Annotated in this window: 48 protein-coding genes, 1 pseudogene and 1 riboswitch (2 of these 50 cut by a window edge); of the genes and pseudogenes, 25 read left to right on the forward strand and 24 right to left on the reverse strand. The window is 33.3% G+C overall.

The window, feature by feature from the left end; all coding sequences use genetic code 11:
• A protein-coding gene (locus IEV63_RS03340) for a M3 family metallopeptidase (protein WP_188405341.1) crosses the window boundary here: on the forward strand, nt 1–1106 show its 3' portion. It extends 1036 nt beyond the left edge of the window; the window shows 1106 of its 2142 coding nt (coding positions 1037–2142); the start codon falls outside the window, past its left edge; the stop codon is at nt 1104–1106.
• A 113-nt stretch (nt 1107–1219) separates the two neighbouring features.
• On the opposite strand, the gene IEV63_RS03345 is transcribed toward IEV63_RS03340, so the two are convergent.
• Nucleotides 1220–3664, reverse strand: a complete 2445-nt coding sequence (locus tag IEV63_RS03345) for a DUF5686 and carboxypeptidase-like regulatory domain-containing protein (protein ID WP_188405342.1) — start codon at nt 3662–3664, stop codon at nt 1220–1222.
• A 103-nt stretch (nt 3665–3767) separates the two neighbouring features.
• Between IEV63_RS03345 and IEV63_RS03350 the strand changes: the two genes are divergently transcribed.
• The 3 genes and pseudogenes from IEV63_RS03350 to IEV63_RS03360 all read left to right on the forward strand — a co-directional run bounded on the left by IEV63_RS03350 (nt 3768) and on the right by IEV63_RS03360 (nt 5326).
• The gene (locus IEV63_RS03350; RefSeq protein WP_188405343.1) at nt 3768–4205 is read left to right on the forward strand and encodes an RrF2 family transcriptional regulator; all 438 of its coding nucleotides are present in this window, start codon (nt 3768–3770) and stop codon (nt 4203–4205) included.
• A gap of 446 nt (nt 4206–4651) precedes the next feature.
• Nucleotides 4652–4892, forward strand: a pseudogene (locus IEV63_RS03355) (DUF6364 family protein).
• 11 nt (nt 4893–4903) lie between these two features.
• Complete coding sequence (locus IEV63_RS03360; protein WP_188405344.1) at nt 4904–5326, forward strand: type II toxin-antitoxin system VapC family toxin; 423 nt, start codon at nt 4904–4906, stop codon at nt 5324–5326.
• A 145-nt stretch (nt 5327–5471) separates the two neighbouring features.
• Here IEV63_RS03360 and IEV63_RS03365 read toward each other — a convergent pair whose 3' ends face one another.
• From IEV63_RS03365 to IEV63_RS03390, 6 genes are all read right to left on the reverse strand, one after another.
• A complete protein-coding gene (locus IEV63_RS03365; RefSeq protein WP_188405345.1) occupies nt 5472–6353 on the reverse strand; it encodes an SDR family oxidoreductase in 882 nt (293 codons plus the stop codon).
• A gap of 59 nt (nt 6354–6412) precedes the next feature.
• Entirely contained in the window at nt 6413–7438 is a 1026-nt protein-coding gene (locus IEV63_RS03370; protein WP_188405346.1) for a TQO small subunit DoxD, read from the reverse strand.
• 81 nt (nt 7439–7519) lie between these two features.
• Nucleotides 7520–7882, reverse strand: coding sequence for a hypothetical protein (locus IEV63_RS03375; RefSeq protein ID WP_188405347.1), 363 nt, complete (start codon nt 7880–7882; stop codon nt 7520–7522).
• A gap of 175 nt (nt 7883–8057) precedes the next feature.
• A complete protein-coding gene (scpA, locus tag IEV63_RS03380) occupies nt 8058–10181 on the reverse strand; it encodes a methylmalonyl-CoA mutase (RefSeq protein ID WP_188405348.1) in 2124 nt (707 codons plus the stop codon).
• 11 nt (nt 10182–10192) lie between these two features.
• Complete coding sequence (locus IEV63_RS03385; RefSeq protein WP_188405349.1) at nt 10193–11554, reverse strand: methylmalonyl-CoA mutase subunit beta; 1362 nt, start codon at nt 11552–11554, stop codon at nt 10193–10195.
• Between the two features lie 8 nt (nt 11555–11562).
• Nucleotides 11563–11880: an FtsB family cell division protein gene (locus tag IEV63_RS03390; RefSeq protein WP_188405350.1), complete on the reverse strand. Its 318-nt coding sequence runs from the start codon at nt 11878–11880 to the stop codon at nt 11563–11565.
• An 81-nt stretch (nt 11881–11961) separates the two neighbouring features.
• A riboswitch (cobalamin riboswitch) is annotated at nt 11962–12177 on the forward strand.
• Between the two features lie 32 nt (nt 12178–12209).
• On the opposite strand from IEV63_RS03390, the gene IEV63_RS03395 reads away from it, so the two are divergent.
• From IEV63_RS03395 to IEV63_RS03405, 3 genes are all read left to right on the forward strand, one after another.
• Complete coding sequence (locus tag IEV63_RS03395) at nt 12210–14054, forward strand: TonB-dependent receptor plug domain-containing protein (RefSeq protein WP_229737165.1); 1845 nt, start codon at nt 12210–12212, stop codon at nt 14052–14054.
• Between the two features lie 9 nt (nt 14055–14063).
• Nucleotides 14064–15110, forward strand: coding sequence for a YncE family protein (locus IEV63_RS03400; RefSeq protein WP_188405352.1), 1047 nt, complete (start codon nt 14064–14066; stop codon nt 15108–15110).
• A gap of 106 nt (nt 15111–15216) precedes the next feature.
• Entirely contained in the window at nt 15217–15786 is a 570-nt protein-coding gene (locus IEV63_RS03405) for a PAS domain-containing protein (protein ID WP_188405353.1), read from the forward strand.
• 15 nt (nt 15787–15801) lie between these two features.
• On the opposite strand, the gene IEV63_RS03410 is transcribed toward IEV63_RS03405, so the two are convergent.
• The 4 genes from IEV63_RS03410 to IEV63_RS03425 all read right to left on the reverse strand — a co-directional run bounded on the left by IEV63_RS03410 (nt 15802) and on the right by IEV63_RS03425 (nt 24903).
• Nucleotides 15802–17199, reverse strand: a complete 1398-nt coding sequence (locus IEV63_RS03410; RefSeq protein ID WP_188405354.1) for a glutamate synthase subunit beta — start codon at nt 17197–17199, stop codon at nt 15802–15804.
• Nucleotides 17200–17210: 11 nt separating this feature from the next.
• The gene (gene gltB, locus IEV63_RS03415; protein ID WP_188405355.1) at nt 17211–21650 is read right to left on the reverse strand and encodes a glutamate synthase large subunit; all 4440 of its coding nucleotides are present in this window, start codon (nt 21648–21650) and stop codon (nt 17211–17213) included.
• Nucleotides 21651–22283: 633 nt separating this feature from the next.
• Nucleotides 22284–23810, reverse strand: coding sequence for a SulP family inorganic anion transporter (locus IEV63_RS03420; protein ID WP_188405356.1), 1527 nt, complete (start codon nt 23808–23810; stop codon nt 22284–22286).
• Between the two features lie 184 nt (nt 23811–23994).
• Entirely contained in the window at nt 23995–24903 is a 909-nt protein-coding gene (locus IEV63_RS03425) for an ABC transporter substrate-binding protein (protein ID WP_188405357.1), read from the reverse strand.
• A gap of 185 nt (nt 24904–25088) precedes the next feature.
• Here IEV63_RS03425 and IEV63_RS03430 point away from each other — a divergent pair, with 185 nt between their 5' ends.
• From IEV63_RS03430 to IEV63_RS03465, 8 genes are all read left to right on the forward strand, one after another.
• The gene (locus tag IEV63_RS03430) at nt 25089–25502 is read left to right on the forward strand and encodes an IS1/IS1595 family N-terminal zinc-binding domain-containing protein (RefSeq protein WP_188405358.1); all 414 of its coding nucleotides are present in this window, start codon (nt 25089–25091) and stop codon (nt 25500–25502) included.
• A 106-nt stretch (nt 25503–25608) separates the two neighbouring features.
• On the forward strand, nt 25609–26823 hold the full coding sequence (locus IEV63_RS03435; RefSeq protein WP_188405359.1) for a hypothetical protein: 1215 nt from the start codon (nt 25609–25611) through the stop codon (nt 26821–26823).
• A gap of 29 nt (nt 26824–26852) precedes the next feature.
• Nucleotides 26853–27113, forward strand: a complete 261-nt coding sequence (locus IEV63_RS03440; protein ID WP_188405360.1) for a DUF4212 domain-containing protein — start codon at nt 26853–26855, stop codon at nt 27111–27113.
• Between the two features lie 22 nt (nt 27114–27135).
• On the forward strand, nt 27136–28932 hold the full coding sequence (locus tag IEV63_RS03445; protein WP_188405361.1) for a sodium:solute symporter family protein: 1797 nt from the start codon (nt 27136–27138) through the stop codon (nt 28930–28932).
• 279 nt (nt 28933–29211) lie between these two features.
• Nucleotides 29212–31917 (forward strand): sensor histidine kinase, encoded by a 2706-nt coding sequence (locus IEV63_RS03450; protein WP_188405362.1) that lies wholly within the window; start codon nt 29212–29214, stop codon nt 31915–31917.
• Nucleotides 31914–32282: a response regulator transcription factor gene (locus IEV63_RS03455; RefSeq protein ID WP_188405363.1), complete on the forward strand. Its 369-nt coding sequence runs from the start codon at nt 31914–31916 to the stop codon at nt 32280–32282. The genes IEV63_RS03450 and IEV63_RS03455 overlap by 4 nt, the downstream gene beginning before the upstream one ends.
• A gap of 148 nt (nt 32283–32430) precedes the next feature.
• Nucleotides 32431–36282, forward strand: a complete 3852-nt coding sequence (gene acs / locus IEV63_RS03460) for an acetate--CoA ligase (protein WP_188405364.1) — start codon at nt 32431–32433, stop codon at nt 36280–36282.
• Nucleotides 36283–36535: 253 nt separating this feature from the next.
• Nucleotides 36536–37132: an MCP four helix bundle domain-containing protein gene (locus tag IEV63_RS03465; RefSeq protein WP_188405365.1), complete on the forward strand. Its 597-nt coding sequence runs from the start codon at nt 36536–36538 to the stop codon at nt 37130–37132.
• A 109-nt stretch (nt 37133–37241) separates the two neighbouring features.
• Here the strand turns inward: IEV63_RS03465 and IEV63_RS03470 are convergent, their stop codons facing one another.
• The 4 genes from IEV63_RS03470 to IEV63_RS03485 are packed head-to-tail and all read right to left on the reverse strand — an operon-like array spanning nt 37242 to nt 40056.
• Complete coding sequence (locus IEV63_RS03470) at nt 37242–37616, reverse strand: DUF4258 domain-containing protein (protein WP_188405366.1); 375 nt, start codon at nt 37614–37616, stop codon at nt 37242–37244.
• Between the two features lie 53 nt (nt 37617–37669).
• A complete protein-coding gene (locus IEV63_RS03475) occupies nt 37670–38869 on the reverse strand; it encodes an alanine dehydrogenase (protein ID WP_188405367.1) in 1200 nt (399 codons plus the stop codon).
• Between the two features lie 56 nt (nt 38870–38925).
• Nucleotides 38926–39342 carry a tRNA (adenosine(37)-N6)-threonylcarbamoyltransferase complex ATPase subunit type 1 TsaE gene (gene tsaE / locus IEV63_RS03480; RefSeq protein WP_188405368.1) on the reverse strand — a complete coding sequence of 139 codons (417 nt, stop codon included), beginning with the start codon at nt 39340–39342 and terminating at the stop codon, nt 38926–38928.
• Nucleotides 39343–39345: 3 nt separating this feature from the next.
• The gene (locus IEV63_RS03485) at nt 39346–40056 is read right to left on the reverse strand and encodes a class I SAM-dependent methyltransferase (RefSeq protein ID WP_188405369.1); all 711 of its coding nucleotides are present in this window, start codon (nt 40054–40056) and stop codon (nt 39346–39348) included.
• A 34-nt stretch (nt 40057–40090) separates the two neighbouring features.
• Here IEV63_RS03485 and IEV63_RS03490 point away from each other — a divergent pair, with 34 nt between their 5' ends.
• A complete protein-coding gene (locus tag IEV63_RS03490; protein ID WP_188405370.1) occupies nt 40091–40585 on the forward strand; it encodes a YkgJ family cysteine cluster protein in 495 nt (164 codons plus the stop codon).
• Between the two features lie 136 nt (nt 40586–40721).
• On the opposite strand, the gene IEV63_RS13065 is transcribed toward IEV63_RS03490, so the two are convergent.
• The 3 genes from IEV63_RS13065 to IEV63_RS03505 form a co-directional block, all read right to left on the reverse strand.
• The gene (locus IEV63_RS13065) at nt 40722–40892 is read right to left on the reverse strand and encodes an OmpA family protein (RefSeq protein ID WP_188405395.1); all 171 of its coding nucleotides are present in this window, start codon (nt 40890–40892) and stop codon (nt 40722–40724) included.
• Nucleotides 40893–41045, reverse strand: a complete 153-nt coding sequence (locus IEV63_RS03500) for a hypothetical protein (RefSeq protein WP_188405371.1) — start codon at nt 41043–41045, stop codon at nt 40893–40895.
• Nucleotides 41046–41468: 423 nt separating this feature from the next.
• Nucleotides 41469–41774: a hypothetical protein gene (locus IEV63_RS03505; protein ID WP_188405372.1), complete on the reverse strand. Its 306-nt coding sequence runs from the start codon at nt 41772–41774 to the stop codon at nt 41469–41471.
• A gap of 216 nt (nt 41775–41990) precedes the next feature.
• Here IEV63_RS03505 and IEV63_RS03510 point away from each other — a divergent pair, with 216 nt between their 5' ends.
• Together IEV63_RS03510 and IEV63_RS03515 are read left to right on the forward strand one after the other, a co-directional pair.
• Complete coding sequence (locus IEV63_RS03510; RefSeq protein WP_188405373.1) at nt 41991–42422, forward strand: lipocalin-like domain-containing protein; 432 nt, start codon at nt 41991–41993, stop codon at nt 42420–42422.
• A gap of 141 nt (nt 42423–42563) precedes the next feature.
• Nucleotides 42564–42962: an acyl-CoA thioesterase gene (locus IEV63_RS03515; RefSeq protein ID WP_188405374.1), complete on the forward strand. Its 399-nt coding sequence runs from the start codon at nt 42564–42566 to the stop codon at nt 42960–42962.
• On the opposite strand, the gene IEV63_RS03520 is transcribed toward IEV63_RS03515, so the two are convergent.
• A complete protein-coding gene (locus IEV63_RS03520) occupies nt 42959–43252 on the reverse strand; it encodes a DUF3817 domain-containing protein (protein WP_188405375.1) in 294 nt (97 codons plus the stop codon). The genes IEV63_RS03515 and IEV63_RS03520 overlap by 4 nt on opposite strands.
• Nucleotides 43253–43368: 116 nt before the next feature.
• Between IEV63_RS03520 and galE the strand changes: the two genes are divergently transcribed.
• The 3 genes from galE to IEV63_RS03535 all read left to right on the forward strand — a co-directional run bounded on the left by galE (nt 43369) and on the right by IEV63_RS03535 (nt 48159).
• Nucleotides 43369–44406: a UDP-glucose 4-epimerase GalE gene (galE, locus tag IEV63_RS03525; protein ID WP_188405376.1), complete on the forward strand. Its 1038-nt coding sequence runs from the start codon at nt 43369–43371 to the stop codon at nt 44404–44406.
• A gap of 7 nt (nt 44407–44413) precedes the next feature.
• On the forward strand, nt 44414–46105 hold the full coding sequence (gene ettA, locus IEV63_RS03530) for an energy-dependent translational throttle protein EttA (protein WP_188405377.1): 1692 nt from the start codon (nt 44414–44416) through the stop codon (nt 46103–46105).
• 92 nt (nt 46106–46197) lie between these two features.
• Entirely contained in the window at nt 46198–48159 is a 1962-nt protein-coding gene (locus IEV63_RS03535) for an endonuclease (protein ID WP_188405378.1), read from the forward strand.
• 124 nt (nt 48160–48283) lie between these two features.
• Here IEV63_RS03535 and IEV63_RS03540 read toward each other — a convergent pair whose 3' ends face one another.
• The 5 genes from IEV63_RS03540 to IEV63_RS03560 form a co-directional block, all read right to left on the reverse strand.
• Nucleotides 48284–49066 carry an ABC transporter ATP-binding protein gene (locus tag IEV63_RS03540; RefSeq protein ID WP_188405379.1) on the reverse strand — a complete coding sequence of 261 codons (783 nt, stop codon included), beginning with the start codon at nt 49064–49066 and terminating at the stop codon, nt 48284–48286.
• Nucleotides 49067–49068: 2 nt separating this feature from the next.
• Nucleotides 49069–50088, reverse strand: a complete 1020-nt coding sequence (locus tag IEV63_RS03545; protein ID WP_373283706.1) for an iron chelate uptake ABC transporter family permease subunit — start codon at nt 50086–50088, stop codon at nt 49069–49071.
• Between the two features lies 1 nt (nt 50089).
• Nucleotides 50090–51223 carry an ABC transporter substrate-binding protein gene (locus IEV63_RS03550; RefSeq protein ID WP_188405381.1) on the reverse strand — a complete coding sequence of 378 codons (1134 nt, stop codon included), beginning with the start codon at nt 51221–51223 and terminating at the stop codon, nt 50090–50092.
• A 424-nt stretch (nt 51224–51647) separates the two neighbouring features.
• The gene (locus IEV63_RS03555) at nt 51648–52166 is read right to left on the reverse strand and encodes a hypothetical protein (protein WP_188405382.1); all 519 of its coding nucleotides are present in this window, start codon (nt 52164–52166) and stop codon (nt 51648–51650) included.
• Between the two features lie 107 nt (nt 52167–52273).
• Nucleotides 52274–53083: an MBL fold metallo-hydrolase gene (locus tag IEV63_RS03560; protein WP_188405383.1), complete on the reverse strand. Its 810-nt coding sequence runs from the start codon at nt 53081–53083 to the stop codon at nt 52274–52276.
• Between the two features lie 114 nt (nt 53084–53197).
• Here IEV63_RS03560 and IEV63_RS03565 point away from each other — a divergent pair, with 114 nt between their 5' ends.
• From IEV63_RS03565 to IEV63_RS03580, 4 genes are all read left to right on the forward strand, one after another.
• Nucleotides 53198–54709, forward strand: coding sequence for an NAD(P)H-hydrate dehydratase (locus IEV63_RS03565; RefSeq protein WP_229737167.1), 1512 nt, complete (start codon nt 53198–53200; stop codon nt 54707–54709).
• A gap of 570 nt (nt 54710–55279) precedes the next feature.
• Nucleotides 55280–56494, forward strand: a complete 1215-nt coding sequence (locus IEV63_RS03570; protein WP_188405384.1) for a tyrosine-type recombinase/integrase — start codon at nt 55280–55282, stop codon at nt 56492–56494.
• 50 nt (nt 56495–56544) lie between these two features.
• A complete protein-coding gene (locus tag IEV63_RS03575; protein WP_188405385.1) occupies nt 56545–57054 on the forward strand; it encodes a hypothetical protein in 510 nt (169 codons plus the stop codon).
• 154 nt (nt 57055–57208) lie between these two features.
• Nucleotides 57209–57671, forward strand: partial view of a hypothetical protein gene (locus IEV63_RS03580; RefSeq protein ID WP_188405386.1) — the 5' portion only. 74 nt of this gene lie beyond the right edge of the window; only the first 463 of its 537 coding nucleotides appear in the window; it begins with the start codon at nt 57209–57211; its stop codon lies beyond the right edge, outside the window.

Consider the following 57671-nt stretch of genomic DNA (forward strand, 5'->3'; position numbering starts at 1 on the left):
TGATGAAGGAAGAGGGAATAGAAGGTGAAGTTGAACCTTGGGATTATAAATATTACCTAGAAAAAATTAAAGAAGAACAATTTCAAATCGATAATCAAGAATTGGCAGAGTACTTTAGTTTAGAGCAGGTACAAAATGGTATTTTTAGGGTTACTGAAAAATTATATGGTCTTCAATTTGAAGAGTTAACAGATGTACCTGTTTATCAAGAAGATGTTACTGCTTGGAAAGTGTCTGAAGCTAACGGAACTCATGTAGGTATTTTGTATATGGATTTACATCAACGAAGTTCTAAACGCGGTGGAGCTTGGATGACTAGTTTTAGACCACAAAGCAAAAAGGATGGTAAACGCTACGGACCCATAATTTCTATAAATTGTAATTTCTCTGAAAAAGTAGAGAATCATCCTACTTTGCTTAGCCTAGACGAGGTTACTACATTTTTTCATGAATTTGGACATGCGCTACACGGACTACTGTCTGATGTAGAATACCAAAGTTTAGCTGGAACAAATGTGCCAAGAGATTTTGTTGAACTGCCATCGCAAATTATGGAAAATTGGGCAACCGATCCAGAAGTATTAAAAATGTATGCTTTTCATTATGAAACTGGAGAGCTTATTCCAGACAATTTAATACAGAAACTAGAAGATTTAGGAACTTTTGGTCAAGGTTTTGCAACTACCGAATACCTTGCTTCTGCCTTGTTAGACATGAAATTTCATAGCATTACAGATAAATTGAATACAGATACAGCAAGTTTTGAAGTAGAAACTTTAACCAATTTAGGAATGCCCGAAGCAATTACCGCAAGGCATAGTAGTACTCATTTTTCGCATATTTTTGCTGGTGGTTATTCAGCTGGCTACTATTCTTATATATGGTCGGGTGTTTTAGATAGTGATGCATTCAATCAGTTTAAGCAAACGGATTTGTTTAATCAAGAAAAAGCGAATTCCTTCAGGAAAAATGTATTAGAAACAGGGGGTACGCAAGAACCGATGGAATTGTATAAAAAGTTTCGTGGCTCTGAACCTAGCATTGAACCCTTATTGAAAAAACGTGGTTTAGACGATGATTCTTACGGAAGCAACTTAAAAGGCTAATTCTAAAAATAGTGCTATTTTTAGCCTAACACTTAAATTTATACAATAAATTATACAACATAAAAACACCTAAAATTGAAACATCAATTTTAGGTGTTTTTTTTCAATAAAGATTAATTAAAACTGAAGGTTGTATTTATTTTTAAAGCAAAATTATCACTAGAATTATCTAAACTATAATCGCCATAACGATAAAAGCCACCGATGCCAAAGTTAAAGTACATGGTGTTTAAATAGTTCATTTGTATTAATTTAGTAAGTTCTAGTCCAGATTCTATAAAAACATCATCTTTTGTTTTGTATGTCCATGCATGCGAAAAAACAGTATTCAAACTTCCCCAACCCATGTTGTGGTGAATTACTAAGCCAGGACTAAACTTTTTGGTTTTAAAAAGCAAACTTCCTAAATCGTGTGTTAAGAATAAATGTGCATATCGATCTGATAAAAATTCGTAGGGTAACATGGTTTGAAAGGTATCGTACATAACAACTGGAATGTCGTTATCTTTACTGCCTTCACCAGTAAACAATAAGCCTAAAGGTACATTTCCATCTAAATATCCAGTCTGAAATCGATATCTAGTTTTACCAAAATTGCGTAAAAAGAAGCTTTGGTGTACACTAGCTTCAATTTTTTGGTAAGAAAAGTCGCCACCTAACAAATTATCGAATCCTTGCGTATAGATAGCATTAAAAACAGGATAATTTGTACCTAAACTTACGCGCTTTAATGGAGTTTCAACAATGCGTTCTCGATGTGCATACCGAAGCTTAAACTCAGCTTGCGTATTGGAGTAGTTGCTAATTAAATTTTGATTTTCAATAAAGAAATAATCGTATTGTGGCTTTATATTTTCATTTTTAAGGCTGGCACTCCAAGTTAGATACTTTAAATCTCTTCGACCAAATTTAAGTTCGAAAGATTCTACAAAATCCATATGTGAAGCAATAAAAGAACGTAAATCTCCATTCAAAGAAAATCCACTACTTCTGTTCATCGATGCTGTTCCTATTTCTCGCACATCGTTTTGATAATTCAACTGCAAAAACATATCTTTTGTAGGATCTATATCAAAACGTATTTTTACACCGTATTTCCAATCATTGTCTCTATGCCCATAAGCTACATAACCACCAAACACAATATTTTTAAAAAGTTTTTTGTTGGTTTCTAAACCTGCACCAAGCCTAAAACCTTCGTGTTTATTATACCCAAAAAAACGATTAATAGGAATGTTGAATTTTCCCCATGGAATATAGCCATTACCAATTTCTGTTCCAACTTCAACAATCTTATCTAGCTTTAAACGCTCACCAATACTGTCTACTACGCGATAAGTAGCTTTGTCTTTTTGGCTTAAACTGTCAATTCTGTAGGCATCCCAAAATGCTTCAGGTTTGTTTGGTGCATCTTTAGCATAAGTAAGGGCTACTTCACTAAAATCTTTTTTCTTTAAACTATCTAGTAGTTCAATTTCACTTAAATATGACTTGCCATTTATAAAAACTCCATTATTCTCCATAATTTCGAAATTGAGTTGTTCTGGAAACCAATCTTCATTATTTAAGTATTGATATTTCTGCTGAATTTTCAAATTAATCATCATCTCATCGAAGGGTTCAGCAACAATATTTTGTAAGGCGTATCCATTTGAGTTTACGTACATAAATCCTTTTAAACCATCTATATTAGAAGATTTTTTAGGCTGAAATGAAATATTAAAAATAGTGTCTTTTGCTCTAAAAATTTGTTCTTCAAGTTGGTAATCATAGCGTTTTATGCTTCCACTAGCAATTGGATTTAAAAAATGTAAGTCAAGTAAGTCTATATTATCTTCGTAAAAACCAAAAGGTTGTAATTCTGTAGCTAGCATGGCAAAATAAGGGTTTTTAAAACCAGATACCCGAGTAGCAATAACTTTTTCTTCGCTTAAATCGGGAGGTAAAAATTTTCGTTGACTAACCGACTCGAACAGCATTATATTAAAATTTCTTTCTTGAATTAATATCTTTTCATAATCGCTAATTGAATCACTTTTTGGGTCTAATTCACCTTTTTCAATTTGATTTAAAAATGCATTCCTTAAAGAATCGGCAGTTTTTTGTCTTCCTTCTCTGTCAATTATACTTCGATTGTAAGCCGTATATTTAAACCCGCCTTTTTTCAAAGGATTATTTAAATCTCGATTAGCAATTACTTTTCTAATAATTCGCAAAGCTGGATTTTCTCCATTAGTTATAATTACTTCATTTAAGCTTTCTTCACTGGTTTCAAGTTGTAAAATTACATCTTTGTATTGCTTTACTTCAATTTGTAAATCCTTGTATCCCAAATACGAAACCTTTAAAGTTTTAAGGCTGTCTTTGCTTTGGTAATAAAAATTGCCATCAATATCTGTAATTACGCCTCGATTTGAAATAGCATTAAAAGTAATATTTGCAAAGGCAAGACTTTCTGAAGTTTTAGCATCAATTACTTTTCCACTAATTTCAAACTGACCATAGGCTAAACTCGTACATAAAAGTACGAAAGTGCTTAAAAGGATATTTATTTTCATCAATAGAATGTTTTTTTGACAAGTTTAAGCAAGAAATCTGTATTTTTAAAAATTAAGATGAATTAAAAGTTATTTTTGTAGTATTCATATATATTATTAATTTATGTTATCTAAAAAGACAAAATATGCCATAAATGCCTTGGTATATTTAGCCAAAAAAAAAGATAAAACACCTACTTTAATTTCAGAAATTGCTGAAAAACAAAATATACCCCAAAAGTTTTTAGAAGCTATTTTATTAAATCTAAAACGTGACGGAGTCTTAGCCAGCAAACGAGGAAAAGGCGGTGGTTATTATTTGTTGAAAAAACCAGAAGATGTTAATTTAGCAGAAGTTATGCGTTTGTTCGATGGACCTATAGCTTTTATACCATGCGTAACACATCATTATTATGAAGCTTGTGAAGAATGTACCAACGAGTCGATTTGTGGTATTCGAGACATATTTTTTGAAGTCCGTAACAAAACAGTTGAAATTTTAAAACGTGCAACTTTAGAAGAAATTATTACTCGCGAAAATTTATTAAATCCCGACTATTAATTTCATTCAAGCTTATCATTGATATAAAACAAACTGAATACGATAAGCTTTGTGTATTCTGTGTCACTGCCTGCCGGCTGCCTGGTTTTTAGTTAAATAGAATTTATAGCAGGCACAAATAGCAAATACAAACTAAATTGTATATGAAAACCTTGCTAGAGTTAAGAAATAATTTATGCTTACAAAAGCTGAATTCAAGTCTCAAATGCAATTTAGCTGTAAAACAATATTTTTTTCCATTTTTTAAAAACAACAATAAATAATTCTCTAAAAACAAAGCACCACTAATTTTAGCGGGCTTTTTTTGTTATTTTAACATTATATAAATTATTGAAGCAGAATTAATTGTTAGCCACAAGATGACGATACGTGTGAATAGATAAAAAATAACACGTGTAGAAAAAAATCTTATATTTTTTATATTAATTGTTTGAAGTCATAAAAAAATGAACATAAAACTCACTTTAACGATAGAGCAAGAAATCATTCAAAAGGCTAAAGAATACGCTAAAGATAAAAATAGGAGTTTATCTGATATTATAGAAAACTATTTAAAAATTCTAACAAATGCAGAAAAAGCTAAGGAACTAAAAAAAATTAAATCCTGTCGTAAAATCTTTAAAAGGTTCTTTTAAAATGCCTAAAAATATGGATTATAAAAAAGAACTCAGAAACCGAGTAGAATAAAAGTATTTATAATGGATAACGTGTTAATCGACACCGATGTAATATTGGATTTTTTCTTTGACCGTGAACCTTTTGTAGAATTTGCCACAGAAATTTTAAATCAATGTGAAGATAGAAGAATAAACGGATTTACAACACCAGTTATAATCTGTAATGTTTATTATCTATTAAGAAAGACGGCAAATCATCAATTGATTATAGAAAAACTAAAACAGCTTTTAAGCATAATTGAAATTACAGAAATGAACAAAGAAGTTGTCTTGGATGCTCTTAATTCAAAGTTTAAAGATTTTGAAGATGCATTGCAAAATTTTTCTGCTATTCAAAATAGAAAAATCAACATTATCCTAACCAGAAATATAAAAAATTTTAAAAAAAGCGGTTTAGCAGTATTGACCCCAGAAACATATTTGAAAGGAAAAGCTAGTGGCTAAAAGCGCATATAGTTTATAGCGGAATTAGTGCTAAATCTAATTTTTTTGTATTTTAAAAACCTAAAAGCTTAATCTGCCTTTGCCGACAGGCAGGCTAAAAAAACCAAGCATTTTTGCCACCCACAAACCATATGCACGAAGCGTTCTACGAACCTTTTTTCTGCTTTATCATCGCTTCTAGCATATCCCACATTTCATCAGGAATTTGCTCTAATAAATTGAATTGCCCAGCGCCTTTTAGCCATTCGCCACCATCAATTGTAATCACTTCTCCATTTAAATAATGAGAAAAGTCAGATACTAAATAGGCTGCTAAATTGGCTAATTCTTGGTGGTCGCCAACGCGTTTTAAAGGCACTTTTTTAGCTAAATCGAATTTGTCTTTTAATTCGCCTGGCAGCAATCGATCCCAAGCACCTTTGGTAGGGAAGGGTCCAGGTGCAATAGCATTAAAACGAATACCGTATTTAGCCCATTCAACAGCTAATGAACGCGTCATCGCTAAAACACCTGCTTTAGCTGTTGCACTTGGAACTACATAAGCCGAACCGGTCCAAGCATAGGTAGTTACAATATTTAGCACGGTTTTATTGGTTTGTTTTTTATCAATCCAATATTTACCTAAAGCTAAAGTACAGTTTTTGCTGCCTTTTAATACAATATCTATAATGGTATCGAAGGCATTGGCAGATAAACGTTCAGTAGGCGAAATAAAGTTTCCAGCGGCATTATTGAGTAAAACATCAACTTCACCAAAAGTTTCGTGCGCTTTTTTAAGCATATTTTCAACTTGGTCATAGTGCCGAACATCGCATTGGAGCGGTAAGCATTTGGCTCCAGTTTCAGTTTCTAATTCTTTAGCTGTAGTTTCTAGTTTATCTAAATTTCTAGAAGTAATAACAGCGTTGGCACCTAATTCCATAAAATATTTGGTCATAGATTTTCCCAATCCACTGCCACCACCAGTTACTAAAATTGTTTTGCCTTGAAGTGCGTTATCCCGCAACATTTTATCTGTATAACTCATAAATTTCAATTTTTTCTAAAAATAGTGAATTTCGTTTTTATTAAAGCGCTTTTAACCAATTATTGAAGCTTAGGATTTTCGATTTTCGAGTCCCAAGATTTACCACTTATATCGGTTAATTTAACGTATTTCGCATCTTTTATTTGATTTTCACTGAGTTGAAGTTTTATTTCAGCTTTTGCACCCAGTGGAATAATCATTGCATGTTTGCCAGGTTTTACTTTAGCGATGTATTGATTTTTAATATGTGAAGAATTAAAATTGGCTAAATCTTCCGAATCTAACGTATGTATTACTTTATTCGATTCATTGAATACTTCTATTTGTATTAAAAATGAACCGTAAACATCTACACCTTCTACACGATATACTTCAAATTGAAGCCAATTATCTTCTAATTTTACACGGCTAACTTCCAATTCGGGACTAACTGATTTATTGTGCAAATCGCCCCAAAGTCCACCATGAAAAATTTGATTGGTCAATAGGGTTAAACCTAAAATAGTAAATGCAACAATTATATTCAATTTTTTTAATTTGTATTCCGAAAGTGAAAGTTTTCCTGAAGTAAAATAAGTTGCAGTTTTCGATGTAAACCAAGCTTTTTTCTTTGTTAAATAATGGTCTATAGAAAAATGACCACCGCCTGAAAAATAGGTTGTAAATCCGGCTGCAATTCCTAACACACCAATTTGCCATTCATCTAAACATGTCGTGCCAATCCAACCGGCACCGAGTAAAATACCCAATGCAAGCCCAATAACGCCAATACTGCTTAGGCGTGTAAAAAAACCAAACATAAAAAATAAGCCTACGACACCTTCTATTATAGTAAAAGCTACCATATTTATATACAATAAATCAGGGTTTTCTAATAAATATTCTATCATTGGACCAATGCCCAAAGCATTTGGTAAAAAATGATTGAATTTCTCACCAATGTAACCTGGTAATTCGGGATCGAGTTTATTTTTTAATACTATTCTTCGCCATAGGGCAGAAAAGTATGTCCAACCAGCTACTAAGCGCAGTGATAATGTAAAAAGTCCAGCATAACTAAACGCTGTTGTTGTTTTTGAAGTCATCTGAAATAATTTAAAATTTAATAAAATGGTACGGTTTCCAATCTTATTTATTGAAAACCCAAATAGTCTGATCTTAAAATTTTAAACTAAATCGGTTTTTAGTTGAAGGTAGAGTAGGTATAAAGGAATTTTTAATGAATGAGTTTTTTCTTCATTAGGTAAGCATGATGAAAGCTTTGCATGAGTTAGTTCATTTTTAAAATGAATTTCATTACCTGATAAATCAACAGATGTGGATTCATCATCAAATGTTTCAATATTGTTTTGTGTTAGTTGATTCCATTCTAATTCAGAACAAGAATTTTGTTGCAAATTGGCTTTGGAAACATTCAGTGTTTTTTGAAAAGGAATATCAAAAAATGCATCTAAACCTTTTCTTGTGTTGCAAGAAGAAAGCAAAACAATGCATGTACAAATTAAAAAGAAATTCGATTTCTTAAACAAATGTATAATTTTGGATCAAACCTAAAAATAACAACTAAGATTTGTATAGCTTTTAGGCTTATTTTATCAATCTAAAATATTCAGATCTGAAGTTTTTCAATTAATTCAAATCCTTTTCTCTTTTCAGTCTTTTTTTCTATTCAGTCCTTTTCATCAACCATCTACCAACTAAAAACTACTCATCAATTAAAATTTCGAGTAATTCAATAGCAGCTTGACTAACTTTAGTACCAGGGCCAAATACAGCTACTGCACCCGCATTGAATAAAAACTCGTAATCGGCTGAAGGAATTACACCACCAACAATAACCATAATATCTTCTCTGCCTAATTTTTTTAATTCTTCAATAACTTGTGGTACTAGGGTTTTGTGTCCGGCAGCTAACGAAGATACGCCTAAAATGTGAACATCGTTTTCTACGGCTTGTTTAGCAGCTTCTTTAGGAGTTTGGAACAACGGACCAATGTCTACATCAAAACCTACATCGGCATAACCAGTAGCAACAACTTTGGCGCCACGATCGTGTCCATCTTGTCCCATTTTGGCAATCATAATTCGAGGTCTTCTACCTTCTAATTCGGCAAATTTATCGGCTAACTCCTTGGCTTTTGTAAAAGATTGATCTGTTTTCATTTCGTGACTATAAACTCCACTAAAGGATTGAATTTTGGCTTTATGTCTACCAAAAACTTCTTCTAAGGCATCGCTAATTTCGCCCAATGTAGCTCGCTCACGTGCAGCTTCTACGGCGAGTGCCAGTAAGTTCTGGTTGTTGGTTTTTGCTGCTTGCGTTAAAGCATTTAGTTTTTCTTGAACTGCTTTTGTGTTACGCTCAGCTTTAATTTTAGCTAATTTTTCTAGCTGTTGTTTTCTTACCGTTTGGTTGTCTACTTCTAGCGTTACAATAGGATCTTCTTGTTTTAATCGGTATTTATTTACACCAACTATAGTATCCATTTCGCTATCGATTCTAGCTTGTTTTTTAGCGGCTGCTTGTTCAATTCTAAGTTTGGGAATGCCTTCTTCAATCGCTTTGGTCATTCCACCTAATTCTTCAACTTCTTGAATATGTTTCCAAGCACTTTGGGCAATTTCTTGTGTAAGCTTTTCTACATAATAACTACCTGCCCAAGGATCTACCGTTTTGGTAATTAAAGTTTCATCTTGCAAGTATAATTGTGTGTTTCGTGCAATTCGTGCAGAAAAATCGGTAGGTAAGGCAATGGCTTCATCTAAAGCATTGGTATGTAAAGACTGTGTGCCACCAAAAGCAGCAGCGGCAGCTTCAATACAAGTTCTAGCTACATTGTTAAATGGGTCTTGTTCGGTTAAACTATAACCACTAGTTTGGCAATGAGTTCGTAAAGAAAGCGATTTCGGATTTTTCGGATTAAATTGCTTTACCAATTTGGCCCATAACATTCTGGCGGCTCGCATTTTTGCAATTTCCATAAAATGATTCATACCAATGCCCCAGAAAAACGATAGTCGTGGCGCAAAGGTATCGATGTCCATTCCAGCTTCAATTCCTTTTTTAATGTATTCTATTCCATCTGCTAAAGTGTATGCCAATTCAATATCGGCGGTGGCTCCAGCTTCTTGCATGTGGTAACCAGAAATACTAATGCTATTGAATTTCGGCATGTTTTTAGACGTAAATTCAAAAATATCTGAAATAATTTTCATGGAAGGTGTTGGTGGATAAATGTAGGTGTTCCGAACCATGAATTCTTTAAGAATATCATTTTGAATGGTTCCTGAAAGTTGTTCAGGTTTAACCCCAGTTTCTTCAGCAGCTACTATATGAAAAGCTAAAATGGGTAAGACTGCACCATTCATAGTCATAGAAACCGACATTTTATCTAATGGAATTTGGTCAAAAAGCACTTTCATATCTTCAACCGAATCGATGGCAACACCAGCTTTACCCACATCGCCAACAACACGTTCATGATCCGAGTCGTAACCACGATGTGTAGGTAAATCGAAAGCAACCGATAAACCTTTTTGGCCAGCGGCTAAATTTCTTCGGTAAAATGCATTGCTTTCTTCTGCAGTTGAGAATCCCGCATATTGCCGAATTGTCCATGGTCGAGTAACATACATGGTTGAATATGGTCCGCGTAAATAGGGTGGTTTTCCAGCCACATAATTCAAGTGGTCTACATCTTCAATATCTGCTGAAGTATACGCAGGCTTCAATTTTATTTTTTCTGCCGTTGGAAATTTTTTCTGGCTCGAATTTAAACTCTTAGGAAGTTTTTTAATTTCTAACTGGCTTAAATCTTTTCTTTTCATAAGTTAATTATTTAAGCTCTGGTAGTTTGGTTTATTCGTTGTTTTTCGACTTCTTCAGCTAATCGTTTTTCTACAATAGGCTCGATTAATGTTTTCCTTGTTTCGGTTTCCATAAAAGGATTTCTTTCGAAATTTTCGCTGAGTTTTTCATCTTTGTTTTCGTAAGCATTTGTACCTACCAATTTTCTATCGCCAACACTAAACTCTTCTTGTTCTTTAGTCTCTTGTTCTTTTATTTTTTTCTGAATTTTTCCTTCAAAAAGTTGTTTTATCAATCCGCCACCTTGTTCAATGTCTTTAAAAATGGCCAAGGCTTTATCTTGTAATTGTTGCGTTATTTTTTCAATATAATAACTACCATCTGCTGGATTGTGGACTTTATCAAAATAACTTTCATTTTTTAAAATTAACAATTGGTTACGACTTATACGATTAGCAAATTCGTTTTCATTTTGATAAATCGCATCGTAGTTTTGATTGCAAACTACATCGGCACCACCTAAAATTGCACTCATACATTCTGTAGTAGTACGCAGCATATTTACATTGTAATCGTATAAAGTTTTGTTGCGGTTGCTGGGTTCTGTAAAAATATAAATAGGAATTTCTAGATGATATTCACTTAACAAACTATACAGTAAAACCCGTAAAGAACGTAGTTTGGCAATTTCGAAAAAGTAATTTCCACCAACTGCAACTTCTACATAAAAGGCTTTAATTTTATTTAAAAATTCCTTGTCTTCGGCTAAGTTTAAATATTCATTAGCTTGGGCTAAGGCGTAAGCTAGTTGCTGAACATGTGTTGCTCCAGCTTGCTGAAAATGCTTCAACTGAAGTGTAATATTAAAATTTGCATCGGCTGAAGCATCTTTTATAAATGCAAAATCTGTTTTTTGATTGGTATACCAATTTCCTGTTCTAGCTAATTTTGCAATAGGATCGATTACAAAAATGGCTTTTCCAGAAAGTTTTGAAATAGTTGCTTCTAATTCATTAAAATGAACTCTTTTATAGGTAACATAAACCTGGATTTGTTTTTCGTGTAAAGTCAACACCAATTTTTCGATAGGAGTAGAAGTAGAGTCGACTTCTAATTTAATTTGTTCGGCTCCCCGTTGTGTAGCATCTACTATGGTATGGGTTTTAGTTTCAGAAGTTACTTCAAAAGCTTGGCAAATTTTCCAAGATGAAGTTTGAAGATGCGTAAATTTTTCGACATCATCGGCATGATAAAAAGGCTTAATGTCGATGCCATCTTCTGTTTTGGTAACTAATTTTTCATTAAAATCAGCTCCCTTTAATTCTACTTGTATCTGTTGCTTCCATTCTTTAGCAGAAACAGCTTCAAATTGACTAAATAAAGATTTATTCATGTTTATTTTTATTGCAAACTATCTTGATATTCAATAATAAAAATTTCTTCATTAGGGCGTTTCATATAATAGTTTTCACGAGCAAATTTTTCAATTTCAACCGAGTCGTTTAAGCGTTTTAGCGTTTGCTTATCTTTTTCAATTTCCTTTAAATAATAGGCTCTGTTATTAAGTAATTCTTCTTTTTCTTGGTTTAATTCACGTTGAATTAACCACGAATTAGTGTCTAAAAAAAGCATCCAAATAACAAAAACCATACTTACTAAAAAGTACTTGTTGCTTGCAATTTTAAACCAGGTTTTTGTTTTGAGTTCACTCCACTTCATCTTTCAAAAATACAAAATTATTGAAGGAGTTTGCACTTGCTTTTAGGAGTATTTTTTAACAAATGTTTCAATATTAATTCTATCTTTGCGCTGAATTATGGTTGAAAATGACTTTTACAAGCGTTTTCATTAAAAGGGAATTCCGTTAAAATCGGAAGCTGTTCCCGCAACTGTAAGCTTAGTCTCGTTTTACGAGATGCTTTGTTTTGCAAACTGCAATATGCCACTGTCAAAATTCGATGGGAAGGTTAAAACAAAGACGCCAGCCAGGAGACCTGCCTAATTCTAAATTAAAAACAAAAATTCTCGGGATAAGGATTGAGTTGGTTATGAAACATGTATTTTTTTACATTTCGCTTATAGCGTTATGTTGCCATACAATTTATGCGCAAGTTCACTTGGACTCTATTCAACAACTTGACGAAGTAATTGTTAGCAACAAATTGCTATCTACTTTTTCAACTGGGCAAAAAACGCTTCGGTTGAAGGATTCTATTTTGCAGCAAAATCCAGCAAATTTAACCGATTTACTCAATTTTAATACCAGCATTCATTTCAATCAAAATGGTTACGGAATGGTTGCTTCTCCTGCTTTTCGGGGTACAACTGCCCAGCAAACTGCTGTGGTTTGGAATGGAATTAACATTAGCTCACAATTAAACGGGCAAGCCGATTTTAATACTTTGTTGAATCCAACTATGCAACAAATTAAGATTCAACCAGGTGGCGGAAGTGTGATTTATGGAACTTCGGCTATTGGTGGTAGCATTCATTTAGAAAGTAAATTGAAATTTAACAACAAAAGCAAGCATTTTTTTCAAACAAGGTATGGAAGCTTCAACAGCTTAGATTCGCGTTACCAATTTCAAAAAGCTACTGAAAAATGGAGTTTTAATTTTGGACTTCAACACAATTCATCCGATAATGATTTTCCGATACATAATGACAACCGAAAGAATATTAATGGAAAATTCAATAACAATTCATTAGGATTAGACATTGCTTATAAACTCAATGAAAAGCATCAATTCAAGTTTTTTTATTGGTTGTTTTTAGGCGATAGAAATCTCTCTGTTATTCGCCCCAGCGATATTAAATCTGCTTACAAAAATGAAGATTTACGGAGTTTATTGGAATGGGAATTTCAAGATGAAAAATGGCGTTCTACTTTAAAAATGGGTTATTTTAATGAAGCATTTACCTTTATTCAGAATATTAATCGGGCAAATGAATCGACTTCTAATTTAGCTGAAACTTTTTTAACGCAGTACAATTTGCAATTGGAAAAAGACAATTGGGTGTTTTCTGCTTTAATCGATGCCAATTTAGCCAACGCATCTGGCGACGATTTATTAGAAGACCGTAGAAATACGGCAGCCTTTGCTTTGTTAGCCAAGCGAAAAATAAACCAAAAATGGATTGTTGAAGGCAGTTTACGGCAAGAGATTTCGAATTTGTATGATAGCACAGTTTTATACACTTTGGGAAGCGATTTTCGTTTTTCTGAGCACTATTTAATGAAGCTAAATACTTCTAAAAATTTCCGAATTCCAACCTTTAATGATTTGTTTTGGGGCAGGAGTGGAAATGCCAATTTAAAACCAGAAACCGCTTACCAAGTGGAGTGGGGACATCATTTAAGTTGGAAAAATATTCAGTTTTCAGCAACCGGTTTCTACAATTACATCGATAATATGATTCGGTGGATTCCCAACGAAAATGCTGTTTGGCAGCCTGTTAATACAGATCAAGTTAGAACCTATGGTGCCGAAATTGAAACGAGTTTTTCTCAAAAATGGAATCAGCATCAACTGCAATGGAAGGCGAATTATGCCTATACCGTTTCCGAAAATAGAGCAACAGGGTTTCAGTTGCGTTATGTTCCATTTCATAAAGCTACTACTTCTTTAGCCTATCATTTTAAAAAATTCACAGCAGATACACAATTCATCTATGTAGGTGAAGTTTTTACACGTTCTAATAATCAAGCTAACGCGGTAGTTCAAGGTTATGCATTGCAACATCTTGGTTTACGCTATCAATTGCTATCCCATTCCCCAAAAATCGATGTAGGTGTTCGTGTCTTTAATCTTTGGAACAAAGAATTTCAAGGAATTGAAAACCGACCCATGCCGGGAAGATATTATCAAATTCAATTCAATTTAATTTTATAAATCCTAATTATGAAGTATTTTAAGTATTTATCTTTTTTATTATTTACTAGTATTTTATTAACCGCTTGTAGCGACGACGATGATTTTAATTCGCAAACTCCAATACCAACAGGCGATTATGCCGATGGTTTTTTTGTGGTGAACGAAGGTCCTTTTGGTGGAACAGGCTCGTTAAGTTTTATAAAAAATGATTTTTCTGAAGTAACTCAAAATGCATTTGTAGCCGAAAATCCAAATGAAGATTTGGGAAGTTTCATTCAATCTGTGTTTTTTGATGAAGAACGTATGTTTATTATATCTAACGGAAGTAATTTAATTAATGTGGTAAATCGGTATACCTTAGAATTTATTGCTTTAATCGATGCAGGATTTGAAGTTCCGCGTTACGGAACAATTTTAAATAACAAAGCTTATGTAACTAATTTAGCTAGTTTTGGAAGTACTACAGACGATTTTGTTTCAGTAATTAATTTGGAAACCTACCAAGTTGAAAACACCATCCCTGTGAATAACATTGCCAACCAAATTGAAGCAGTTAACGGAAAACTCATTGTTGAAAATTCAGCTTTTTCTGATGGAAACAGTTTAACTGTAATTGATGCCGCTTCACAAGAAATAGAATCTCTGGTTGAAGTAGGAGCAGGCCTAAACTCGATGGTTTTATTAAATAATGAAATTTTTACGTTAAGCGCAACACAATTTTCTAGAATAAATACCAATTCATTTTCAATTGATGCAAGTGTTGATTTTAATGAAGAACAAGGCAATTTTCAAAATCTACAAGTAGCCAACGGAAAAGTTTACTACACTTCTGGGAATGCTGTTTACTTCACAAATTTAACAGATCTAAATTTTGAAGAAGAAGCCTTGTTTTCTTATGAAACTGATTCTGCTTTTGGAATGTTTTATGGTTTTGCGGTTCAGAATAATCAAATTTATATAGCTGACGGAAGTGATTTTGCATCCAACGGAACTATTTTGGTATACAATGAATCTGGACAATTGCTTTTTGAAACTGAAGCTGGCTTAGGACCTAACGGATTTTATTTTAACTAAAAGTTTTAGCACACAATATTTAGTTTTAGCTGACTGTATAATAATTCCAATTATTAACAATCTTAAAGCCAATGGCTTGGTTAGTGAATGATTAAAATTTAATAATATGAAACATAAATTTGCAAAAATGAGTTGCTTAGATGTTTATTTGTCTTCGCTCTCGACTAAAGAATACCAAAAAATTAAGATGAAAATTGGCTCAAATGCCATTCGATTTATGCCTTTACAATCTTGGGATGTTTATATTTCACACTTTCATGAATTGATACATTTGTCTAAAATTGAAGCCGATGTACATCAAGTTTCCGTATTTGCTGAAAAATTTAGTTGGGATGTAAATATGAAAGATTTATTCAAAAAAGCAGATTACGATGCTTTGATTATTACAGATGCTGATCAAAAGATTTTGTGGGTAAATGATGGATTTTCAAAAATGACGGGTTATTCTAAAAAATATGCTATAGATAAAACTCCACGTTTTCTTCAAGGAGAAAAAACCGATGTACAATCAAAACAGCAAATTCGCTTACATTTAAAAGAGCACAAAGTGTTTAAAGATGTAATTTATAATTACAAAAATGACAACAGCTTGTATAAATGTGAAGTAAAAATTGTTCCCTTATTTGGAGCCAACAATAATTTGCATTACATCGCTTTAGAAAAGGAAGTAGGATAATTTAAACAAACTACATTACACCGCAATCTTATTTTTAATTTGTGCCGAAATTTTAAAAGCTGCTTCACGACCATCCAATGCTGCATTTACGGCTAAATCTGCTCCGCGCACCATATCGCCACCAGCATAAACACCAGTTAAACTGGTTTGGTAATTTTCGTCTACTTCAATGCCACCGTAGGTGTTAGCTTTAATCCCCGCTTTATTTAAAAATTTAATTTGTTGATGATTGAATCCTAAAGCTAAAATAATGATGTCAGCTTCTATAATAAATTCAGAGTTTTCTACTTCAACTACCTTACCACGTGGGGATTTTTCATCTGAAGCTATTTTGGTTTTTACAAATTTCATTCCTATGATTTTACCTTTCTCATCGGCTACAAAATGTTTTGGAGCAGTGGTAAAAATAAATTCGATGCCTTCTTCTTTGGCTGCTTTTACTTCTTTGTCACTTCCAGGCATATTTTCTTCGTCACGTCGGTACACGCACTTTACGCTTTTGGCTCCAGAACGAATACTAGTGCGTACACAGTCCATTGCCGTATCGCCACCACCAATCACCACTACATTTTTACCATGCACATTGTATTTTAAATCAAAATCTTTACCCAAACGCTTCTTTTGAATATTGGTTAAAAATGGGACTGCCATATACACATGTTCACTATTGTAACCTTCATGATTGAGCACTCTGCCTTCAGTTGCTCCAAAACCCATAAAAACCGCATCGTGCTCATTTCGTAGCTCTTCAAAACTAATGTCTTTACCAACTTCGGTATTTAATTTAAGTTCCATTCCGGCTTCTAATAATAGTTGTATTCTTCTGAAGACATCTTTCTTTTCTAGTTTAAATTCAGGAATTCCGTACAGTAATAATCCGCCTGGTTCATCTGCTTTTTCAAATATAACGGGTTTAATTCCTGCTCTCAGCAAAAAATTGGCACAAGAGATACCAGCGGGACCTGAACCAATAATGGCTACTTTTTTATCAGAAAGTTGCTTAGGAAAACTAGGTTTTAGTCCATTTTCAAAGCCTTTTTCGTTAATGTGTACTTCAATAGAACCGATAGTTACAGCGCCATGACCATCGTTTAGTGTGCAAGCACCTTCGCAAAGTCGATTGTGTGGACAAATCTTACCAAGAATTTCGGGAAACGGAGATGTTTCATTCGAAATTTGGAAAGCTTTTTCATCGTTGCCTTCTGCATTGAATTTTAACCAATGCGGAATGTTGTTGTTTAACGGGCAACCCGATGATGCGCAATACGGAATTCCACATTGAATACAACGGCTAGATTGTCCTTTAGCAGTAGTATCAGAGTAAGCTTCGTAAATTTCGTTATAATTTGCTAAACGCTCTTTGGCATTTATTTTTTTTCGTTCTAAGCGTTCTATTTTGGTGTAATCGTACATTAGTTTTGTTTTTAGTTTCCTTCAAATGGGTTTAGTGGTGCTTTCATATCTTTTGGTGTTACAAGCCAAAAGAAACGCAATTCTGCTAAAAAGTGGGTAAGAAGTTTTTTAGCCGTTTCACTTTGAGTTCGGTAAATATAACTGCGTAAAATTTTCTTTAAGTAGTGTCGAGCTTCTTCAGTTTCTTCGGTGTCGATACGCTCTAATTTTACTAACTCCATATTTACTTTATCGAAAAAGCTCAAATCTTTATCGTACACAAAAGCAGCGCCACCCGTCATTCCTGCACCAAAGTTGTAGCCAGTTTTTCCGAGAATTACCACAGTGCCACCAGTCATATATTCGCAAGCATGGTCGCCAGTTCCTTCTACAACTGCTAAGGCACCAGAATTACGCACTGCAAAACGCTCGCCTACACTTCCTGTAATAAATAGTTTTCCACCTGTTGCACCGTATAAACACGTATTGCCGGCGATGCTCATTTGTTTATTTGTGTCTTTTGGACGAATTACAATACGTCCGCCACGCATACCTTTACCAACATAATCATTGGCATTTCCAGTTAAATATAAGGACATGCCTTGACTTAAAAATGCGCCAAACGACTGACCTGCATTTCCTTTGATATAATAAATTAAACTGTCTTTGGGTAAGCCAACATCGCCATATTTTTCTGCTATAAATCCGCTGGTGTATGTTCCAAAACTTCGGTTAGTATTATTGATTTCAAGGCTTAAACTTTTCGAATTCTTGGGTTTTTCTATAAAGAATTTTACTTCTTTAAAAATTTCTTTTTCAAAAGTATTTTTATCGAAAGGATCATTGTGTTTGATACGCTGAATGTTTTCGCCTTTATAATCAAATAAGATAGATTTAAAATCGAATTTATCTGCTATTTCGTTTTCAACTACATCAAGCAATTCCGTTTTTCCAATTACATCATCTAGACTAGTGTAACCTAATTTTGCTAAAATTTCCCGAATATCCTGTGCAATATGTTGTAAATATTGAACAATGGCTTCTACAGTTCCCGTATAATGTTCGCGAAGCGTTTCATTTTGAGTAGCAATTCCCACGCTGCATTTATTTAAATGGCAAACCCGTAAAATTTTACATCCAACGGTATTCAATAATACGGTACCAAAACCAAAGGTTTCAGCACCCATAATAGCAGCTTTAACTACATCTAAACCTGTTTTTAATCCCCCATCAGTTTGCAACTCAATACTTTTTCGTAAATCGTTTACTTTAAGTGCATTATGTGCTTCAATTAATCCTAATTCCCATGGATTTCCTGCAAATTTAATAGATGCCAATTGTGCAGCACCCGTTCCACCATCGCATCCTGAAATAATAATTTTATCGGCATAGGCTTTAGCTACACCCACTGCAATAGTTCCTACACCTGAAGATGAAACTAACTTTACACTTACGCGCGCTTTTGGATTAATTTGCTTTAAATCGTAAATAAGTTGTGCTAAATCTTCAATAGAATAAATATCGTGATGTGGCGGTGGCGAAATTAAAGTTACACCAGGCATGGTATGGCGTAAATTGGCGATTAAAGGGGTTACTTTTTTTCCGGGTAATTGACCACCTTCACCTGGTTTTGCCCCTTGTGCGAGTTTAATTTGAATTTCTTCTGCACTGCGTAAATATTGCGGAGTTACCCCAAATCGACCAGAAGCTACTTGTTTTATTTTACTATTTTTTATAGTGTTGAATCGTTTACGGTCTTCTCCGCCTTCGCCAGAATTGCTCATGGCACCAATTTGATTCATAGCTTCTGCCAGAGCTTCGTGGGCTTCAGGTGAAATGGCGCCCAAACTCATGGCAGCCGAATTAAACCGCCATGTAATATCTTCGATGGGCTCTACTTCTTCAACTGAAATAGATTTTTTAGTTGAATTTAAATTATAAAAATCCCGAATCATCCGAAAACCCCGTTGGTTAATTCTGTTTTGAACAGCATCGTATTCATCTTTATTTAAGCTAGCTGCAAAACGCCGAATACCCATAGAAACCGCAGGTGCATAATCGTGGTATTCGCCTTTAGGCATATATTTATAAAAACTACCTACTTCTAATTCATATTGATTTGAAAATTCATTTAATTGAAATGTTTTAGCATGGTCTTGATCAATTCGCATTTCGATGTCTTTATAAGTCAATCCTGCTAAAAACGTATGAGCATTACTAAAACATTCGTCTGTAATTTCTTTGCTTAAACCTATAATATCGAACAAACCGCTATGCTGGTAACTATCTATGGCGCAAATTCCCATTTTTGACATAATTTTTAACAATCCTGCATTTAAGGCATGATGTATATTTTGCAATGCCTTTTTTTGCACGAGTTTTAAGTTATGGTTTTTAGCTTTTTTGTTACGCTCGGCAATAGTTAAAGCAGTACCATATAATAAATAGGGATAAACCGCTGTGGCACCAAAACCAATTACAACTGCACATGAATGCGAATCGTATAATTCGCCAGAGCAAACTATAATAGAGACTTTGCTGCGAAGTTGATGTTTAGACAAATAATTATTTACAAACCCAACCATTAATGGAATGGGAATTATTTTTTGTGAATTAGATAAACAACGATCATCTAAAATAACCATGCTAATGTTATCTTCTTCAATAGCTTTTTTTATTTGAAAAGCGATATTAAATAAAGATTGATGTAAATTTTGCTCAAATGAAGTGGAGAAGCTTTTGTATTTGTAAGCAGATTTATAATTGGAATGATTTGGGTTTCCGAAGTTTTTAATGATATCTAGTTTTTCTTTAGATAGCACAGGACTATTTAAGCGAAGACCCGTTGCATTTTCGGGCACTTCTTTTAAAATATTTCCGCGTGGTCCTAAGGTAACACTTAAAGACATAATAAGTTTTTCGCGAAGCGGATCTACAGCTGGGTTGGTAACCTGAGCAAACTTTTGTCTAAAAAAGTCGGTAAAATTACGTTGCACTTGGCTAAAACAAGCTAGGGGCGTATCGTCTCCCATCGAACCGATTTCTTCTTTCCCATTTTGAAGCATAGGAGCGATAATTTGCTCTACCGTTTCATGCGTATAATTAAAATAACGCTGATAAACCAAAGCATCATTTAATTGGTAATCTGAAAAATCTACAAAATTTTCATCGTAATGTTCAGCCAAGTAATGCTGATGTTTTGCAAGCCATTCGCCATAAGGCTGAGAATTTTTTAAGTAATCGCGAATTTCTTCATTCATTAAAACCTTGCCATGTTTTGTATCGACTGCAATAGCTTCGCCACCATGAAGTTTACCTTGGTATTTAACATTTTCTTCATCAATATCAATTACGCCTAATTCACTTGCGATAAGAAATCGATTATCTTTTGTAATAATGTATTTAGCTGGGCGCAAACCATTCCTATCCATTGCGGTGGCTAAATATCTGCCATCCGTAAAGTTTAGTGCAGCCGGACCATCCCAAGCTTCAAAATTAGCCGTTAAATATTCGTAATAAGCGCGAATTTTAGCATCTTGCTTGGGTAAATTTTGCCAAGCAGGTGGAAACATGCTGCTCATGGCTTTAAAAAAATTAACTCCGTTAGCCAACAGGTATTCAAACATATTATCTACACTTCCGCTATCGCTAGCATCTTGATCTAGTATTTCACCGATTTCTTTTAATTCTTTAGCAGAGTAAACATTACTTTCTACTTTTTCAGTATTGATTTTTACATTAAAACGATTACCATTTATGGCATTGATTTCACCATTGTGAGCTAAAGTTCGAAATGGTTGAGCAAGCGACCAACGTGGTAAGGTGTTGGTAGAAAAACGCTGATGAAATAAAGCAAAACCTGTTTTAAATTCATCTCCTTGTAAATCCAAATAAAAATCTTTCAACAAGTCTGGTTTTACCAATCCTTTATAACTAATTACGTAAGGCGAAAGTGAAGCGATGTAAAAATCTTTATCTTTGGGTAAGTTGTTTTCAGTTTGTTTTCTACACAAATACAAAAACTCTTCAAAGCGTTGTTCGGCAACTGGAGCGTTTGGGATGATGAAGGCATGTTTAAGATCTGGAATGCATTTCAGGGCTTGGTCGCCTAAAAAAGATTTATCGATAGGAACATCACGATAGAAGAGTAATTTTAAATCGTATTTTCCAAGCGCATTTTCAAATACTGTTTTTTGATTTTGATTAGTGAAGAATATACTTCCCACTGCATATTTCTTTGGTAGAGAAAAGCCATTAGCTAAAGCTATGTTTTTCATAAACTCGTGTGGCATGGCAGTTAAAATTCCGCATCCATCGCCACTTTTTCCATCAGCTGCTATGGCACCACGGTGCATCATTCTTCCTAATGCCGTAAGCGCGTCATCTTTTATTTGCGCATCGGGTTTGCCATCTATGTTAGCAATAATTCCACAACCACAACTGTCTTTAAATCCATGAATTAAATCTTGCATATATGAATAATTCTATTAAATGAGAATTCGAAATATACAGCAAAACAGCACTCAATTCAATTAATATTTACTAAAATATCTTAAATTATTAAAGATATTTTTTTAAAATCAATTTTTAGATAAGAAAAATTAAATCTATAATTATGATTTTGATATTATGAAGCTTTTATATTTTCAATTTATTAATATTTGCTCTTTAATTTTTTAAATTGACAAAAAATAGTTGAATTGTGATTTTAGTCTTTTATTATTTGTAATCGGTTTAAATTACTATACATGTAAAATTCGCAATGCATTCAAAGTGAAAAGCAAGTGAATTGCGATGGAAATGACAGCTATGTTCTCAAATTGACAGCCTAAGTCCAACATAAAACCAAATAACAAAGGACCAAGCGCAGTAGGGAAAAACATCATCATGGTATATAAACTATTTACTGAATCGATAATGCGTTCACCATAAATTTCAGCTAAGGCTAAATTTTTAACGATTGAACCGAAACCATTGGTAAGGCCAAACCACTAATCAAGGCAATGTAAACCCAACAGGAAAGTTGCTAGGAGAATCACCATCAGCATAGGTTGTAAAAATCATCAGTGGTAAATTCGGGTGACCAATCCTTGAGTATCTTGAATTTATTCGTTTGCTAATACCTTATAGGTAGGGTCTTCAATAATATTTACATCAATAATTTCATCTGCATTTTGAAGCAACCTTCTACAATCTGGACTTAAATGCTTCAAATGAACCTTTTTATCAACTTTTTGATATCGTTCAGTAATTTTATTTAGCGCTTCAATAGCAGACATATCTACTACACGACTTTCATAAAAATCAATTACTATTTCATCTGGATCATTGGCTACATCAAATTTGTCATTAAATAGAGCAGTAGAGCCAAAAAATAGCGGTCCGTATATTTCATAATGTTTTACACCATTTTCATCGATGCTTTTGCGGGCGCGAATTCGTTTGGCATTATCCCAAGCAAAAACTAAAGCAGCGATAATTACACCTACTAAAACAGCAAGTGCTAAGTTGTGAAGAAATACAGTAACCAAAGTAACTAGTACCATTACCAAAACATCTGATTTAGGCATGCGTTTAATAGTTTTAAAACTTGCCCACTCGAATGTGCCGATAGAAACCATAATCATTAATCCTGTGAGTGCAGCCATTGGAAGCAACTCAATAACAGGTGCACCAAACATTACAAAAGCGAGCAAAGCCGATGAAGCTATAATTCCAGAAAGTCTTGCACGAGCACCGTTAGAAACATTGATTAAACTTTGACCAATCATAGCACAACCACCCATGCCACTAAAAAAACCAGATAATAAGTTTGCAGCTCCTTGCGCCATGGCTTCTTTATTACTTTTACCACGTGTTTCGGTTATTTCATCAACAATATTTAAGGTTAACAAACTTTCAATTAAACCTACACCTGCCATGATGCCAGCATAAGGCAGAATAACCATGAAAGTTTCCCAGTTTATAGGAATAGCAGGAATATGAAAAGGAGGAAAACCACCACTAATGGAAGAAATATCGCCAACAGTTTTAGTATCAATTCCAAGGAAATATGTAATGGCAAAAATAACTAAAATAGAAACTAAAGAAGCTGGAACTGCGCGAGTTAATTTTGGTAATCCCCAAATAATGAGCATAGTAGTTAATACTAGGGCAAGTAAAATATATAAATTGGTACCTGAAAGCCAATTTCCATCTGCATCTTTAAATTGTTCCAATTGGGACATAAAAATAATTACAGCCAGACCGTTTACAAATCCAAAAATTACGGGATGTGGAACGAGACGCATTAACTTTCCTAATTTTAAGGCACCCGCTAAAAATTGAATTATTCCTGAAAGCACAACAGCAGCAAAAACATATTCAACTCCATAATCTTTAGCAAGCGTCACTACCACAACCGCAATTGCTCCTGTAGCGCCAGAAATCATTCCTGGTCTGCCGCCAAAAATGGAAGTAACAAAAGCCATTACAAAAGCAGCGTAAAGACCAGTTAAAGGGCTTAATCCAGCAATAAGGGCAAAAGCCATGGCTTCAGGAACTAAAGCTAAAGCTACGGTGAGACCAGAAAGAATTTCAATTTTGTAATCTACTTTCTGCTTAAAATCAAATAGTTTAATGTATTTCTTCATAAGTTGAAGTTCGTAAATGCATAAAATTTCAGCTTGCAAAAGTAGGCTTTAAAACTGCATATCAAAACCTTTTTTAATGCAGTATTTTAAATTCAAATTACGAAAAGCTTTAAGTAAAATTAAATAGCTTCTTTATAGGAAATACAATTCATCAGAATTACTTGACTTATAAATAATGAAATTGCTAAATCAATTTATTTGTAAACAATTCTTGTTTTAAAATTTCACTGTTTTCTAATTTATTATCAACTAACCATTGTAAAAATAAATTAACTCTTTCATCTTTCATATAACCACAGGATTGTTTATCCCCAAAATATTTTGTTGTTGCATTTAAAGCTGCTAAAACATCTATATTAGTTTTGTCATAGTCGGTAAGATATTTGTTTAAAATTGTAACCGCATCTAGTTGATGTTCTATTGCATGTAAATAAGCCTTTTTAGTTGCTTTTATAAAATTCTTATATTCATTTTCATTACTTTGAATACGTGATTTTTTTGAAAGAATTATGGGCGAATAACCATAAGGAATACCATAGTTATCCATAGAAAATGTAGTGAGATCTATTCCTTTACTTTTTGCTTCAATACCTTCCCAATTATTAAAAATCCAAGTAGCATCAGCTTTCCCTTCTAAAAGTGTATTCCATATTCCTAATTTTTTAGGATAAACAATTTTCATATCGCCATTGCCACCATCATTCATTATCATTTTTTTGACAATATGATCTTCATATCTAGCTTTATAAGATGCGTAAGTTTTGCCATCTAAGAACTGTGGGCTTTTAATATTAGAAGTTTTTAGCGAAGCTATACTACTAATGTCTTCTTGTAAAATAGCATAAACTGCAATGGCGTCTACCTTATTTTTCTTATTGTTTAAACTAATTACCGTTTCAAATGGAGCGATGGCAAAATCAGCTATATCCAACTCTAATTTTTTACCTGGAGTTACTTTATAATCATCAGTGATAGGATTCAAGATTTCAAGGTCAATGCCTAAATCGGTGTAAAATCCTAGCTCTTTAGCCATAATAATTCCAATGTGATTGATATTTGGAGTCCAATCTAAAGCTATGCGAATAGTTTTCATGTTTTATATTTTAAATTTAAAGATAATTAAATAGATACTTTATTTAAACATAATTAGGCAAAGTAATATGAAGTAACAGTAATAATGGCTATTCGATTCATTGCTTACTTTGACTTTCGATTCAATACTATTTATTTTTTTAACTATATTTGCTAAATTAATATAGTTATGCTAAAATAATATATATGAATTATTGCCCACAATGTCAATCTTCTCAACTCGTAAAAAGTGGTATTATCAATAAGCGTCAACGCTATAAATGTAAAAACTGCAACTATAATTTTACCGTAAATAAAATTGGTAAAAAAATTGATCAGTATTATGTTACTAAAGCGCTTCAATTGTATTTAGAAGGTTTAACCTATCGAGAAATTGAACGGATTATTGGGGTTTCTCATGTAAGTGTTATGAATTGGGTACGGAAATATAATATTCATAAAGTGCAAAACACCGATTACCATCCTACATATAAAATTTTGAACCAATCTGAATTGTCTATCTATTTTTCTAAACCAGAAAATACAAAAGGAGCAGGTATGATTGTTACTGAGTTGGGTGATAAATATATGGTTATTAAATGGGAACGATTCAAAGAATGATATATATTAAATTAACGAATATATATATTCTATTTTATTTAACAATATTCTCACTAGATATTTGATTTCGATAATTCAAACGTTTTCGTTATAAATCAAATATCACATGAAACAATTTTCTTTATTAATTTTTATTTTGGCTTTTGTATGTTCAAGCCAAAATTATGCTCAAGGTATTACAGAATATACAGGCGGTTACAAGATAAAATTAAACGAAGATGGTACCAAGTATTTTCGAACAATTGCATGGGGACAGTTTTGGGCTCAGTATGACGAAAATGCTCCTGAAATGGATAGTAATCTTGATTTTAGTGTTCGACGTGCCAGATTACTTACCTACGTTCAATTAAATAAGAAGTTTCTTATCCTTACTCACTTTGGTCTAAATAGTTTGAATGCAGATAATATTTCTCCAACCGGTAAAGGAGAGAGCTCACAATTATTTTTTCATGACTTTTGGGGAGAATGGCAGTTGAATGATTTGCATTCAGCTGGAATCGGATTGCATTATTGGAATGGTATTTCCCGAGCCAATAATCAAAGTACATTAAATATGCTAACTCTAGACAACAATCGTCAATCTTGGTCGACGATTGGACTTTCAGATCAGTTTGCCAGACATATTGGATTGTATTTAAAAGGAAAATTTGGCAAGCTTCAATATCGTGTAGCGGTAAATGAAGCAAACTCAAGTACCTTAGATAATCGTAACCCGTTGGAAGATGGAGTTAGTGTTTATGGTGGAAGAAGATTGCTTGGTTCTGCTGATGCAGGCAAAGTATATCAAGGCTATTTTGATTTCAATTTTTTTGATCAAGAATCTAATTTTTTACCTTACAAAGTGGGTACTTACTTAGGTAGTAAAAAAGTGTTTAATGTTGGTGCTGGATTCTTCTTGCATCCAGATGGTGTTGTTGAAACAAGTGGAAAAGGTGCAAATGTGAGTATCTTTTCTGTAGATGCGTTTTATGATGCTCCTTTAAGTGGTAATAATGATGCAATAACTGCTTATGCTCAATACCAAACTAACGACTATGGTGAGAATTATGATTTTGGACCTTATGCCACAGGAAATATGGTCTACACACATGTAGGTTATCTTTTACCAGGCGATAAAACTAAAACCAGATTTCAACCTTATTTATCTTACAACAACAGAAGTATAGATGCTATTAATGATAATGCATCTAGAATAGGTGTGGGAGGGAATATATTTCTTACAGGTCACCATTCAAAATTTACCATAGAATATTCTAATGAAAAAATCGGGAATGCCGATGCAAGAGGTTTACTAACCGTTCAAGCTATGATATTCCTATAATCAATCATTAAACACTAAATAATTAAACAATGAAAAAAACAGACGAAAACGCAAAAGCCTATTGGCGTGAAAATGTAAAATACTTAGTGATTTTATTAAGTATATGGTTTTTAGTTTCTTATGGAGCAGGAATTCTATTTAAAGATGCTTTAAATGAAATTCGCCTTGGTGGCTTTAGACTCGGATTTTGGTTTGCTCAACAAGGAGCGATTTACACCTTCGTGATACTCATTTTTGTATACGTAAGATTAATGAACAAATTAGATAAAAAATATGGTTACGACGAGTAATCTTCACTAAAAACAAATTAAAATGAGTGCACAAGTATTAACATATATTATAGTAGGAGCTACATTTGCTCTTTACATCGGTATTGCCATTTGGAGTAGAGCGGGATCTACTAAAGATTTTTACGTAGCTGGAGGAGGAGTTGGCCCAATAGCAAACGGAATGGCAACAGCAGCTGACTGGATGTCTGCCGCATCTTTTATCTCTATGGCAGGTATCATTTCATTTATGGGATATGATGGTTCGGTTTATTTAATGGGTTGGACAGGTGGATACGTACTTCTAGCTTTAATGTTAGCGCCTTATCTGCGTAAATTTGGAAAATTTACAGTACCCGATTTTATTGGAGATCGGTATTATTCTAAAACTGCACGTATTGTTGCTGTTTTCTGTGCTTTAATTATTTCATTTACATACATCGCAGGACAAATGCGTGGAGTGGGAGTGGTTTTTTCCCGCTTTTTGGAAGTAGAAATAAATACAGGCGTGTATATAGGAATGTTCATTGTTCTATTTTATGCGGTTTTAGGCGGAATGAAGGGAATTACATATACACAAGTTGCTCAATATTGTGTATTGATATTTGCCTTTATGGTACCTGCGATTTTCATTTCAATTCAAATGACGAATAATCCAATCCCCATGTTAGGAATGGGAGATACACTGGCAAGCAATCCAGATGTATATTTAATGGATCGTCTAGATGGTTTAAGTCAGGAATTAGGCTTTGCAAAATATACTGATGGTTCTAAGAGCATGCAAGATGTTATTGCTATTACTTTAGCTTTAATGGTAGGAACAGCTGGATTACCACACGTAATTGTTCGCTTTTTTACTGTAAAAAAAGTAAAAGATGCTCGTAAATCTGCTGGTTATGCTTTGTTGTTTATAGCTTTACTTTACATTACTGCTCCTGCAGTTTCTGTATTTGCAAAAGTAAATTTAATGGAAACAGTAAATCAGGCAAATTACGAAGAGATGCCAGAATGGTTTCACAATTGGGAAGAACTCGGTTTAATTGGCTGGACAGATAAAAATAACGATGGTAAAATACAATATTTAGGACCAAACAAAGGTGGTGGAAAAGCTTTTGAAGGAAACAAAAATGCACCAATGTTTATTGAAAAAGAACGTGGTCAAGTAGGACAACGTCTTACTTCAAACCCTTCAGATAACTTAAACGAATTGTATGTAGATAGAGACATCATGGTGATGGCTAATCCTGAAATTGCAAAACTGCCTAATTGGGTAATTGCTTTAGTAGCTGCAGGTTGTTTGGCAGCAGCACTTTCTACAGCTGCAGGATTATTATTGGTAATTTCTTCGTCGGTTTCACACGATTTAATTAAAAAAATAATCAATCCTAAAATAAGTGATAAAGGCGAATTAATTGCAGCGCGTTTATCTGCAACTGTAGCGGTTGTAGTTGCTGGATATTTTGGTATTAATCCACCAGGGTTTGTTGCAGCAGTCGTCGCATTGGCCTTTGGTTTAGCAGCAGCTTCATTTTTTCCAGCTATTGTATTAGGAATTTTTAATAAACGAATGAACAAACAAGGAGCAATCGCAGGAATGGTGGTTGGTATTGTTTTGATGTTGTTTTACATGCTGAAATTTAAATTCGATTTATTTGGTGGTGGTACCGAAGCAGATTGGTGGTTTGGAATATCTCCAGAAGGTTTTGGAGCCGTAGCCATGGTAATTAATTTTATTGTTTCTGTTGTTGTAAGTAAGTTTACACCCGCACCACCAGAAGATGTTCAAGATGTGGTAGAAAATATCCGAATTCCAAGTGGAGCTGGAGAAGCCACAGGACACTAACTAATTTATTAATCATAGAATTCTGTTTTTCATCTAGAGAAACAGAATTCTTTATTAAAAGATAAATCAGTATATTTAGGAATTAACTTTATATGAAGAAAAGGCATCAACAAAAATTGGTAATTATTGCATTGGGTTTATTGGTTTTATTCAATATCCCATTCATTCTTATTTTTGATGGGAGTAGTTCCGTTTTTGGTTTTCCTAGCTTTTACGCATTTGTATTCATAACCTGGCTATTGGCGGTATTGTTTAGTTATATCATTATTAAACGCTTTTATGAGTAATTGGTTTATACTTACAATTATCCTTTTATACTTGAGCTTTTTGTTTTTAATAGCTTATTGGGCAGAACGCAATAAACAAAACAAATGGGTCAATTCGCCTTATGTTTATGCTTTATCGCTTGCAGTGTATTGTTCGGCTTGGACGTACTATGGAAGTGTAGGAATTGCAGCTCGCTCTGGAGTAGAATTTCTAGCTATCTATTTGGGGCCTGTAATTGCTGCGCCACTTTGGGTGGTAGTAATGCGAAAAATTATTCAACTTTCTAAATTGTATAATGTTTCTAGTATAGCTGATTTTATTTCTTTAAGGTATGGAAATAATCGTTCGGTTGGAGCTTTAGTTACTTTAGTTTGTGCAATTAGTGTAATTCCATATATTTCATTGCAACTAAAAGCTATTTCTGAAACTTTTCAAATTATAACCTTATACGATACTGGTTTTTCAGAAGGATTTATTTTTTCAGATTCTACATTTTATATTGCTGTAATTCTTGCTGTGTTCGCATCCTTCTTCGGGACTTTAAGTTTAGATGCATCTAAAAGAAGAAAAGGAGTGCTTTTTTCGGTTGCATTCGAATCTATATTGAAACTTGTTTTCTTTTTAATAGTAGGAGTTTACGTTAGTTTTTTTGTTTTTGATGGCACACAGGATATTTATAATCAGGCTAATGAAGAATTTAATTTAGCAGCATTAAGTAGTGTTGGTGGAATTTCTGGTGGCTTAAATTGGTATTTTACAATTGTACTTTCTTTTCTAGCCATTTTTTTATTACCAAGACAGTTTCAAGTGAGTGTTGTTGAATTTTCAGATCGGAGTCAACTAAAAAAAGCCATATGGGTTTTTCCTTTATACCTTTTACTTTTTAATGTATTTGTAATTTTTATTGCATGGGGCGGAATGCTATTATTAGGCAATAAAACGGTAAATCCAGATTATTTTAGTTTATTAATTCCTTTGCATACAGGGCAAAATTGGTTAGCAGTTTTAGTCTTTCTTGGCGGATTTTCTGCTGTAATTTCTATGGTAGTAGTTTCAACTTTAGCACTTTCTACTATGTTGAGTAACAACTTAATTATACCGTATGGATTTATAAAAAAATTCAATAAAAATCAATCGGTTAAAAACGAGAAGTACATTAAAAACATACGTCGTTTTAGCATTTTTAGTTTAATTTTAATTGCCTATTTACTTTACTTGTTTTTCGATCCTGATGTTTCATTGTTTTCTATTGGCTTAATTTCATTCTTAATAATAGTTCAATTAGCTCCAAGTTTCTTTTTAGGAATGTATTGGAATCGGGGCTCATCCTTAGGAACAAAAGCAGGAATTATAGCAGGACTTTTTATTTGTCTGTATTCCTACGTGCTACCATTTTTTGCAAGTGTTATTTTTAATAATCCCAGTTTCGAAAATCTTGGACCATGGGGAATTGAATTTCTACGACCTTACCAATTATTTGGTCTTGATGCGCTTAACCCAACAACACATGCATTGTTTTGGAGTTTATTGGTAAATACCTTTTTATATGCTTCAATTTCAGTTTCTTTTAAAGGAAATTACCGTGAGCGCAATTATGGTGAAATGTTTGTGAATAGCGAACAAGTAGTAGCCATGCGAGAAACAGCTTTTGTATGGAAAGGAGAAGCCTATGTTTCCGATATTCAGCAATTGCTTATTCGGTTTATAGGCGAACAAAGAGCTGAAAAAGCTTTGCGTATTTTCAGAAAACGTTACGCAGTTAAACCAGACGAAAAGTTAGCAGATGCCCGTTTTATCAATTTTGCAGAACGTTTACTTACGGGTGCGGTGGGAAGTGCTTCTGCTAAAATCTTAATTGGAAATGTAGCCAAAGAGAAACCTGTTTCCTTAGTTGAAGTGCTTCAAATTTTAGAAGAAAATAAAGAAACGATTTCTACTAATAAATCTTTAGCAGCTCAATCTGAAAAACTCATACAGTTAACACAGAAGCTTCAACAAGCCAATGAAGAATTAAAGATACAAGACCAATTAAAAGACGATTTTTTAGATACCGTAGCACACGAACTGAAAACGCCAGTAACTTCTATACAAGCTAGTAGCGAAGTTTTAGCCGATGGAGAAGATATGCCTTTTCAATTACGTAAACAGTTTATAGAAAATATTTTAAACGATACGGAACGCCTTGCTGTATTAATCAACGATATATTAGATTTAGAGAAGTTGGCTTCAGGAAGAGATAACTTAAACCTGGCTAATAATAATTTTGTTAAAACAGTTACAAAAGCTATTCAAGGTGTTCAGAATATAGCCGATAAAAAGAAAGTTTCTCTTCAATTAAAAACTGAATATACTTCAATTGAAGCTGAATATGATCATGATAAAATGATGCAGGTTTTAACTAATTTACTTTCTAATGCCTTGAAGTTTGTAAATAGTGAAACAGGTATAATCCAGCTTCAAATTACTTCAAAAAAAGAAAATATAATTTGTGAAGTTTCCGATAATGGCAAGGGAATTCCAAATGAAGATTTACCACATATTTTCAAAAAATTCTATCAATCGAAAAACCAGAATTTAAAGAAACAAAAAGGCAGTGGATTTGGTTTAGCCATTTGTAAAAAGATTATTGAATTGCACAACGGAAACATTTCCGCAAAAGCGAATTTAAAACAAGGAGCAAGTATACATATTGAATTTCCTAAAAAAACAAGCCGATGAAGAAGATATTAATAGTCGATGATGAGCCCAATATTTTAATGGCTTTGGAATATACATTAAAAAAAAACAATTTTGAAGTATTCATAGCTCGCGATGGAGAAGAAGCCATACATATTGCCAAAGAGAAAAAGCCAGATGTTCTTGTTTTAGATATTATGATGCCAAAAGTAGATGGTTTTGAAGTACTTGAATATGTAAAATTTAATTCCGATTTACAGGAAACTAAAGTGATATTTCTAAGTGCAAAAAACAAAGAAAAAGATATACAAAAAGGAATAGATAAAGGCGCAAACGCTTATTTAACTAAACCTTTTTCTATGAAAAAATTAATACAAGAAATTGAAAATCAGATTTTGGTGAATTAAGATGTGAGAATTAAGAATTGAGAATTAAGATTTTAGATATGAGAATAACAGATTAATACCAACTACTAACTACTAACTACTAACTAATAACTAATAACTAATAACTAATAACTACTGACTAACAACTAAACACTAAAAACATATAATTATGAAGTATAAAGAAGCCTACGAAAAAAGTTTAACTCACCCAGAAGAATTCTGGTTAAGTCAGTCAAAAAACATCAAGTGGTTTAAAGATCCAAAAACGGCCTTATCTCAAACTGATGAAGGAGTTTACCATTGGTTTCCTGATGGTGAAACCAACTTGAGTTATTTGTGCATCGATCAACATATTGAAGATGGATTTGGCGACGAAATTGCTGTAATATACGACTCAGCTGTTCGTCAAAAACAAATTAAATATACGTATAAGCAAGTTCATGAAAAAGTAGCCAAATTAGCCGGTGGTTTACGCGATTTAGGTGTAGAAAAAGGCGATCGGGTAATTATTTATATGCCAATGATATCGCAAGCACTATTTAGCATGTTGGCTTGTACGCGAATAGGAGCAATACATTCGGTTGTTTTTGGTGGTTTTGCTCCAGACGAATTGGCTATGCGAATTGAAGATGCTAAACCCAAAGTAATTATTACTGCAACTTCAGGAATTGAACTCGATAGACTAATTCCTTACAAACCCATGATCGATGAAGCAATTGAAAAATCGAATCATGAAGTAGAACATGTAGTTGTTTTTAATCGAAAACTAGGAGCAGAGTTTGAAGAAAAAGCCTACGATGTAGATTATGTAAAACTACTTGAAAAATCTAATCCTGTTGAAGCAATTGCCTTAAAATCATCAGACCCATCCTATATTTTATATACTTCAGGAACTACAGGGAAACCAAAAGGAGTAGTTCGCGATACAGGCGGTTATGCTGTTGGCTTAAAATATTCTATGGAACATATTTATGGAACCAAACCCGGCGATACATTTTGGGCAGCATCTGATGTGGGTTGGGTTGTAGGGCACAGCTATATCGTTTACGCACCGCTAATTCACAGAAATGCAACAGTAATTTATGAAGGAAAACCTGTAAAAACTCCAGATGCAGGAGCTTTTTGGCGCGTTATTGAAGACCATAAAGTTAATGTAATGTTTACAGCTCCAACTGCTTTTAGAGCTATTAAAAGAGAAGATCCTAAAGGCGAATTTATTAAGAAACATGATATCTCTTCTCTAAAATATCAATTCTTAGCTGGCGAGCGTTGCGACGAAGCTACTATGAAATGGGCACAAGAAAAATTAGGCATTCCTGTAATTGACCATTGGTGGCAAACCGAATCAGGTTGGTCTATTGCAGCAAATTTTATGGGAACAGATCCACAACCTGTTAAAATAGGTTCTTCTGGTAAACCCGTTCCAGGATACGACTTACAAATTCTCTCAGCAGATGGGGAAGTTTTACCAGTTGGACAAGAAGGTTATTTGTGTTCTAAATTGCCTTTACCACCAGGATTTATGCAAACTTTGTGGCAAAACCATGAACGCTATAAAAATGGATACCTTAGTAAATTTCCAGGGTATTATTTCTCGGGTGATGGTGGTTATATAGATGAAGATGGTTATGTATTTATAACAGGAAGAATCGACGATGTAATTAATGTTTCAGGTCATCGACTTTCTACTGCTGCTTTAGAAGAAGTAGTTGCCCTGCATCCTGCAGTGGCCGAATGTGCAGTTATTGGAATGGAAGATGACTTAAAAGGACAGGTTCCCATGGCCATTGTGGTTCCAAAAATTGGCGAAGAAGCATACGAAACCTATAAATTAGAAACTGAAATTGTACAAAGAGTTCGGGATTCTGTTGGAGCTGTTGCGAGTTTAAAAACGGTTGTAATGGTTAAACGTCTGCCGAAAACTAGAAGTGGAAAAACACTTCGTCGAACACTTCGCAAAATTGTAGATGGTAAAACCTATAGTATTCCATCTACCATTGCAGAACCCATGGTAATTAGTGAAATTATCGAGAGCTTTAACGAAGCCCAAGTAGGAGCTTTTAAAAACGATAAAAACATTGTTTCTCAATCTCTAAAAGCGCTTACTAAAAGTTATTATAATATCGATTCTTTGGCCAAATACATGGATGTGTATCGTATATCGCAAAACGACCCTGAAAACTTTTGGAACACTATAGCCGAGCGCAATTTTGTTTGGAAGAAAAAATGGGATAAAGTAATGGATTGGAATCCAGAAGAAGCCAAATTTACTTGGTTTGAAGGTGCAAAATTAAATATTACAGAAAATGCCATCGATCGGCATTTAAAAACAAGAGCAAACAAAACAGCTATTATTTGGGAGCCTAATAATCCTGAAGAAGAAGCTCAGAAAATAAGTTATGCCGAACTAGCCAAGCGAGTTAATAAAATGGCTAATGTTTTAAAAAGCAAAGGTGTAGGAAAAGGCGATCGCGTTTGTATTTATTTACCTATGATTCCTGAATTAGCGGTTGCTACTTTGGCATGTGCTAGAATAGGAGCAGTACATTCTGTAGTTTTTGCTGGATTTTCAGCTACAGCTCTAGCTTCACGAATTAACGATTCAGATTGTAAAATGTTAATCACTTCAGATGGTTCGTATCGTGGCGCTAAATCTATCGATTTAAAAGCTATTGTGGATGAAGCTTTAACGATAACACCTTCAATCGAAAGTGTTTTAGTTGTTAAAAGAACTTTCGCTAAAATTAATATACAAGAAGGTAGAGATGTTTGGTTACATGACGAATTGAAAAAAGTAGACGACCAATGTGAAGCTGAGGTAATGGATGCTGAAGATATGTTGTTTATTTTGTATACTTCTGGTTCTACAGGAACACCAAAAGGAATGGTTCATACCACGGCTGGTTATATGGTTTATTCTGCATTTTCATTCAAAAATGTTTTTCAATACAAAGAAGAAGACGTGTATTGGTGTACGGCAGATATTGGCTGGATTACTGGTCATTCTTATATTGTTTACGGACCATTGTTAAATGGAGCAACTACTTTAATGTTTGAAGGCGTGCCTTCGTATCCAGATTTTGGACGTTTTTGGGAAGTGGTAGAAAAGTACAAAGTGAACCAATTTTACACCGCTCCAACAGCAATTCGTGCGCTAGCTAAACAAGATATTGAGTTTGTGAATAAATACGATTTATCTTCTTTAAAAGTTTTGGGAAGCGTAGGTGAACCTATCAACGAAGAAGCTTGGAACTGGTACAACGAAAACATCGGTAAAAAGAAGTGTCCCATTGTAGACACATGGTGGCAAACCGAAACGGGTGGAATTATGATTTCGCCAATTCCGTTTGTAACCCCTACAAAACCTACTTATGCAACCTTACCTTTACCAGGAATTCAACCTGCTTTAATGGACGAAAAAGGAAATGAAATTGAAGGAAACAGCAGCGATGGTAGATTGTGTATAAAATACCCTTGGCCAAGTATGGCAAGAACAGTTTATGGAAACCACCAACGCTACAAAGATACCTATTTTTCTGCCTTTAAGAATATGTATTTTACTGGCGATGGCGCTCTACGAGATGAAGTAGGTTATTATAGAATTACTGGTAGAGTAGACGATGTAATTATTGTTTCGGGTCATAATTTAGGCACCGCACCAATTGAAGATGCCATCAACGAACATCCAGCGGTGGCAGAATCAGCTATTATTGGATTTCCCCACGATGTAAAAGGAAATGCTTTAGCGGGCTTCATTATCTTAAAAAATGACGATCGTAACCAAGAAAATTTAAGCAAAGAGATAAACGCTTTAATTTCAAGTAAAATTGGACCTATTGCTAAATTAGACCGAATTCACTTTGTATCGGGTTTACCTAAAACACGAAGTGGAAAAATTATGCGTAGAATTATGCGTAAAATATCATCGAATGAATCAAGCCAGATTGGAGATGTTTCTACCTTACTAGATCCTAGTATTGTAGATGAAATTAAAGAGAAAGTGAACCCGTTTTTAAAGTAGTTCATTCTTCTTATTACTATTATTCAGCCAGTACTACACGAATTTACATTTGTGTAGTACTGGCTTTTTAAATAATTAAGCTTTTTTAAAATTACAATTTTCGAAAAGCAGTAAAATAAATTTGTTTTTAAAACAATGCCATAGCTAATTCTGCTTTTTTTTTGAAAATATTGTTTTAACGGTCTGTTGTTGTTTTAATAAGATGTCTTGTACACCGTTTTCGTATATTTGAAAATACTTTAAATTGACCGCTATGGCATTCTACGATAAATTAAAATGGATTTTAGGGATTTTAATGATTTTTATCTTAATTATTACTACAAATCTTATTGATAAAAACAATTTTCTAAGTGTTCGAGATTCTGTGATTACTATTTATGAAGATAGACTCATTGCAGATGATATGGTCTTTGAGATGTTGAAAAACATACACAAGAAAGAACTAGCCATGACTTCGAAAGATTCTATTTATTTTAAAAATGAGAATCTTAAAGTAAACGAAAACTTAGACGAATTAATATCAAAATTTGAAAAAACTAAATTAACTACCGAAGAAGTTATTATTTTCAATGATTTAAAACAAAACCTTCAATCTTTAATTACTATTGAAGAAAAGCATTCAATTTTTGATAGAAATAAATCTACTGTGCTTCATTACTTACAGAGCATAAAAGCCAACTTAAATAATTTATCTAAAATTCAACTTATTGAAGGAAGCCGACAAATGTCTATAAGCAAACGAGCTATAGATACCATAGAATTGTATACTCAAATTGAAATTTACGTACTTGTTTTTTTGGCAATTATTATTCAGATTATTGTAATGTATAAGCCTAAAAACAAATCGTAAACACATTTTTTACTTAGAATTTTGCTTAGAATAATATAAACTTGATTTAATTTGGTAACTTCTATTGCTTCAATAAATGAAGTAGTGCTTACATGTATTGAGGAAGCTATTAATTTATTAAAGAAACTTCTTGTACACGGGCAACGGAATCGCAATTTTCAAAAAGCATAGCCAATTCTTGATGCTCATATTTTCCTTGAATATAATACATTTTACAAGAGTCTAATTTGGTATCACTTTTTTTGAAATCTACATTACCGTTGGCTAAAATTGAAGATATACTCGCCGTATCAATTTGAAGCACTTTAAATTGCAATTCAGCTTCTTTAGTAATTTCACGTTTTTTTATGCGTATATTTTTTTTAACTCGTGCATCTAGTCCATAATCGCAAGATGTTTTTTTTCCAGATAAGAAAAATAGTAAAAAAACAATACCGATACCTAAACCGATGGAGTAATAAGCAAAACGTTGAATAAATTTCATAGTAAATTTTGTGTAAAAATAGGAATTCGCTTAACAAGTTAATCTAAACGGCTTTAAAATATCAATAAATTAGGATCGCGAAACGATAAACCAAACCAATCCGCAACAGATTTATTGCTGCTTACTCCGTGGTAGCAATACAGACCATTGCGCAAACCAGAATCAAATCGCAATGTGTTTTCTAAACCACCTTCTTCGCCAATATGAAGCAAATAGGGTGTAAATATATTACTTATAGAAATGGAAGCAGAACGCGCATACCGCGAAGGAATATTGGGTACACCATAATGAATAACACCATGCTTAGTTTGCGTAGGATTATCGTGTGTGGTAATCTCTGAAGTTTCAACACAACCGCCCATATCGATACTTACATCAATAATAACTGAATTGTTTTTCATTTTTTCGACCATATTTTCTGTAATAATAATCGGTGATCTATTTTTACCACGAACAGCACCGATTAATACATCTGCTCTTTTAAGCGATTTAATTAAGTTTTTAGGTTGTAGGGTAGAGGTGTAAATATGGGCTTGTAAATCGCGTTGTATTTTTCGTAATTTGGTAATGGAGCTATCAAAAACCTTCACATTTGCTCCTAATCCTAAAGCAGATTTTGCAGCAAAATAACCCACTGTTCCAGCACCAATAATAACCACTTCTGTTGGTGGAACACCGCTAATATTACCAAACATTAAACCATTTCCATTAGATGTATTCGCCATTAATTCCGATGCAATTAAAACCGAAGACTGTCCTGCAATTTCGCTTAAGGCTTCAACTGCTGGATAACTTCCAAAGGGATCTTTTATAAATTCAAAAGCTAAAGCTGTAATTCGTTTTTCACTTAACAGCTGAAAGTAACTTTTAGAACGGGTTTTAAGTTGTAAGGTTGAAATTAATATCGATCTTGGATTAATTAGTTTTATTTCTTCAACCGTAGGTGGTGAAACCTTTAAAATCATAGGGCAAGAAAATACTTTTGCAGTTTCTCTAGTAACTTCTGCTCCAGCTTCACTAAATTCTTTATCGGTAAAATTGGCATGTAATCCTGCGCCACTTTCAATTAAAACACGATGACCATTGGCAGTTAAGGCACTAACCGAATCAGGTGTTAAGCAAACTCGCTTTTCTTGATAGGCTGTTTCTTTAGGCAAACCGATAAAAAGTTCACCTTTCATGCGCTCAATTTCTAAAGTTTCTTCTTGTGGTAACAATTCACTTTTAGAAAACGGAGTAGTAGGCTTATTCATTTATTAATTTTCAATACAAAGTCTAAATTTAAGGGAAATTTTAAGCTTTACAAACTTTAATTAGAATTTGTGAGTTTTAGCTTCCGGTTTCCGTTGGCTAATAATTCAATTTCTATTTTGGTATAGGCTTCTGGGAGAAGATTAGGAATTAACTCTGGCCATTCCATGAACTGCCAATCTTTAGCCTGATAAAAATAATCTTCAAAGCCTATATCGTAGACTTCTTCTTCGTGGTTAATTCGGTAAAAATCAAAATGATAAATCGAAAAACCAGTAGATTCATATTCGTTTACAATTGAAAATGTTGGGCTGCTTACTTCATCTTTACTTCCTAAAAGTTTTACAATTTTTTTTATCAAAGTAGTTTTGCCAACCCCCATTTCTGCATAAAACAATAGGCTTTTATGCTTTGCATTTTCGATGCAATGTTGTGCCACTTTTTCAATTTCATTTAAACTATACTCAATTTCCATAATTTATGCTTGTAAAGTTAATTTAGCAAGGTATTCGTAATGCGGTCCATCCCATATTTTTTCGGCAGAAAAACCATGTAATTCTGCAAAAAATGCCAATGAATTGAAATCGATATACAACCAATCAAATTCGGTAGATTTAAACTGTTTATACTGAATTTGGTATTGTATTTCGCCATAATAAAACGGACTGTTTTTAGCATCTTCTTCGGTTCCTTCGTAAAGATAAATTAAATCTGAAGAATCTAATAAAACTTGACCTTTAGGTTTTAAAAGCAACTTAATTTGATCGAAAAATGAATGCATGTTTTCTAACTTTCCAACAATGCCAATACCATTCATTAAAAAGAGAAGCGTATTGTATTTTTGTTTTTTTAATTTAAAAAAATCCTTTACTTCAGCATTTTTTAAACCTTGTAATTTACAAGTTTCAATGGCTTTAGGTGAAGTATCTATAGCGCTAACAGGAATGTTTTGCTGCTGTAAATACAAACTATGAGCGCCAGCTCCACAACCTACATCTAGTGTTTTTCCATTACACAATTGAAGCGCTCTTTGCTCGATTTCAAGCATTTCATTAAAACTTCTAAATAAATAGGAAACTGGAATTTCATCATCTTCAAAATCAGGCGACTTTACGATAATTTTTGTTGAATTTGGAGAGACGTAATAGTCGGCTATAGCATTTCCAAATACATCATTTTCATTTTTCATTTATTACAATTAAAGCTTGTTGTATCTTTGCTTTATGGAAGAATTACTCTCAAGTTTACCAGAAAAAGCAAAGCAAAACCATAAAGCCAACAAAAAGTTTTTTGCAAAGTTACGAAAGAAACCACCGAAAAATTTAGATGTGCTTATGCAAGATTTGCACAATGAAACTTTCGAAGAAATCGATTGCCTTACTTGCGCTAATTGTTGTAAAACCACAGGCCCGTTATTTACTCAAAAAGATGTTGACAGAATTGCTAAATTTTTGAAAATGAAGCCTAAAGATTTTGAGAGCAAGTATTTGCAAACCGATGAAGAAAACGATTTAGTTTTGCAAAATTTACCATGTACGTTTTTAGGTGAAGACAATAAATGCTTAATTTATGAAGTACGCCCCAAAGCTTGTGCAGAATTTCCACACACAGATCGAAAAAAGTTTCAACAAATAAGTCATTTAACGCTAAAAAACGTGGCGATTTGTCCAGCGGCCTCCCGAATTGTAGAGAAAATGAAGGAGCAAATTAATTTATAAATTACCTTCTTACTACAAATTCAATATCTAATCTACGTGCTTCGGCTAAGTTTTCAGCATTGTAATCAATTCCTTTATAGTCGGTTAATATGCGTTGAGATGAAATTCCTTTCCGCATCAAATCTTTTTTCAATGTTTAAGCACGTTGCATATATAGTTGTAGATTGTAAGCTTCATTTCCTGTTTTACTGGCAAAACCTGTAATTGAAACATCAATTTTTGGTTCTTCGTTTAACTGAACCACTAAATTTTCAATTATACTAGTGTATTTATTTTCAAGTTCAACACTATTGTTAGCGAAATAAATTTACTCAAAGTAACTTCCGTATTTTTCTTTACGAGCTAAAAAAGCTTCATGCAGGTGGTCTATTTCATTTGTTTTTTCTACCACAAGTGTGTCAGTATCTTGCTTCATTCGTTCCACTTTTTGCTCGGCTTCTTGTTCAATTTCATCTTCCAAAAGACGATCTATTTTTGTGTTTAATAAATTAATTTATTTTTTAAATAACTGATGTATAATTTTTTATTAGTGTTTACTTCAAGTGTTTATTTGCTGTTGTTTTCTGTTGAATCTTGAGTAAGCTTGTTTCTTTTTAGGCTTGGTATGCTATCTAGTTTACTTGTGTTTTAATCAGTTTCTTCGGCAGCTCTTTTAGTTTGGTTAGAAACAGGTGTTTCAATAATAGCAAGTTGCTAGCAAGCATTTTCGTCTTTTTTAACTGTAATAAGTTGATATTGAGTGTTTTTTGAAGTTTGTAATTGTTTTTTTATAGCTGCTAAGTATTATAAAATTAGTTGAATTGCATCTTCGATTGTAGTTGCATATGTTATAGGATTTGAATTGCTTTTGCATTGCTTTTGCATCCTGTTTTTGGTTTTCTGTTTAGTTTAGTCTTGTATTTAAGTTCTGTTTTACAAGTATTTTGTATGTAAATTCAATACTTAAAGTATTAGTATTAGTTTTTTTATTTAAATAATTGGTTAATAGGTTTTTATATTCTTTTTTAGTGCCTGGTTTTGTTGGTATTTTTCGTTCTTTTTTTAATTCAAATAGCTTATTAGCTAGCTGATGGATCTGTGCTTCTGAAAGTATAATTTTACTTTCGGAAATTTGTCCGTAATTCAGTGGTGTTATTAATAAAACAATAGAAAGAATAAATGGTAATATCATCAATACAAAAAGTTTCAATTCAATATTAATTTTACTATTTACTAAGGTTTAATTTATAATTATGCAATAGTTGTTTATTTCTTATTTAGGTAAGTATTCTTGTTTATTAAAATGTAGTTTACCTGAATATTACATTAACTAAAACTTTTTTGGAAACAATATGCTATCTGTATCTGTTGCCTATAGATTGTCATTTTAAACTAAAATAATTTAGATTTGTAAAAAATTATAAGCATGAAAAATAAGATTTTTACTATTGTAGCAGCATTTTTTATTGCATTTACTTTATCCTGTTCAAGCGACGATGATGGACCCAGTATTTCTGAAGCATCTAGAGATTTACGTGGCACTTGGGAATTGTTTCAAATCATTGAAAACAATACTCCAGTAGCAAGTATTCCATGTAATCAACAAAGAGAATTTACGTTTAACCAAGATTTTTCTTATTCTGAAATTGATTATGCAGGCCAAGATCCAGATAACTGCGAAGTAGCAGCTACCTTTAATGGTACATGGGAAAATGTTGAAGACGATATGGTGCTAACTTTAAGAAGAACAGGGGCTGAAACCACTGAGAGTTTTACTATTTCATTCAGAAATAACGCACAATTTTTTGATGTAAATCAGTCTTCAGAAAGAACACTTACCTATCAAAAAATAAACTAAACATTACCTATTAAAATTTAGAAGCCACCTTTAAAGGTGGCTTTTTTTGGGGTAATAAGCTGCTAATAATCCTATTGTGATAATCGATGATTAAAAGTTGTACTTTATCTAATTCGATTGTATTTTTAGAAAAAATAAATTATGCGATTTCATACCCGAAAATGGATTAAACCAGAAGATTTAAATCCCAATCAAACTTTATTTGGCGGAAAGCTTTTAGCTTGGATCGACGAAGAAGCAGCTCTTTACGTAACCATTCAACTAGAAAATAAACGTGTGGTTACCAAATACATGAACGAAATTAATTTTGTAAGTTCAGCTGAGCAAGGAGATATTATTGAAATTGGTATTGAAGTAGTAAAATTTGGTAAAACATCCCTTACTTTAGCTTGCGAAGTTAGAAACAAAATGACCCGTAAAACCATCATCAAAATCGATAAAATTATCATGGTTAACCTAGGTGAAGATGGCAAGCCAAGTCCACACGGAAAAACAAAAATAGAATTTGTTAAAGACCGATTAAACTCCAGTAAAAGTTAAGTTGACGGCAGGTATTTCTTATCAGCATAAAATGGCCCAAAAGGTAAGATAGAGCAAATTACAAAAACGCCAAAAACTTTAAACTTCCAATTTAATTTTTCGTATAAATAATAGGCACCAAAAATATACAAGACAAATAAAATGCCGTGAGCCATTCCTACAGCACGAACATATGCTGGCATATCAAAAAAGTATTTTAAAGGCATAGCAATTCCCAAAAGCAGAAGAAAAGAAATGGCTTCTAAGTAGCTTAAAACTTTAAACAATTTAATAAAAGTAGGGTTCTTCATTTTTAGCGCGAAGTTAAGCTTTAGGTGTAATATTATTTTTAATAATAACATAAAAATTTATTCATAAATTGTAATATTGTGTAACTTTTCAATTTAAATTAAATAACTAACATCACATGAAAATTTTAGTAACAGGCGGTTTAGGTTTTATAGGCTCGCATACTGCAGTTGCTTTGCAACAAAAAGGACACGAAGTATACATAATTGACAATTTATCGAATTCGAGTTTACAAGTTTTAGAAGGAATTACAAAAATTACAATTTCAAGTCCCAATTTTACAAAGTTAGACTTACGCAATAAAGAAGCCGTTTCTGCTTACTTTAATGTGCATTCCGATATAGATGGTGTAATTCATTTTGCCGCTTCAAAAGCGGTTGGAGAGAGCGTTCAAAACCCGCTATTATACTACGAGAACAATTTAAATACTTTAACCTACATCCTGCAAGAATTGAGTAAAATGGAAAATGCAAATTTTATTTTCAGTTCTTCATGCACGGTTTATGGTCAGGCCGATGAGCTACCTATTACTGAAAACGCACCAGTAAAACCAGCTGAATCTCCGTATGGAAACACCAAACAAATTGGTGAAGAAATAATTCGTGATACAACCTACATCAATTCAAACATAAAAGCCATTGCTTTGCGATATTTTAACCCAATTGGCGCACATCCAAGTGCCGAAATTGGCGAATTACCCATTGGCGTACCACAAAACTTAATTCCTTTTATAACCCAAACTGCAGCAGGTCACCGCGAAATTTTATCTGTTTTTGGAAATGATTATCCAACCGAAGATGGTACTTGCATTCGCGATTACATTCATGTAATGGATTTAGCTGAAGCGCATGTAGTAGCGATAGAACGATTGCTAAATCGTAAAAATCAATCTAATTTTGAAATTTTTAATTTAGGTACAGGAAAAGGAAATTCGGTTTTAGAAGTGATTGAAACTTTTGAAAAAGTGACGCAAACCAAATTAGCTTATCAAATAGCTAATCGTAGAGAAGGCGATGTAATTGAAGCTTATGCTAATACAGATAAAGCAAACCAAGTATTGGGCTGGAAAGCTAAACTAAGCTTAGCAGAAGCGCTAGAAAGTGCTTGGAAATGGCAACAAAAAATAGATCAAAATAAATACCCTAATAAAAAATAAATAAATTATGGCAGACGATAAAAAAATCATTTTCTCCATGTCTGGAGTTACCAAAACCTTTCCCAATGCGGCTAAACCAGTTTTAAACAATATTTATCTAAGTTTCTTTTATGGAGCCAAAATCGGAATTTTAGGCTTAAACGGTTCTGGTAAATCTACTTTGCTTAAAATTATAGCTGGTAAAGAAAAGAACTTCCGTGGAGATGTAGTTTTTTCGCAAGATTATTCTGTTGGATATTTAGCTCAAGAACCAGAGTTAGACGAAGACAAAAGCGTTTTAGATATTGTAAAAGAAGGTGTGGCAGATGTAGTTGCTATTTTAGATGAATACAATAAGATTAATGACGATTTTGGATTACCAGAAGTTTACGAGAATCCAGATAAAATGCAAAAACTCATGGATCGGCAAGCGGTTTTACAAGATAAAATTGATGCTACAAATGCATGGGAACTCGATAATAAATTAGAAGTAGCAATGGATGCTTTGCGTACACCACCATCGGACCAGCTTATTAAAAATCTTTCGGGTGGAGAACGTAGGCGAGTGGCTTTATGTAGATTGTTATTACAAGAACCCGATGTGTTGCTTTTAGATGAACCTACAAACCATTTAGATGCCGAATCGGTGCATTGGTTGGAACATCACTTACAACAATACAAAGGAACGGTAATTGCCGTAACCCACGATCGTTATTTTTTAGATAATGTTGCAGGTTGGATACTAGAATTAGACCGTGGCGAAGGCATACCGTGGAAAGGAAATTATTCTTCTTGGTTAGATCAAAAATCCAAGCGCTTAGCTCAAGAGCAAAAACAAGCTAGTAAACGCCAAAAGACTTTAGAACGCGAATTAGAATGGGTAAAAATGGCTCCAAAAGGAAGACAATCTAAACAAAAAGCGCGTTTGAAAAATTATGACAAACTGATGAGTCAAGATCAGGAAAAACTCGATGAAAAATTAGAAATTTATATTCCGAATGGCCCACGTTTAGGAACCAATGTTATTGAAGCCAAAGCGGTGAGCAAAGCCTTTGGAGATAAGTTGTTATATGAAGATTTAAACTTTAATTTACCGCAAGCTGGAATTGTTGGTGTTATTGGTCCTAATGGAGCTGGTAAAACTACTATCTTTAAGATGATTATGGGAGAAGAGAAACCCGATACTGGTGAGTTTTTAGTTGGAGAAACTGCAAAAATTGCCTATGTAGACCAAGCACATGCTAATATTGATGCTAATAAATCCATTTGGGAGAATTTTTCAGACGGACAAGATTTGGTTATGATGGGTGGCAGAAAAGTAAATTCTCGTGCTTATTTAAGTCGTTTTAACTTCAACGGAAGCGAACAAAATAAAAATGTTGAAACGCTGTCTGGTGGTGAACGAAACCGATTGCATTTAGCCATGACGCTAAAAGAAGAAGGCAATGTTTTATTGTTAGATGAGCCAACTAACGATTTAGATGTAAACACTCTGAGGGCCTTAGAAGAAGGTTTAGAAAATTTTGCAGGTTGTGCTGTGGTTATTTCTCACGACCGTTGGTTTTTAGATCGTATTTGCACCCATATTTTAGCCTTCGAAGGAAACTCACAAGTTTACTTTTTTGAAGGCAGCTTTAGCGATTATGAAGAAAACAAAAAAGCTCGCTTAGGTGGCGATTTAATGCCTAAACGTATAAAATACAAAAAGTTGACACGCTAATTAACTGTGTTTATATTAAAAATAAAAATGGTCTTATTATTAGCTTAATGTAAGACCATTTTATTTTATGTAGTTTTGTAAAAAATCACCCTATGAATTTTAAATTGTATTTTTCTTTACTAAGTATTTTTTTATGTAAATTAATTACAGCTCAAAATGTAATTATTAATGAGTTAGATTCTCGAAATCCAGGTATAGACACAGCCGAATTTATCGAACTAAAAACCCAATCGCCTAATACGCCGTTGGATGGTTATGTTATGGTTCTGTTTAATGGTTCGAGTTCGGGTGGAAATTCGAGTTATTACACTTTAGATTTAGATGGTTTTGTAACCGACTTTAATGGGTTGTTTGTTATTGGTGGTGCAGATGTTTCGCCATCTCCAAATTTCATTGTTTCGCAAAATACCTTTCAAAATGGTGTTGATGCAGTTGGAATTTATGTTGGTAACGACTTCAATTATCCTGATGGTACATTAGCAACAACGGCTAATCTTGTCGATGCTTTGGTGTATAGTCACGGGCAGTCTGATGGTCAGGATTTACCAACTTTGCTAAATTTCAATGGAATTATCAATGAAAATATAAACGGACAAGGTTTGGTAGAATCTATTCAGCGTGCAGACGATGGTTCGTGGTTTGTTGCAACGCCAACTCCCCGCGTTCCTAATGAAGGTGGTGGCGTACTTCCAATTTTTATCGATGTAAACACACCCGCTTCAACTGTAAATGAAGGTGAAGATTATACCATTACCTTTACTACTTCTTCAACTTTATCAGAAGATTTAACATTGAATTTTTCCGTAGAAAATGGAAATTTCGATCAAAATGATTTCACAGGAAACACTACGGTTAGCATTCCAAGTGGAGAAGATTCTGCTTCAACAACTTTAAGTATAATCGATGATAATTTAGATGAAGGCGATGAAACTTTCATTATTGATATTGTTGAGCCAGCACCACCTTATGTTTTATTGCAAAATGAAATTCAAGTAATTGTTATTGATAACGATTTTCAAGTTGCCAGCTGGGGAAGCCCGGTAAATCCTACTTTCGATCAGGTAAATTCGACTGCACCAGATGGTTACTACGATGATTTAGATGGAAAAGCAGGCGAAGAATTAATTGATGCTATGCAAGATTTAATTGCCGAAGAAGGCGTAGTTAGAATTCATACCTATAGTGATATTATCGATATTTTAAAAGAAGCAGACCAAAGTCCAGACAACTCTAATCAAGTATGGTTAATGTATCGCGAAGAAAATAGAGCCAAATACCTATTTCAAACCGGTTCTGATGGAACGGGATTTTGGAATAGAGAACATGTTTTTCCACGTTCTCGCGGCGGGTTCTTTAGTATAGAAGATGATGGAATAGCCACAGGAATTAATGTATGGTGGAATACCAATGCCGACTCTTTACGCCACGGAAACTCTGATGCCCACGCTTTGCGAGCAACCGATGCCAATGAAAATAGTTCTCGTGGAAATAAAAACTTTGGCGATTATGTAGGACCTACTGGCAACGAAGCAAGCTTTTATGGCGATGTAGCACGTTCTGCTTTTTATATGGCTATTCGTTTTAATGGTTTATCGGTTGTAGATGGTTTTCCAACACTTTCTAATGCTGGAGAACTTGGTGATTTGCAAACCTTGTTGGATTGGCACGAACTTGATCCTGCAGACGATTTTGAAATGAATAGAAACAATGTAATTTACAATTGGCAACAAAACCGAAACCCATTTATCGATTATCCTGAATTGGTAGATTACATTTGGGGCGACAAACAAGGCGATTTTTGGAACCAGCCTTTATCTCTGGTTGAAGAAGAATTTAACGAATTTAGTTTTTATCCTAATCCAACTTCAGGAAAAATTACAGTTAAGGGTTTAGCCAATGCTGAAGTAGAAGTATTTACACTACAGGGAAAATCCATTCAAAAATCTGAAATCAACAACGAAACCCATATTCATTTAGACGTATCTAGCGGAATGTATTTATTGCGTTTTACAAGTAACAATACAAGTTTGGTAAAAAGATTAGTAGTTAAATAATTTTTTTACTTAAACTATGAAAACAGGCTTATTTTTTAAAAATAAGCCTGTTTTTTTGTTTAATCACTCTACAATTTTAATCGTTATTTCTTAAAGTGAAATACTAAATTTAAGCTACTTAAAATTAGTTATTACTAATTTTAAAACTTTTGCTTTGTATATCAAAATGAATTAAATCCTTTGGAAACAAATTAGATAAAACCCCTTTTTCAATTAAAACCTCTGGTTTGTTTTGTTGAACTTTTCCATCGTTAATTAAAATAATTTCGTCGCATAATTGCAAGGCTAAATTAATTTCGTGGGTAGCAAAAACAATACTTTTCTGTGTATTTAAGCTAATGTTTTTTAATAAATGAAGCACTTGTGCTTTATGGTACATATCTAAGTGAGAAGTTGGCTCGTCCATTAAAATAACAGGCGTATTTTGTGCTAATGCGCGAGCAATCATTACTTTTTGTAATTGTCCATCGCTTAATTCGTTACATTTTTTAGCTTTTAGTTTTTCAATTCCTACTTGCTGTATAGCTTTTGCAATGTGTATTTTATCTTGTCTTGTGTTTACTCCTAACCAATTGGTATAAGGATGTCGCCCCAAGCTGATCAACTCAATTACACTCAAGTTTTTAGATTGATTTTGTTGCGTTAACACCAAGCTAATTAATTCCGCTAATTCGTTTTTTTGTAAGTTTTCTATGCGTTTATTTTCGATGTGCAAACTACCCTTTAAAGCTGGCTGAATTCCTGCAATACTTTTTAATAAAGTAGATTTTCCTGCTCCATTTACACCAATAATCGCTATTAATTTTGCCGCTGGTATTGCTATTGAAATATCACTAGCAATAGGATTTTTAGCTTCATAACCTATTTGAAGCTTCTCTGTGTGTAGTATTGCTTTAGATGTTTTCATACTTAAAATAGCATTTTCTTTTTTCGTAAAAGCAACCATATTACAACGGGTGCACCAAAAATTGAAGTAACTGCATTGATGGGTAAGGTAAAGTCGCTTCCTGGTAATTGCGCAATACTATCGCATACCAGCATAATACTTGCACCACAAAACAAAACGGAAGGGAAAAGTATAAAGTGATTGCTTGTTTTTACAACTTGTTTCACTAAATGCGGAACCGCTAAACCAACAAATGCAATAGGGCCGGCAAATGCAGTAATACTCCCCGCCATAATTCCCGTGGCTAGAATTACTAAGTTTCGGTTTTTATGAATAGAAACCCCTAAACTTTGCGCATAACTTTCACCCAGAAGCAAGGCATTCATGTTTTTTAAAGAAAACAAACTTAAAATTAGTCCACAAGTAACACAAATCGATAAAATAAAGACTTCATTCCAATTTAAATTACCCAAACTGCCAAACGACCAAAATACATATTGCTGTAATTGGTTTGCTGGACTAAAGTAAGCCAAAATACTTACCACGGCACCAGTTAAACTTGCAAACATGAGTCCTATAATTAGCAAAGCCATGGTGTCTTTTATTCGAATAGCTGTCGATATTACAGCTAGCATAACTAAACCACTTCCGAGAGTTGCAGCCAATACAACTGCCCATTTCGAAAAAATTAAACTAGCGAAAAAACCACCAAACAAACTACCACCCAAAAACAAAAGCGCAACACCTAAACTTGCACCACTGCTTAAACCCAGTACGTAAGGACCGGCCAAGGGATTTCTAAACAGAGTTTGCATTAGCAAACCACAAACCGATAAGCCAGCACCAACTAAAATAGCAGTTATGGCTTTTGGAAATCTAAATTGTAAAATAATGTATTCCCAACTTGAATTTTCACTTCCCTGTCCTAATAAGATTGAAATTAGTTCGTTTAATGGAATTTTAACAGACCCCAAACTTAAATTCAATACCGTAAAGATGAATAATATTATAAAAAGCAGTAAAAATGTGAGTTGATGTTTCATTTTATTCATCTAGTGCTTCAAAAAATGAAAATTCTTTTACTTGTAATAGTTCTGGATGAAAAATTCCCACCAAATCCTGTAAAACCAAATCGGGTCGGTTAGGGGCTAATTCATAATACAAAACGCCACCTTTTTTTCCTTTGGTTTTAGCAAATGTATAGGTTTTTTTATCTTGAAAAGCTGTAAATTTTTGGTAGTGTACACTACTTTTTAATAGTTGCTGATAACTTGTAAATTGAGCTGGAGCAACCCAAAAATCGGTTTGTTGCGCTTTATTTAAAACCGCTTCGAAGGATTTTGATAAACTTCCTGTTTCAGAATTATCGGCGTATACATAGTTGGTGTTTGCATCTTTTAGAAATTGTGCTTGCCAAGATTTTCCACCTGGTAAATACCAAACATCTTTATACATAGCTCCTGCCAGCACGCTAGGTCGCGATCCTGATGTTGCTGCTAATTTTTTTAAGTCGTTGTAATTTTTTTCAATGCTATTAAATTGCTTTTCGGCTTCTGGAAGTGAGTTGGTTAAGACTCCAAAAAACTTAATCCATTCGGCTTTGCCTAAAGGATGCTCGTCTAACCAATCGCTATTGTACAATACAGGAATTCCTGCTTTGCTTACGGTGTTTAAGCTTTTATTGCTTCCTTTTACAGCAAAACCAACTACTACATCGGGTTGTAATTCGAGTAATTTTTCGGTGTTTAAAGCTTCATTTTGTCCGATTTCGGTAACATGTCCTGCTTCAATTTTTGTTCTGGCAGCTTCCGACGAAACATAATCTAAACCTGGAAAACCCACCCATTTTTCTAATTGGTTTAAACTAATGAGCGATGGAATATGCGTGGTAGAAGTAAGCACGATTTTTTGAACAGGCAGCTGTACAAAAGCATCGTATTTTAAATTTTTGGGGATTTTAGCCTTGTCTTTTGCACAAACATAAACCAATTCTTTTTCGGCATCTGGCCAAGGCTTTATTACAACAATGCGTTTATAATTTTCGGTTTCATAAAGTTGAAAAGTTGTACTATATTTTAATTCAATTTGTTCTTCTACTAATGTTTCTGTTTTTTTTGTATCGTTTTTACAACTGCAAAAAAGCAAACTAAGCACAAGAATGTTGAAATATAACTTCATAAAAGCATTTTAAACAAAAATAGAATTTTAATGCGATTAATTCCACTTTAAGCAGCAAATGTCGCTTTCTAACTCATTCCTTTTGTTGCCCCGGCCCTAAAGGGTGCAAAAGGTTTTTGAAGGTTTTTGATTTTTGTTTGAATTCCTTTTGTTGCCCCGGCCCTAAAGGGTGCAAAAGGTTTTGAAGGTTTGTGATTTCTGTTTGAAGTTCTTTTGTTGCCCCGGCCCTAAAGGGTGCAAAAGGTTTTTGAAGGTTTTTGATTTCTGTTTGAAGTTCTTTTGTTGCCCCGGTCCTAAAGGGTGCAAAAGGTTTTGAAGGTTTTTGATTTCTGTTTGAAGTTCTTTTGTTGCCCCGGCCCTAAAGGGTGCAAAAGGTTTTTGAAGGTTTTTGATTTCTGTTTGAATTCCTTTTGTTGCCCCGGCCCTAAAGGGTGCAAAAGGTTTTGAAGGTTTTTGATTTTCGTTTGAATTCCTTTTGTTGCCCCGGTCCTAAAGGGTGCAAAAGGTTTTTGAAGGTTTTTGATTTTTGTTTGAATTCCTTTTGTTGCCCCGGCTCTAAAGGGTGCAAAAGGTTTTTGATTTTTGTTTGAATTCCTTTTGTTGCCCAGGCCCTAAAGGGTGCAAAAGGTTTTTGAAGGTTTTTGATTTCTGTTTGAAGTTCTTTTGTTGCCCCGGCCCTAAAGGGTGCAAAAGGTTTTTGAAGGTTTTTGATTTCTGTTTGAAGTTCTTTTGTTGCCCCGGTCCTAAAGGGTGCAAAAGGTTTTTGAAGGTTTTTGATTTTCGTTTGAATTCCTTTTGTTGCCCCGGCTCTAAAGGGTGCAAAAGGTTTTTGATTTTTGTTTGAATTCCTTTTGTTGCCCGGCCCTAAAGGGTGCAAAAGGTTTTTGAAGGTTTTTGATTTCTGTTTGAAGTTCTTTTGTTGCCCTGGCCCTAAATGGTGCAAAAGGTTTTTGAAGGCTTCGGCTTTTTAATAATTAATTTTATGTTTAATTAAGGTTGACTTTGAATGTGATAAGTTTCAAACTTCTTAAAGCATAATTTACTTTACTTTTACATTTGCTTTTCTGGATAAAAATTTATTCGTTTTACTTTTGTTTGGTCTGAGGCATCGCTTATTAAACGTTCAAAAACTTCTGTATTGTACAAATGATATTCACCATCTTTCATTCCGCGATAATGATATGGAATTACTGTTTTTGGTTCGAAAGATAAAGTAGCTTCAACAGCTTGTTTTATCGACATGGTGTAAGGTAAATTCATACACATAAAAGCTAAATCTATGTTTTTTAGTTCAGCCATTTCAGGAATGTTTTCGGTATCGCCGCTAATGTAAGTTCTGTAGCTGCCATTATCAATTAAGTAGCCATTGCCTCTGCCTTTGGTGTGAAATTTTAGGCGTTCTTCTGTAATATTGTACATGGGTATTGCCTGAATTTTAAAGTCTTCCCACTTTATGCTTTCTTCATTTTTTATAACTATCGATTTTTTTTGAAGATTCTCTGGCATTTCTTCAAACACAGTTTGTGGTACGATGATTTTAAATTCGCCTTTAAGCGACAACAAGGTTTCTATACTAAAGTGATCGCCATGAATATCGCTTATTAATATTACATCAGGATTCTTAAAATCTGCATAATCTTCTATGGAGCCCACAGGGTCGTTATACCAAACTTTGTTGCCCCATTCCATTACAAAACTGGCATGACTAATTGGATTTATTTTTGGTGTGTTTACTTCTTTTGTTTTTATTGAAGTTGCTTCAATTGTTGAACTCTTTTCTGTGGTTTTTTCTTTCTTTTCAGCTTTATTACAAGCAAAATTGAGTGCTACAAGGATTAATAAAAGCGTTGTTTTTTTCATTTCTATAATTTTATGTGAATTTACGATGCTTTCTTGTTTCAGCAATTTCTTTTACAAATAATTAGTAGAAGCTTTTCATTTTTTATTGATTTCTATTATTTTGCTTAAAAATGAATGATGAAGATTTTTGATGCAGAACAATTAGCAAAGCTTGACCAATTAACTTTACACAGCCAGCATATTTCGTCTTGGGAATTGATGGAGCGTGCAGCAAAAAATGCGCTTCATGCTTCGTTACCTTTTTTAAAAAGCAAGCAGCAAAACATTCATGTTTTTTGTGGAGTAGGCAATAATGGTGGCGATGGATTGGCTATTGCTTTTCATTTAATTAAACACGGATATAATGTAAAAGTGTATAAAGTTGAATTTAGTAAAAGTGCATCTTCTGATTTTCAACAAAATGAAAAACGTTTAGCTGAAGCTGAAATTTTATTGCACACTATTACTATAGCAAATTTTAATGAAGTTATAATTGCAGAAAATGATATTTTAATCGATGCCATTTTTGGAGTAGGCTTAAACCGAAGAATGCCCGATTTTGTTGAAGCTTTGGTTGCTCAATTTAATAAATCTAAGGCTTTTTGTATAAGCATAGATTTGCCAAGTGGTTTGTTTTTAAATGAAGCTATTCCGCATGGAGCTAGCTTTGTAAAAGCAGATGTATGTTTAACTTTTCAGCTTCCTAAGTTGCCTTTATTGCTTCCTGAAAATGGAAAATACATTCAGCAATTTCAAATAATTCCGATTGGTTTAGCTCAGGAAGCAATTAAAAATGAAGAAACGCAACATTATTTTGTTGATGCAGATTTTGCAAAAGTATTGTATAAACCAAGAGCTAAATTTTCTCATAAAGGAACTTATGGACATGCACTTTTAGTGGGCGGACAAGTAGGAATGCTTGGTAGTATTTTGTTAGCTAGTAAAGCAGCGATAAAAAGTGGAGTAGGGAAGTTGAGTGTAATGTTACCTAATTCTGGCAAAACCAATTTACATACGTATTTGCCAGAAGCTATGGCTATAAACCATACTGAAAATAATTATATTTCGTTTACTGAGTTAACAATTTATGATAGCGTTGGAATAGGCGTAGGCATAGGAAAATCTGCAGCTGTAGTTGCTGCTTTAGCCAAATTTTTAGTAGAAGCAAATAGACCTATTTTATTAGATGCTGATGCTTTAAATATTATTTCTGAACATAAAAACTTATTAAAAAGCATACCAAAAGATTCTATTTTAACTCCGCATCCTGGCGAGTTAAAGCGTTTAATAGGGGGTTGGCAAAATGATTTTGAAAAATTGACTAAAATTAAATCTTTTGTCCAAAAGTACAATTTAATTGTTGTAGCTAAAGAAGCCTATACTTGTATTTGCAGTGCTAAGGCTTTTTATTTTAACTCTACAGGAAACCCAGGTATGGCTAAAGCCGGAAGCGGCGATGTGTTAAGTGGTATAATAACATCTTTACTTGCTCAAAATTACACAGCCTTAAATGCTGCAATTTTAGGTGTTTTTTTACATGGTTTAGCTGGCGATTTTGCTTTAAAAAATGAAAGTGAAGCAAGTTTAACTGCTTCAGATATAGTTGATAGTTTAGGTACAGCATTTTCAATTTTAACAGATAGATAAATTGGTTTATTACTTATAATTGAAACTGCTATATTACCATAGGTTTGTTAGTTTTATTAAAAGATGTTTTAACTTCATATTAAGTTATTTACACCTAATGTTTTATTTCAACAAAATAAAAGACTGCACACCTAATTAGATTAATAAATTTATAAAGAAAGTTTTTAGTTTTAAGCACTTAGATGCTTAAAGCTAGCTATGTTAAAAAGAATAATAACTCAAATTTTCTTTACTATAGTGGTAACAATCTCATGTATTTTAATGAATATTATTGATTAATAATTAATATTTTCTATTTTTTCTTTTGTATTGTTAAGATTTTTTTTAGTTTTAAGCAATCAATTTACTTTATCCACACAATTGTATTGTGACTGGCAATGGCGTAGCATTCTATTTTGCTAAAGTTTCGTTTTTGTTTTATGAGGTAAAAGTTTTTTTTATTTGTAATTTATACAATTGGCACTAGGCTATTTAAATGGTTTATTCTTTGCTTAATTTTAAAAGCCTATCTTCGTGGTTATTAGTGTTTAAAGTTTTATTTTTAAAGAAAAATATTCAAAATCTTTATTTATGAAAAAAACTGTAAAATTAGTTCCGCTGCAGCATCGAAACAAAAATAATATAGCTATACAGTTTGTATATGACTTAAAGATTAAGCAATGTATAATGAAGTTAGGTGCAAAATGGACCAAAACACATAAATGTTTTTATGTAGAAAGCACTTCTAAAAACAAACAAACTATTTATTATAATTTAAGGGATATTGGTTGTTATGTAGATTATTCGGCCATGCCAAAAAATCAATCTAAGATTTACTCTAAACCCATAGCTAAAGTTAAACCTAGAAATGAAGTTTCTAATTCAGTTATAGAAATGCCAAAAACTCACACGGATGCCTTGCAAGCTTTTGAAGATTATTTATTAGGGCAGCGCAAGAGTGCATCGACCATACATACCTACTCTAATTTTATTCAATTATTTTTAAAATTTTATTCATCTAGAGAGTTATCAAGTTTAGATTTTCGCGATGTAGAGATATTTTTAGAGCAAGTTATGGCCAAGCGTGGTTACAGTGTAAGTTCTCATAGGCAATGTATAAGTGGCTTAAAGCATTTTAGTAAGTTAGAGTTGGGTTTAAATTATGATCCTGATGATTTGTTTATGCCCAAAAAAGACAAAAAACTGCCAGTAGTTTTATCTTCTACTGAAATTGTTTTGATTTTGCGTGCAACTAAAAATTTGAAGCATCGTGCAATTATTGGTTTATTGTATTCTTCGGGATTACGAATTGGGGAGTTATTAAAGTTACAATTAGGCGATTTAGATTTAGAGCGCAATGCTATTTATGTAAAACAAAGTAAAGGAAGGAAGGATCGGAATTGCACATTAGGGCATCGTATTCGGCCGATGTTATTAAATTATTCGCAAACTTACCAACCTAAGGTATATTTATTTGAAGGAGAGCAAGAAGGTACTCCATACAATGCTACATCTATACGTCAATTTTTAAAGCGCAGTTGTGCTGCGGCAAATATACAAAAGCACGTAACCCCGCATACTTTGCGGCATACTTATGCTACGCATTTGTTAGAGAATGGGGTAGACATACGTTATATACAGGAGTTGTTAGGGCATTCTAGGCCAGAAACCACGATGATTTATACGCATGTAACCGAGCGTAAGATTAATGAGATTACTAACCCGTTGGATTCTGCGATACAGAAGTTTAACAAACTGGATAACGAAGCAGCAAACCCTCTGTTATACCGTAACAGTAATAAATAAAAGTGTATATTTGTCTTGATATAACAAGTTGTACCGCATTAAAAATTATAATGGATAAAAAAGTTATAGATAAATATTTTAATATCGTTTTGTTGTCAGATAAAGACGATAGTTTTTTTGATTTATATGATATTTTAGTTTCAAAACATCTTAAAGTCGATACAAATGAAAATAGAAAATATTTTATTAACTTAAAATCAGAAATAATTGAATTTGGAAAAAAAGAAGGGTATTTTAACCAATTTGATAGCGGACATTGTGAATTAACCGATAAAGGAAAATTAGCAAAGAAAAAAGGTGGACATAAAAAATATTTAAAATCCGAAAAAAAATACTGGCTGAATAAATACCAATCTATAAGTTTGTTTTTTGTCGTTTTTTTTGGTTTCATAGCTATTTATCAAAGGGGTGACAACAATTCTTATAAATCTGATTCTTATTCTCTAAATAATGAATATAATCACGCTGATTCTTTATCTGTTTCTCACCAAGAAAAAACAACAGAACAGCAAGAAAAAAAATTAAATGACTCATTAAACGCCAAAAGTTGGTCGGATTAGAAAAAACGCGGTACAACAGCGCATAACAAAAATGGCTGAATTTGTGTAAAATTGATAGTATTTTCATATTTATAAAATTTAAAGTTTAACCGAAAGACTTGCGTATTTTAGCTCGCCACTTTCGTTATGCGCGAGACGTTGTACAACATTTAAAATGACCATCGCAAAAAAAATAATATTCGGAATTTTAATCTTAATCGGACTATTTATAGGCTGGATTATTTTTGGATTATTTGCAGAAGATTATGAAGAAACAAAATTTTATAATATTGAAATTCCTGATAAATTAAACTTTGAAAAACCTATTGAATTTCTGACAAATCAACAAATAGATTCTCTGGAAAAAATAAAAGTTGACAATGAAAAAATTGTAATAATTGGGGATGGATATAGTGGTTATGACTTTTATATGTGGCATAAACCTACCGAAAAAGGAGAAATTTATATTAAAGCGTACGAATTGACTCAAAACATACAATTATCGGAATGGAAGTTAAGTACTCGGACAAAAAACAAAATATCGGAATTAAGCGATAACTATAAACTGTACGAAGGAAATACTGTCATTGACGAAGGAACTTTTGAAAACTACTATCCAACTCGATTTGAATTATGGT

The sequence above is a fragment of the Psychroflexus salis genome (assembly GCF_014640175.1).
GTDB classification, from domain to species: domain Bacteria; phylum Bacteroidota; class Bacteroidia; order Flavobacteriales; family Flavobacteriaceae; genus Psychroflexus; species Psychroflexus salis.

Excerpts from the sequence above, each read along its gene's own strand:
- IEV63_RS03345 (WP_188405342.1), bottom strand. The coding sequence starts at position 3,664 with ATGAAAATAAATATCCTTTTAAGCACTTTCGTACTTTTATGTACGAGT.
- IEV63_RS03350 (WP_188405343.1), top strand. The coding sequence starts at position 3,768 with ATGTTATCTAAAAAGACAAAATATGCCATAAATGCCTTGGTATATTTA.
- IEV63_RS03360 (WP_188405344.1), top strand. The coding sequence starts at position 4,904 with ATGGATAACGTGTTAATCGACACCGATGTAATATTGGATTTTTTCTTT.
- IEV63_RS03365 (WP_188405345.1), bottom strand. The coding sequence starts at position 6,353 with ATGAGTTATACAGATAAAATGTTGCGGGATAACGCACTTCAAGGCAAA.
- IEV63_RS03370 (WP_188405346.1), bottom strand. The coding sequence starts at position 7,438 with ATGACTTCAAAAACAACAACAGCGTTTAGTTATGCTGGACTTTTTACA.
- scpA (WP_188405348.1), bottom strand. The coding sequence starts at position 10,181 with ATGAAAAGAAAAGATTTAAGCCAGTTAGAAATTAAAAAACTTCCTAAG.
- IEV63_RS03385 (WP_188405349.1), bottom strand. The coding sequence starts at position 11,554 with ATGAATAAATCTTTATTTAGTCAATTTGAAGCTGTTTCTGCTAAAGAA.
- IEV63_RS03390 (WP_188405350.1), bottom strand. The coding sequence starts at position 11,880 with ATGAAGTGGAGTGAACTCAAAACAAAAACCTGGTTTAAAATTGCAAGC.
- IEV63_RS03395 (WP_229737165.1), top strand. The coding sequence starts at position 12,210 with ATGAAACATGTATTTTTTTACATTTCGCTTATAGCGTTATGTTGCCAT.
- IEV63_RS03400 (WP_188405352.1), top strand. The coding sequence starts at position 14,064 with ATGAAGTATTTTAAGTATTTATCTTTTTTATTATTTACTAGTATTTTA.
- IEV63_RS03405 (WP_188405353.1), top strand. The coding sequence starts at position 15,217 with ATGAAACATAAATTTGCAAAAATGAGTTGCTTAGATGTTTATTTGTCT.
- IEV63_RS03410 (WP_188405354.1), bottom strand. The coding sequence starts at position 17,199 with ATGTACGATTACACCAAAATAGAACGCTTAGAACGAAAAAAAATAAAT.
- gltB (WP_188405355.1), bottom strand. The coding sequence starts at position 21,650 with ATGCAAGATTTAATTCATGGATTTAAAGACAGTTGTGGTTGTGGAATT.
- IEV63_RS03420 (WP_188405356.1), bottom strand. The coding sequence starts at position 23,810 with ATGAAGAAATACATTAAACTATTTGATTTTAAGCAGAAAGTAGATTAC.
- IEV63_RS03425 (WP_188405357.1), bottom strand. The coding sequence starts at position 24,903 with ATGAAAACTATTCGCATAGCTTTAGATTGGACTCCAAATATCAATCAC.
- IEV63_RS03430 (WP_188405358.1), top strand. The coding sequence starts at position 25,089 with ATGAATTATTGCCCACAATGTCAATCTTCTCAACTCGTAAAAAGTGGT.
- IEV63_RS03435 (WP_188405359.1), top strand. The coding sequence starts at position 25,609 with ATGAAACAATTTTCTTTATTAATTTTTATTTTGGCTTTTGTATGTTCA.
- IEV63_RS03440 (WP_188405360.1), top strand. The coding sequence starts at position 26,853 with ATGAAAAAAACAGACGAAAACGCAAAAGCCTATTGGCGTGAAAATGTA.
- IEV63_RS03445 (WP_188405361.1), top strand. The coding sequence starts at position 27,136 with ATGAGTGCACAAGTATTAACATATATTATAGTAGGAGCTACATTTGCT.
- IEV63_RS03450 (WP_188405362.1), top strand. The coding sequence starts at position 29,212 with ATGAGTAATTGGTTTATACTTACAATTATCCTTTTATACTTGAGCTTT.
- IEV63_RS03455 (WP_188405363.1), top strand. The coding sequence starts at position 31,914 with ATGAAGAAGATATTAATAGTCGATGATGAGCCCAATATTTTAATGGCT.
- acs (WP_188405364.1), top strand. The coding sequence starts at position 32,431 with ATGAAGTATAAAGAAGCCTACGAAAAAAGTTTAACTCACCCAGAAGAA.
- IEV63_RS03465 (WP_188405365.1), top strand. The coding sequence starts at position 36,536 with ATGGCATTCTACGATAAATTAAAATGGATTTTAGGGATTTTAATGATT.
- IEV63_RS03470 (WP_188405366.1), bottom strand. The coding sequence starts at position 37,616 with ATGAAATTTATTCAACGTTTTGCTTATTACTCCATCGGTTTAGGTATC.
- IEV63_RS03475 (WP_188405367.1), bottom strand. The coding sequence starts at position 38,869 with ATGAATAAGCCTACTACTCCGTTTTCTAAAAGTGAATTGTTACCACAA.
- tsaE (WP_188405368.1), bottom strand. The coding sequence starts at position 39,342 with ATGGAAATTGAGTATAGTTTAAATGAAATTGAAAAAGTGGCACAACAT.
- IEV63_RS03485 (WP_188405369.1), bottom strand. The coding sequence starts at position 40,056 with ATGAAAAATGAAAATGATGTATTTGGAAATGCTATAGCCGACTATTAC.
- IEV63_RS03490 (WP_188405370.1), top strand. The coding sequence starts at position 40,091 with ATGGAAGAATTACTCTCAAGTTTACCAGAAAAAGCAAAGCAAAACCAT.
- IEV63_RS03510 (WP_188405373.1), top strand. The coding sequence starts at position 41,991 with ATGAAAAATAAGATTTTTACTATTGTAGCAGCATTTTTTATTGCATTT.
- IEV63_RS03515 (WP_188405374.1), top strand. The coding sequence starts at position 42,564 with ATGCGATTTCATACCCGAAAATGGATTAAACCAGAAGATTTAAATCCC.
- IEV63_RS03520 (WP_188405375.1), bottom strand. The coding sequence starts at position 43,252 with ATGAAGAACCCTACTTTTATTAAATTGTTTAAAGTTTTAAGCTACTTA.
- galE (WP_188405376.1), top strand. The coding sequence starts at position 43,369 with ATGAAAATTTTAGTAACAGGCGGTTTAGGTTTTATAGGCTCGCATACT.
- ettA (WP_188405377.1), top strand. The coding sequence starts at position 44,414 with ATGGCAGACGATAAAAAAATCATTTTCTCCATGTCTGGAGTTACCAAA.
- IEV63_RS03535 (WP_188405378.1), top strand. The coding sequence starts at position 46,198 with ATGAATTTTAAATTGTATTTTTCTTTACTAAGTATTTTTTTATGTAAA.
- IEV63_RS03540 (WP_188405379.1), bottom strand. The coding sequence starts at position 49,066 with ATGAAAACATCTAAAGCAATACTACACACAGAGAAGCTTCAAATAGGT.
- IEV63_RS03545 (WP_373283706.1), bottom strand. The coding sequence starts at position 50,088 with ATGAAACATCAACTCACATTTTTACTGCTTTTTATAATATTATTCATC.
- IEV63_RS03550 (WP_188405381.1), bottom strand. The coding sequence starts at position 51,223 with ATGAAGTTATATTTCAACATTCTTGTGCTTAGTTTGCTTTTTTGCAGT.
- IEV63_RS03560 (WP_188405383.1), bottom strand. The coding sequence starts at position 53,083 with ATGAAAAAAACAACGCTTTTATTAATCCTTGTAGCACTCAATTTTGCT.
- IEV63_RS03565 (WP_229737167.1), top strand. The coding sequence starts at position 53,198 with ATGATGAAGATTTTTGATGCAGAACAATTAGCAAAGCTTGACCAATTA.
- IEV63_RS03570 (WP_188405384.1), top strand. The coding sequence starts at position 55,280 with ATGAAAAAAACTGTAAAATTAGTTCCGCTGCAGCATCGAAACAAAAAT.
- IEV63_RS03575 (WP_188405385.1), top strand. The coding sequence starts at position 56,545 with ATGGATAAAAAAGTTATAGATAAATATTTTAATATCGTTTTGTTGTCA.